This window comes from Shewanella abyssi, from assembly GCF_023284025.1.
Lineage (GTDB): Bacteria > Pseudomonadota > Gammaproteobacteria > Enterobacterales > Shewanellaceae > Shewanella > Shewanella abyssi.
The window spans coordinates 1-57,671 of the sequence record NZ_JAKIKR010000022.1 but is presented as its reverse complement, the minus strand read 5'-3'; the positions used below and the strand labels follow the sequence as shown (position 1 = coordinate 57,671).

The window sequence follows — 57,671 nt, the reverse complement described above, 5'->3', positions numbered from 1 at the left end:
TCACCGAGTTCTGTAGGCTCTAAAGAACGGCCAACGCGCTTAAATAAACTCCCTTTAAGGCTATTTTCTAACACGCGGATTTGGCCTGTTACTGTTTGCGGTGTTAAACATAATGCTTCTGCTGCTTTCGCCACCGAGCCTTTCTTTTGGATCATCCAGAAATAGTACAGATGGTTGTAGTTAAGGTTTGCCATATTAAATGCCATTGTTAATACAAAACAGGGTGACAAAAATGCCACCCTGTTTTGCTATTGAGCTACTTTAAACGTTGGCAGTCCATTAGACCAAACATTGCCGTTGATAGATCATCTGTAGTTTCAATTTTGCCGACGCTAAAGGCTTCAGCAAGTCCTGCGACTAGCACGTCTCTATCAGGAATTCGGCTCTGACAGAAGGTACGGTTCGCTTCTTGAAAACGTTTACCCCCTCGATATTTTAGCGCGCGAGACTGGTAACTATCTGACTCTAAACGTTCACCAACTGCAGCGCCTTTATACATAAGAGCGCCATCTACGACACCTTCTAAGTAGTTCAGGCAGTGGGCATCTTTTGTATCTTCATTACAGGCCTTAATCTGTGTCGCCGATACAGCAGTGCTAAAGCCTAGTGTTAATACCAGTGCTAATAGGGCTATTCTCATGCTTTGTCTCCTTTCTCTGGCAATACTTTAGATAACCAAAAGTAACCTATTGCGGCCGAAGCAAATGAACCTAATAGAATGCCCAGTCTGGCATAATCGCCATATACCTGCCCCTCACCAACAAAGGCAAGCGAAGAGATAAACATAGACATTGTAAAACCAATACCACACATCACTGCCACTGGCGTGATCTGATTCCAACCGACGCCATCAGGTAAAACAGCTAACTTTAGTTTTACCGCAAGATAACTAAATAGCATAATACCCAATGGCTTACCGACAAGTAGGCCCAATGCTATGCCTAATGGTACAGGCGATAACAATGAACTTAAGCTCATGCCACTTAAATCTACTCCAGCGTTAGCGAAAGCGAAGATAGGCAAGATGATGAACGTACTCCATGGGTGCAGGCTATGTTCTAAACTTTCCGATGGTGAAGAACCATCTTTAGCGCGCAGCGGAATACAGAAAGCGATAATAACGCCGGCTAACGTGGCATGAACACCTGACTTCAATACCGCTATCCACAAGATCATGCCTAATACACCGTAGGGGCCGAGCGCGGTAACACCTTTTCGGTTGAGTCCTACCAGACCAACAATCGCTGCAGCAGCCACCATTAAGCTTATCGTCGATAAATCTGTGCTATAGAACAAGGCGATGATAACAACCACACCTAGGTCATCGATAATGGCCAACGCTAGCAAGAACACTTTTAATGATACCGGAACTCGGCTTCCTAAAAGCGCCATGATCCCTAACGCAAAAGCGATATCGGTAGCAGCAGGAATAGCCCAGCCGACTTGTGTAATAGGGTCAGAGTAGTTAAAAATAAGATACACAGCAGCAGGGAAAACCATGCCCCCAATGGCAGCAAAGGTCGGTAATGACGCCTGCGCTCTACTCGATAATGCCCCTTCTAGCAGCTCTCTTTTCACTTCTAAACCAATAAGCATAAAGAAAAGTGCCATAAGGCCATCATTAATCCAGTGAATTAATGTTTTATCAATATCTAAACTGCCCACACGCACTTGCATCTCTGTATCAAGAAAACCTTGGTACATTCCCGCTAGTGGCGAGTTTGCTAAAATCATTGCTAGCACAACTGCGATCATCAAAAGAATGCCGCCAGCTGACTCTTGGCTTAAAAAGTTCCTAATAGCCCGTTCCATATTACGCTCCATAAAATCTCAATGTAACGAGTGTAGCCGATTACATACAAACTGAATAATCGTTTGCATCAGCCGTATACATCGGAATATCCGAGGTATCAAGTATGAGCCTGAGATGACTAAATATCAAACGGAAAAATAGATGATGAAATATGAGCAACTAATAAGGGATATTTGTTAGAAAAAAAGCTGTTTCGAGCGTTTAAATGGGTAAACTATCTATCAAGCATCGGTTTCCCTAGCAAAATGCTGACTAAACATTCAGTTCTACAAAATGACTCGCCTCGAAAATAACGATCAAAGCGAGTCAATTTAATTGCGATTACACCGAGAATGGGTATTTTATAGCGTCGTGATGCTCATAACCTGTCACTTCAAAATCAGCCATTGTTACCCATGTTTCCAAATCTTCTAATGATTTAATATCTGGATTTATGGATAACTTTGGTGATGCAAATGGACTGCGGATTAACTGTACATTTTGCATCAGCTGCAACTGATCTTCATAAATGTGGGCATTAACAATTTTGTGATAGGCGGTACCGGCTTTAAGGCCGGTAATCTGTGCTATTAACGCCAACAGCGTAAACACTTGTACCTGATTAAAGTTAAGCCCTAGTGGCACATCGCAAGAACGTTGAAAACTGGTCAGATGCAGTGTATCGCCAAGTAACGAGAAATTATGGGTGTGCATACAAGGCCTTAAACAGCCCATATGAAACTCACCTGGATTGTAAAAACTTAAAATCTCACCGCGGTCATCAATGCCTTTTGAAAGGTTATCAACAATTTTACGTAATTGGTCAATTGAGCCACCATCAGGTTTACTCCAACTGCGGCCTTGGACACCGTATACCCGTCCCATATCGTCAGTTCCTTTACGATAGGGGTTATCGAGCCAAGCCTGGTTATCGTTAGAATTTGCATCCCAGGTTTTGGCACCAATTTGACGAAAATCAGCTGCATTGTCGTAACCACGTATATAACCAAGCATCTCAGCAATCGCCGCTTTCCAAAAGCTCTTACGAGTGGTAATTAACGGGAATTCATTCTTATCAACATGGTAGATCAGGTCGGCATTAATCACTGTTAGGCAGCGTTTACCAGTGCGACTGTTTTCAACCCATGTACCTTCATCAAGGATCCTTTGACAAAGTGCTAAATACTGTTTCATGACAATTTACCTATAAAAACAAAATGACCGAATTAGCGCCGGTTCAATTTCAATGACAAGCTACTCTCTTACTGTAGTAGCATTATGTTAGTACCAGCTTCAGACCGACAATGGCCAAGAACAGGGCAAATATTTTTTTCAACTTAGCCGTTGGCCAATTGGTCGCAGCCTTGGCACCAAATGGTGCAACGAACATCGATGTGGCCACAATACCGAGTAATGCAGGTAGATAGATAAAGCCTAATGTCCCCTCCGGCAATGAAGCAACATTCCACCCTGCCAATGTATAACCAATACTACCAAAGAGCGCGATGAGTAAACCCGTTGCTGATGAAAAGCCTATTGCATAACGCATCTGTAATCCGCACCAAGTTAGGAACGGAATAATGAGTACACCACCGCCAATCCCCATCAACCCAGCGATTAGCGCAATTATTACCGCAGCTAAAAATAGCTTTATAGCGCTGGGCATTGCACGACTTGAGTTTGGCTTCATCGGGAAAGCCATTTGAATAGCCATCAGCATGACAAAAATAGCAAAGATCTGTTGTAACAAGCTCGCTGTTATTAGTTCTGAAATAAAACCGGAACAAATTGCGCCAAGGACAAAGCCTGGCAGCATGGAGCGAAAAAGCTCCCAAGGGATATTTTCGCGTTTGTGGTGGGCACGAGCAGAAGATAAGGAGGTAAGAATTATCGCCGCGAGTGACGTCGCAATGGCAACATGGGGCAAATGTTCAGCCGGAACGCCGACACTGGGTAATATATGCAATAGCGCTGGTACAGCAATTAGCCCGCCGCCAATACCCAATAACCCAGCCATGAAACCGATAACAGCACCAAGCGCCAGACATATGCTAAATACTACCAGCCAGTTTTCCACGCTAATACCCTTAAAATATTCGATTATGCTCCAAGCTTAAAGCAATCGGCTCAGTTAGTTAATAGCCAACCCTAGTTAAGCAGAGCCACGATGCCTTTTTTCTCGCAATAATCGCTGACAAGCGACTTTACCTCCTCTCCAGAGCCAAGCGCAAGCGCTTCATCTAACAGCGCACTGAGCTCCTTTTTAGAGACTCGACGCAATAGATAATTTATCCGAGATAAACTGGCTTGGTTCATACTGAGTTGATCGTATCCCATGGCGACTAACAAAATAGCACCCGTAGGTTCGCCAGCCAATTCACCGCACACACTAATAGGCAGTTGATTGGCTTTGCAGCGATCGACGGCAAATTTAAGTGCCCGAAGCACCCCAGGGTGGTAACTATCAAAAAGTGCATTTACACTTGGGTTATTACGATCTACAGCAAGCAGGTATTGGGTTAAATCGTTTGAACCAACAGAGACAAAGTCGACCCGCTGTGCCACTTCATCTAACTGATAGAGTAATACGGGGACTTCCAACATGATGCCGACCTTAGGCATAGATACGACTCTACCAAGCTCAGCCGTGAGCTCTTGATGCGCTTGTTCAAAGTAGACTAACGCAAGGTCAATCTCTTCCAAGTTACTCACCATCGGCAGCAAAACATGTAACTGGTCAGGAACACTTGCCGCTTGTAGCATTGCCCTTAACTGCACTAAAAACAATTCAGGGTGGTCTAAACTAAGCCTTATTCCTCGCCAACCGAGAAAAGGGTTATCTTCAACGATCGGGAAATAATCAAGCGGCTTATCACCACCAACATCCAATGTACGCATCACCACCGGCTTACCTTTGGCAGCTGTGAGTACTTTTCGATAGATCTCTAACTGCTCTTGCTCACCAGGAAAACACTGCTTCAACATAAACAATATTTCGGTGCGGTATAAACCGATCCCGTCAGAATCACAGCCCGTATCGGAGTCAATACTGCTAATCAAACCACTGTTGATATAAAGATAAACTCTTAAGCCATCAACCGTCACCGTCGGTAAAGGTAATTCTGCGGCATATCGACGTTGCAGCGCTTTCTCTGCCGCGATTAGACTTTTATATTCAGATAATATGGTTGCCGAAGGCTCAACCAGTAACAGGCCTCTATTGGCGTTGATAATCATTTGCCGTTTATCAAGGTCAGCATTCAAAATACCATTAACGCCGATGATGGCGGGCACGCCTAATGCTCGAGCTAATATCGCTGCATGGGAGTTAACCCCACCGAGTTCAGTCACGATACCTGCGAGTTTCTGTCTTGGGAATTCAGCCAGTAAGGTGGTACTCGCTTCTCGAACAATCAAAATAACCGGAGTTTCTGGCTCAAGAATGATCTTCTCTGGCTCAATCAATTGCCGTAGTACACGGCGGCCAATATCTTTGATGTCGCTGGCACGCTCTTTTAGATAGAGATCTTCCATGTTATTAAAATGAGCAATATAACGTTTAGACACACGGCATACTGCCGTTTCTGCGCTCCAGCCTAACCTAATCTCTTTTATGTACTCGCCGCCTAAGCTGGCTTTTTCAAGTAACAGCAATAATGCAGTAAAAATCGACGCTGCTTCTTGATCTTTTTCTCTATCAAAACGTTGAGATAAGCCACCAAGAATATCCTTACAGCGGTTCATCGCCAATTTAAGCCGCACCTCTTCCTGGCTAAACGCAGTAATCTTAATTTCTGTTAGATTAAACGATATCTGCCCACCGAGTAGTAGGGCTTTAGCAATCGCTATCCCTTTAGAGGCTGATTTACCCTCGTAATATAGCGGTTGCTGTGCAGTGTGGTTCACGACCGCTCTGCGCTTTAGCCCTTTAATCGCCATGGCGAGCTGCGCCGCAAGCGTCATTAAAAAAGCTTCTTCTCCCTCGCTAAATAGCCTTGCTTGGCTTTGTTGAACGACGATAACGCCTATTACAGACTTTTGATACACGATGGGAACAGCCAGAAATGCGCTATAGGCTTCTTCTGACACTTGTGGAAGTAACTTAAATCTAGGGTGAGCGGATGCATCTGCAAGGTTTACCGCTTCTTCACGCTGCGCTACCAAGCCGACCAACCCTTGAGTCAGTGGCATACTCACACGATTAACAGCATTGGGTTCTAGTCCGTCTGTTGCAGATAGGACAAGTTGTTGCTCTTCCAGTATATAGACAGAGCAACATTCTGTTGCCATGGCTAATTTGGTTTGCGTTACAAGCTGCTCTAACGCAAATTCAAGATCTCTGGCTGAAGCTACAACTTGTGTTATATCCCTAAGTGTTTTTAGCACTAACGCAAACCTCCCTTATTTAGCTTCTGCGCATACCTCTTCTTTTAGGTATCGACTCTTTAATCTGCAAAGGCAGTGTTGTCGGCGCAAACTCTTTCATCACTTTTCGATAAACATCGCGTTTAAATGACACCACTTGTCTAACGGGATACCAATAACTGACCCAGCGCCAATCATCGAACTCAGGGTGACCACTGGCATTTAAATTAATGGCACTTTCAGCGCTTTTTAACTGCAATAAAAACCATTTTTGTTTTTGCCCGATACAAACGGGTTTACTATCTTGTCTGATCAATCGCTTCGGTAGTCTATAGCGTAACCAAGATCGTGTAGATGTTAGAATTTGCACATGTTCTGGCTTTAATCCTACTTCTTCGTATAACTCACGATACATGGCTTCTTCTGCTGACTCACCTTCATCAACGCCACCTTGAGGAAATTGCCAGGAATGTTGGCCAAATCTTCTAGCCCACATAACCTGCCCAGAGCGATTACAGATAATGATGCCCACATTTGCGCGAAAGCCGTCACTATCAATCACATGGACTCCAATCTATTAACTATTAATGAATTGATTGTTTCACAAAGCTCGCGTTGCAGCAAATATCTGTTCCGCATATTCGTTGGATAAATCTAAGTAATCACCAACCTTATCAACAGGAGTCCTAGTTCAAAGCCAATGATATCCACAGAATCTGTGGATATCTCTGTTGGAAACTATCTAGAAGTCCAAATAACCTCACTACAACCATCAGTTACCAAAACAAAGCACTGATTCACGCCGCACTTTAAATCCATGCAAATCAATTATTTAGGTGCAACCGTAACGATTGATAACCTTAAGCAAACCTTAACTGTACGATATTTAACCAGTCAATTAAAAATCTAAAATCTGAAGGCTGCGATAATGATGTTATTCACAAATTCAAGTATACAGCGCCAGAAAAAAGCGCTTATTACCCTTAAAATGCCATTGACAGATCACATTCATTGCAGTAGAGCGGCTAAAAACTGAAGTTATCCAATAAAACTGTGGATAACTATGTTGGAAAAACAGGGAAAGCACAGGAGTAACCTGAACAAGTCACACTAGGACTATAATCAATAATGGCTTTAAATATTTATATTCAATAACTTACATTTATTTAACCCGCAGTATTTCTAGATACTGAAACTTTAGCCCATATTTTAACCACATTTGCTATATGGCAAAAATTTAGTAAAATATTTGCTATGAAAAAATCTACTCAACCACCCCGTACACTTGAAGAGCTTATGTCGCGCGCTGAAGCGATGGCAGGGATTACCCTTGGACAACTAGCAAACTACCATCAAGTTGAATCACCAAAAGATCTAAAGCGACACAAAGGTTGGGTCGGTCAGTTAATTGAATTGGAACTTGGCGCTCTTGCCGGCTCTAGACCTGAACCCGATTTTGTTCATTTAGGGGTAGAGTTGAAAACGATCCCTGTTAACCAAGTCGGCAAGGTACTCGAAACCACTTATGTTACCGTCGCGCCGCTGACAAATATTCAAGGGCTAACATGGGAGAACAGCGTCGTTTGCCATAAACTGCAAAGCGTACTTTGGATCCCTGTTCAAGGCGCCAGAGAGATCCCACTTTCAGATCGTCAAATAGGCTCGCCAATATTGTGGTGTCCATCCGCTGAAGAGACGGCATTATTAAAGCAAGATTGGGAAGAGATAATGGAGCTCATCGCCATGGGCAAAGTCGAAAGTATCACAGCACGCCAAGGCGAAGTACTGCAAATGCGTCCAAAAGCAGCCAACAGTCAGGTGCTCACCCAAAGTATTGACCATAATGGTGCATTGTCTAAAACCAACCCTCGTGGCTTTTATTTGAAGACACAATTCACTCAAAAAATCCTTTCTGGTCATATTTAAGTAAATTTGGCGCAAAAACTCACAACAATTTGACTTAGATCACAAATACTACTGGAAATAGTAGGGTGATGTTCTATAAACTAGCCCATCGTAAAAACAGCAGCTGTTGGATACCCCCTAAATCGTGAGAGCACGTAGACAAGCGAAAAAGTTAACCTTCGCTATTTTCGCTTGGACTGTAGCCATGGCGGCCTTCGTATTTTTTAGATACGCGCAAACGCCTGAACTTCCTCAGTGGGCCATTGGTTCCGCTGATTTAGCGACGCTTTCAATTTACATGGGAATTATTTTCGGCAGCCTGCACTGGATGTCAAACCTGATTGCTGACTTTAGCGCCATTAACCGCTTACCCTACGTGTTCTCTGTCATCTTTAAAGGCTTGTTTCTGTTATTAGGCGCGACCACGCTCGCCTACATTACCCAGTATCTCAACATGTGGGCAATCGAAAACCACATGACCACCTTACGACAGATGCTAACGGCACATGTTCTCTATAGCCCTGCTTTCCAAGCGCTTATCGTTTACTTAGTGGTGGTGCGAGTGGGGCTGGCGTTTATCGAACAAATGGCGCTACTCGTTGGCCCTAGAGTGCTATTTAATATTGGCCTAGGTAAATACCATAAGCCTCGATATGAACAACGATTATTCCTTTATCTGGATATGGTGGCTTCTACCACTCATGCTGAATCATTAGGTGATTACCGCTTTAGCCGCTTGATCCAAGATAGTTTTAGCTTATTAGCAGATACTGTCACCAATAATGAAGCCGAAATCTACCGTTATATGGGAGATGCTGTCCTCATACATTGGCCACTTAAAGATGGGGTAAAGCAAGACCGCTGCTTTAATATCTATCATGACTTTTCTCAGCAACTAAGCTGGCAGAGGCTTTATTTTGAAGAGCAATACGGTTTTGTGCCCAAGTTTAAATCTGCGGCTCATTGTGGCCAAGTTGTGGCTGCCGTTGTGGGTGTTCAAAAACAAGAGATTAGTTTCTTTAGTGATGTACTCAATACCTTGGCAAGACTACAAGATCAGTGTAATCCACTCGGTCAAAGAATGCTGATCTCAGGTTCTTTAAAGTCACGCCTCGACTTTGCTGATACCCGCTATAACCTCAATAGCCTTGGCCCGATTAAGCTAAAAGGTAAACAGCACTCTATCGATGTTTATGGTGTCACGCCCAAAAAACCCGTCTAGAAAGCAGTAATAAATAGCAATAAAAAAGCCGATAGTTATCTATCGGCTTTTTTAGTTTCAGGACTAAACACAGAGATAAATCGCTTTACCGAGCTTGTTCAAGTAGCTTCTGGATCTCTAACCCCAAGGTTCTAAATGTCAGGATGCGGCTAGATGTCTGACGCCAAACAAGACCAATATCCCGATAAGGTGTTTCGCCAGGCGGAGCCATGGTGACCAAATCAGTATTATTTAAAATCCCTGCATCTATCGCCATTTGCGGTAAGAATGTGGTGCCCAACTTACAATTCACCATCTGCACTAGCGTGTGCAAACTTGTCGCCGAAAATGGATTGATTTTAGTGCTCTCAGCTAACTGACATGCGCTAATGGCATGGCCGGTAATACAATGTTCAGCCTGCAATAAGAAAATGCTCTCATCTGGCAAATCTTGATAATCAATCGGCTCATGGATCTCGTCAGTTAGCTCTTGGTGCACTACCATTTTGAACGGGTCTATACCCACTTTCATACTATGGTAACCGCTGGTATCAACGGGTAATGCAAGTAACAAAAGATCTAGCTCACCTTTACCTAATGCATCGACCAGCCTATCAGTGGTGTCCTCTTTTAATAACAAGGTCAGATTAGGATAAACTTCATTACAGTGCTGAACCACTCGACTTAATAAAAACGGTGCAATAGTGGGGATGCAGCCCAAGCGGATTTCGCCAGTCATGGGTTCACCTTGATGCTTAACCAGTTCGACTAAATCATCAACATCCGTTAGCAATTTTCGTGAACGCAACACCACCTCTTCACCAATGGCGGTGAAGATAAATGATTTGTGATCACGCTCAATAAGTTGATGTCCTAATTGCTCTTCAAGGTTTTGAATCCCACTTGAGAGCGTAGACTGGCTAACATGGCAAATTTTAGCAGCGCGATTAAAATTTTGTTCTTGATGTAAATTAACCAAATAAAACAGATTTTTCAGACTAGGAAGATGTTTCATAAAGCAGATTACCAATGACGTTATTTATCGAAAGGTTCTATTTAACTCTATCACACTTTACCCTCCATTCACTTTAATAACGGCGGTAGAGTGTGAAGCAACGCAAACTGTTTTATCAACACAATCATGAGTAAAAAAAATGGCGCTGTTTAGTTACCTAAACAGCGCCATCTCAATATTTGCATCAGAGCCTATGCTTTTGACTCAAGATAACGCTTTAATTCTTGCAGATCGCTAGGACCATGGTTAACAATTTCGTTTAACCAAGCTGAATGATCATTGTCCCATGCAGCTTCTTCACCGTGCTGTAATAACTGCGCGAACTGTTGAATACGCTTTAAGCCTACAGAACCAGCAGCGCCCTTAAACTTATGAGCTTCACTGCACAGTGTATCTTTATCTTTCGCTTCATGAGCGTTAACTAGATTGCCGACATATTCTGGCATTAGTTGTTCAAACAATACGACACTTTTAAGTAGCGTACCTGCGCCAATTGCACTGCAGTACTGCTCCAGTGTATTAAGATCCAAAATTGATTCTAATTCAGCTGTTGCCATCTAGGCACCTCTCAAAATGTTTGCCGTGTATTTAAAAGACGATTTTACCACATAATACCCGCTAAAATGGTGGGCGCAACCACTAGTGACATATGTAGCTAAATTCATTGCCAATTTAACCTTTTATTAACCTAGATTTAATCAAAAGGTATCACTAATTGCTAAATCTAGCGATTTTTACCCCGCGAGATTTAACAGTACTACAAACCACTTAAGTCATCTTTGCTTGAGCTGTAGCCAAACTGCTGCCTTGCGCACCTTTGGCTTTTAAATCATCGACAATAGCCACTAAACCATCCCAACGAAAAGCACACCAATCTGGTGCTAATAGCATAGGTTTTTTAGCATAAGCTGTCACTCGATGGAAGATAATGTCTGTAGGAGTACGACGGATTAACTCTCCCACACTGTAGGCATAATCCTCTATGGCTAACAGATCCATTTTATCGTTGCGCCAGGCTTTAGCCATGGTACTACCCTCTACAATATGTAACGGGTGCAGCTTTAATCCATCAACACCCGCGTCCAACACTTTATCTAACGTATTGAGGTAATCAGCATGGCCTTCACCAGGCAAGCCCAAAATCAGATGAGTACAGACTTTAATGCCTTTTTCTCGGGCGCGTTTTACCGTATCTGCATAGGTTTCAAAATCATGGCCGCGATTGATCTTCTTTAAGGTGCGATTATTCGCCGTTTGCAGGCCCAGCTCTAACCACACATCTAGCCCTTGCTGTTGATAGTCAGCGAGTAAAGCAATCACTTCATCTGGCACACAATCAGGACGCGTACCGACACATAATCCGACAATGTCGCTGTCTTGTATCGCTTCATCGTATTTCTGCTTTAGTACTAAATACTCGTCATAAGTACTGGTGTACGCCTGAAAGTAAGCAATGTACTTAGAGGGTTTAGTTGATAGTCGCTCACGGCCTTGGCTTAACTGCGCAGGTATCGACAGTTCAGTTTTATGCTCATGGCTAAACGAGGCCACGTTACAATAAGTGCATCCACCTTTGCCAAGCGTGCCATCTCGGTTTGGACAGGTAAATTTGGCGTCAATGGTCAGCTTACGGATCCGCTCCCCATATCGCTGCTTACATACACTGCCAAACGTATTAACGTAACTATCCAAGCCCAAAGTAAACCACCTAACCTAAAAATTTGCGCCATTCTATTCATTTCTGCAAATCATTAATTAGCGCTAGCTCAAATAACCATAATTTCGTTGCAATCTTTATCCGCTACACATTAACCGAGTAATTATATTAGCTTATGCATAATTAGTCAGACCTTGAAGTGACTATCATTTCACTGTATTTGCAATAAAAATCACTTTCTGTAAATAGGCTGTAATCACAGCTATTGTTACAATCAGGTAAACAGAAGCAAACTCTAAATTTAAAATTCTTTTTATTCAGAAGGTTATAGGTGGCAATTCACAGTTTACGTAAAGGTAAACCTAGTCGACCAAGCGTATGAATTAGCTAGCTTAGTGTAAAAGTTATGCAATAAATTGGTTTGACCTTTAGTGCGCTTAGGGTTAATTTGGTTGATTCGGGTGCATATATATAGATATTTTGTGCTTTTTCTCCCGAGGTGTATCAGTTGAAGTTAGGGAGTGTACCAATGAGCTTATATCATCCAAGTTTTGAACGGGACAATTGTGGTTTTGGGCTTATCGCTCAAATGGACGGTGAAGCGAGTCACCGTATAGTACGTACCGCGATTCAGGGATTGGACCGCATGAAACACCGTGGTGGTATTGCCTCAGATGGACGTACCGGTGATGGTTGTGGATTATTGATGCAACTGCCTACGGAATTTTTTAAAGCAATTGCTGTAGAGAATGATTGGCATTTAAGCCGCCGTTTTGCTGTGGGTATGCTTTTTCTTAGCCAAGATAAAGAGTTGGCAACACAGACCAAGCACTTACTAGAGCAAGAGCTACAGAAAGAAACCTTGAGTGTGGCAGGTTGGCGAGATGTGCCCGTTAATCCTGACGTCTTAGGCCCTATCGGCAAAGCAAGTCAGCCGCAAATCGTTCAAGTACTGATTAACGCCCCCATTGGTTGGCGCGAAAAAGACTTAGAACGCCGCCTCTATATGGCAAGACGCCGCGTAGAGCAGCAACTGAGCCATGATAAAGATTTTTATATTGCCAGTTTATCCGGCCAGGTCATCGTCTATAAAGGCTTGATGATGCCAGCGGATCTGCCCTCATTTTATAGTGATTTGGCCGATATACGCCTGCAAAGCGCTATCTGTTTATTCCACCAGCGCTTCTCTACCAATACCTCACCAAAGTGGCCATTGGCACAGCCTTTTAGATATTTAGCCCACAATGGTGAGATCAATACCATTGCCGGTAACCGTCAATGGGCACGAGCCCGTGCCTACAAGTTTCATGCGCCGCTATTACCTGACTTGCAGCAAGCAGCGCCATTCGTCAATGAAACCGGTTCAGATTCATCAGCACTAGATAACATGCTAGAGATGCTGCTAGCCGGCGGTATGGACTTGTACCGAGCCATGCGCTTGCTTATTCCACCAGCGTGGCAGAGTAATCCAGAAATGGATGCCGAATTAAAAGCCTTCTATGACTTTAACTCTATGCACATGGAACCTTGGGATGGCCCTGCAGGCATTGTCATGACCAATGGCCGCCACGCTGCGTGCGCCGTCGATCGTAACGGTTTGCGCCCATCACGCTATGTCATCACTAAAGACCGTATTTTAACCTTGGCCTCAGAGGTTGGTATTTGGGACTACGCTCCAGATGAAGTGATTGAGAAAGGCCGCGTTGGCCCAGGTGAGCTACTGGTACTCGATACCTTAAATGGTCAGCTGTACTCTTCGTTTGAGATTGATAACGATCTTAAACGTCGCCACCCATACAAAGAGTGGATGTCGAAGAACAGTAAAGTACTCAAGCCCGCTGAAGATTTTGGTCCTAATGAGCAAGGTAAACGTGAATACAGTGACGAGCAACTGCTGCAATATCAAAAGCAGTTTGGTTATTCCCGCGAAGAGCTAGAACAAGTTATTTGGGTTCTGGCGCAACGAGGCGAAGAAGCGACAGGTTCAATGGGCGATGATACGCCAATGGCAGTATTGTCGAAAAAGTCGCGTACTATCTACGACTACTTCCGTCAAAAGTTTGCTCAAGTAACCAATCCACCCATAGATCCATTGCGTGAAAAACACGTGATGTCACTCACCACCTGCGCCGGTCGTGAGCAAAACTTATTTAATGAAACCACCGGACACGCTTATCGCGTGATGTTCAATTCACCGGTGCTGCTGTTTAGCGATTTTAATCAGCTGATGGCATTAGATAGCACCTACTATCGCGCTAACACTATCGATCTCAATTACGACTTAAGCGAAGGTCTTGAAGCCGCCGTTAAACGTATCTGTGATGAAGCCGAGCGACTCGCAAGAACGGGATCCACACTGCTGGTGTTATCAGACCGCGCCACCGCTAAGTCTAAACAGGTTATTCCGGCGGCCATGGCTGTCGGCGCCGTGCAGCAAATATTAGTCAACAAGAGCCTACGCTGCGACACCAACATTATTGTTGAAACCGCATCTGCGCGTGACCCACATCATTTCGCGGTACTGCTTGGCTTTGGTGCCACCGCCATTTACCCCTACTTGGTGTATGAGTGCATCTCAGATCTCGCTAAACGTAATGGCGTTGAAAACACCCGTGACTTAATGCTCAACTTCCGTCAGGGCATCGACAAAGGTCTGCGTAAGATCATGTCGAAGATGGGCATTAGTACAGTCGCCTCTTACCGTTGTAGTCAACAGTTCGAAGCTGTTGGTCTCGCTGATGAAGTGGTTGAGTTGTGCTTTAACGGCGTCATTAGCCGTATTCAAGGCGCGAGTTTTGCGTTGATTGAACAAGATCAACAACTGCTGCATAAGGCTGCCTTTAGAGCACATCAGCAACTGCCCCAAGGCGGATTACTAAAATACGTTGCAGGCGGTGAATACCATTGTTTTAACCCAGATGTGGTTAATACCTTGCAAGCGAGCCTTCGCGACCAAGATTACGTTAACTACAAACGCTTTACTGAATTAGTCGATAACCGCCCTATTGCCACCTTAAGAGACTTGATTGAAGTTAAAGGCGAGCTGCCAGCCGTTGATGTTGCCAACGTCGAAGCCGCTAAAACACTGTTCAGCCGTTTTGACAGCGCAGCCATGAGTATCGGTGCCCTTAGCCCTGAAGCTCACGAAGCACTAGCGGTGGCAATGAACCGCCTTGGCGGTCGCTCAAACTCAGGTGAAGGCGGAGAAGACCCACGCCGCTTTAACACTGAAGGTAACTCAGCCATCAAGCAGGTTGCCTCAGGCCGTTTCGGTGTGACGGCACATTACTTAGTCAACGCCGAAGTATTACAGATTAAAATCGCCCAAGGCGCTAAGCCGGGTGAAGGGGGACAACTGCCTGGTGATAAGGTCAGTGTTGAAATTGCCGCGCTGCGTAATGCGCGCCCCGGCGTCACCCTTATTTCACCGCCACCACATCATGACATCTACTCGATTGAAGATTTAGCCCAGCTGATCTTTGATTTGAAACAGATAAACCCTAAGGCCTTAGTCTCGGTGAAACTGGTATCAGAGCCAGGCGTCGGCACTATCGCTACCGGTGTCGCTAAAGCCTACGCCGATATGATCACCATTTCAGGTTATGACGGCGGTACAGGCGCTAGCCCCATTACCTCGGTAAAGTATGCCGGCAGTCCATGGGAACTAGGGCTTGCAGAAGTGCATCAGTCGCTAGTGACCAACGGCCTACGTCATAAAATTCGCTTGCAGGTGGATGGCGGTTTAAAAACCGGTAAAGACGTCATTAAAGCCGCGCTGCTTGGCGCCGAAAGCTTTGGTTTTGGTACCGTGCCTATGATTGCACTGGGGTGTAAATACCTGCGTATTTGTCATCTCAACAACTGTGCAACGGGCGTCGCCACCCAAAACAAGCAACTGCGTAACGAGCATTACCACGGCTTGCCTGAGCGAGTGATGACTTACTTTGAGTTTGTCGCGCAAGAGATCCGCGAGTACATGGCGGACTTAGGTGTCACTGAATTTGAACAGCTTGTTGGCCGTAGTGATTGGTTAACGGCATTAGAGGGCGAAACCGCTAAGCAGCAAGGTTTAGATCTAACGCCCATTCTATATCGTCCTCAAGTGCCAGCAACCTCGGCCGTGACATGGCAAGAGACTAATCCACCATTAGATCCAGGCAGCTTAAATCAACGTCTGGTTGAGGATTGCAAAGAGGCGGTATTAGCTGGCCAGTCAATTTGTGAGATGTTCAACATCAACAATACTGACCGCTCAGTGGGAGCCAGCCTTTCGGGTTACATTGCTACCCATGCCGGTCGTGATGGTGCCAAATCGCCTATCACGCTTAAATTTAATGGCAGTGCAGGCCAAAGCTTTGGCGTGTGGAACGCTCCAGGCCTTGAGCTATTGCTGTGCGGCGACGCTAACGATTACGTTGGTAAAGGCATGTCAGGCGGTAAGATTTGCGTCTATCCGCCATTAGGCAGTCCCTTCAAGTCAGAGCGTTCAACCATTTTAGGTAACACCTGTTTGTACGGTGCATCAGGCGGTAAATTGTTTGCATCGGGTCAAGCTGGCGAGCGTTTCGCTGTGCGTAACTCAGGCGCGATTGCCGTGGTTGAAGGTTTAGGTGATAACGGTTGTGAATACATGACTGGCGGCATCGTTGTTGTACTAGGCTGCACAGGCGTTAACTTCGGCGCTGGTATGACAGGTGGTTTTGCTTATGTGTTTGACCAATTCGGCCGTTTCAATCGCCGCGTCAATACTGAGATGGTCGACACCCATAAAGTGCAGTCAGCGATTCAACAGCAACATCTACGCGAGTTGATTGAGCAGCATGTTAAAGAGACCAACAGTGAACACGCCAAGATGATCTTAAATGATTTCGAGAACTGGATAGATTGCTTCATTTTAGTCAAACCTAAAAATGTTGAGCTGAGCGATCTTTTAAAGTTAACGCCATCAGAACCTGCACTAGCAGTCAGAGCGGGGTAAGTAAAAATGAGCAATGATTTTCAGTTTATTGAAGTTGGTCGCAAAGACCCCACTAAACACGCTGCCAAGCAACGTGCGACGCAGTTTATAGAGATATACCAGCCTTTTGCTCAGCAACAGGTAGCAGAGCAATCTGACCGCTGTCTTGACTGCGGAAACCCCTATTGTGAATGGAAATGCCCACTGCATAACTACATTCCCAACTGGCTGGAGTTAGCGAAACAGGGCCGTATTATGGAAGCGGCAGACTTGGTACACGAGACCAATACCCTGCCCGAGATCTGTGGCCGTGTTTGCCCACAAGACAGACTGTGTGAAGGGGCTTGTACCCTTAACGAAGAGTTCGGCGCCGTGACAATCGGTAATGTGGAGAAGTACATTAGCGATACCGCCATATCCCAAGGCTGGCGCCCGGATTTGACCAAGGTGACCCCGCGTAAAGAGCGCGTTGCCATTATTGGTGCCGGCCCAGCAGGCCTAGGTTGCGCCGACATACTCGCCCGCAATGGTGTTCAGGCTGTGGTTTATGACAAAAATGTGCAAATTGGCGGTCTACTCACCTATGGCATCCCCTCGTTCAAGCTCGACAAAGAGGTGATGCAGGTGCGCCGCAACGTGCTTGAGGGCATGGGTATCGAGTTTAAGCTCGGCGTTACCGTCGGCAAAGATATCGACTTTAAAGAGTTGCTTGAAAACTACGATGCGGTTTTCCTCGGTATGGGTACCTATACCGCGATGAAAGCTAACCTTGTTGGCGAAGATGCTCAAGGCGTACATCAAGCACTGCCCTACCTTATCGGTAACACCCATAATGTGATGGGCACAGAGTGTGTTGATAACCCTTACCTGAGTCTTGCCGGTAAGCGAGTCGTGGTGTTAGGTGGTGGTGATACCGCCATGGATTGTGTCCGCACTGCAGTGCGCCAAGGAGCAACCAAAGTAACTTGTGTCTACCGCCGTGACGAAGCCAATATGCCAGGTTCACGCCGCGAAGTGCAAAATGCTCGCGAGGAGGGGGTTGAATTCCTCTTTAACCGCCAGCCAAGTGAGATTAAAACCGTCGATGGCAAAGTGGTGGGTATTGAGTGTACTGAAACTCAGCTCGGTGAAGCCGATGCCAGTGGCCGCCGCCGACCAGTGCCGATGGAGGGCAGCGAACAGGTTCTCGAAGCTGACGCCATCATTATCGCCTTTGGTTTCCAGCCAAGCCCTGCCAAGTGGTTTGCGGACTTTGATATCGAACTCAACGACTGGGGTTTAGTGAAAGCACCCAAAGTGGCCGACAACCCATTCCAAACCAGCAACCCAAAAGTGTTTGCTGGGGGCGATATGGTCCGCGGTTCTGATTTAGTGGTCACCGCGATTGCCGAAGGTCGCGATGCCGCACTCGGTATTCTCAACACCTTCGAGGATTAAGTTTAGTGCTAGCTTAAGGCCAACAGTTTGTGATTGGCGCTCCGAATGGAGCGCTTTTTTTTTGCTTGTGCGCTGTAACTCGTCGTTGGATAAAAGTAGGTTACCTTCAGGCAGAAGTGGTTCCAATGACCTGCGGTCAGCATATGTGCAGACGCTACTGATGCACGCTTTGCGCCATCTGACCTCCAAGGACGGAGGGAATGCCAAATTCTGTATGGAACAGAATTGGCCATGGCCGCTCTACGGTTTCATCCCTGAAACCGAAGGCCTCAGCCGTATCTACACTGGGTTTGAAAAGCACAACAGTCCACCAATTGAGTTTTCAATTTAAAGACACAAGCCTGCGATTAAACTAAATGACCAAACTGAATAACCTTTACTCTCAGAAACCAATCTCCCCCGTTGGAAATTTCGCTGTTTGAAATTTCGCTGTTTGAAATTTCGCCGGGGCGCTGAGGGATTATCAAGGGGTACAAGCGCTTTACCCCTTGATTCGGGTGTGGGCGAAGCGCCACGACTTTGATTTGGATTTTGATTTGAAAAAAGCAATAGCTGATAGAGCAGCCAAATCGATTTGTGGCAAAGGTGAGTTAGCTTCAACCCGAAGTGGTTCCAATTGCCTGCGGCAGGCATCTACACGGGGTTTCTAAAAGCGCAAACTCTCGGCATCTGCGTTTTAAATTTAAAACCACAAAAATCACTAACCTGCATAGCCAGCAGAACACCCAACTATCTAAAACTTTACCAATAACGGTCAACGAATGGGCAGACTAACCAAAGGGGTTTTAAGGCCCTCCTTAAAAAACAAACCAACTGGTGCGTTTCCCATGCTAAGCTTTTAGCTAAATCACAGCCGCTGCAATGCTCTACGCGTATATTCGACCCTATGAACAAACTAAGCCGAAATGAAAGACTGACTGTTATCTTAAAACTGCTCAGCGAACATAAAACCTTATCAAATGCACAACTTGCCAAGTTACTGCAGGTAACGCCAAAGACCATTCGTTGTGATCTGGTGTACCTAGAAAGCGAGCAACAGGTGATAAGGACACATGGTGGTGTTCAAATCTCTGCACAATTTGATGCCGATAAATATTGCTTGGATAGTTTGCTGTCTCAACTAACCTCCAGCAAAACCTTATCGGGTCTTATATCCCAGACTCCCATTAACAATAGGGTTAACAATAGGGTCAACAAAATGAATAATAAGGTTTTTATACTCGGTTCTTTTAACGTCGATATCGTCTCTACATTGGAACGATTCCCACAACCGGGTGAAACACTGCATTCACTGAGTAACAATATCGGCGCTGGCGGCAAGGGAGCAAACCAAGCCTACGCTGCGGCAAAAGCGGGCGCGAGCGTTACCTTTATGACCAAGATAGGCAAAGACCAGTTCAGCCACTTTGCCAAAGAGCATCTCGCGGGCACTGGCATAGAAAAAACCATTATCGTCGAATCTGATGTCAGCCCCACTGGCAACGCGCTTATTTATGTTTGTGAAGCCACTGGCGAAAATATGATTGCGGTGCATTCTGGTGCTAATACCGAAGTCACCCAAGATGAGGTTTTGCAGGCCGAGCAACACATTATCGGTGCCAACCTCTTGCTGACACAACTGGAGAACAATATCGATGCCATTAAGCAGTCGATGCAGATAGCCCATAGTCACGGGGTTAAAGTGGTACTGAATCCCGCGCCTTATCATGACGACACCCCATCATTATTAAAGTACGTCGACGTGATCACCCCAAATGAGACCGAAGCCTCTTTAATGACGGGCATCGAAGTGAGCAGCCTTAACAGCGCCAAACTGGCGGCAAAGAAGATCAATCAGATGGGGGTTAATACCGTGGTGATCACCCGTGGCGCGCAAGGCGTGTTGGTGTATGAAAATGAGCGCTTCAGCGAAGTTGCCGCGATAAAATGCGTAGTAACAGATACTACCGGTGCAGGCGATGCCTTTAACGGCGCATTGGTGGCGCAGATGGTAACCGGAGCCAACCTATTCGAAGCGGCGAAATACGCTAATGCATACGCATCTTTGGCGGTTGAACGTGAAGGTGCGGCGAATATGCCAGATGCCAGCTTAGTGGCAGCGCGGCTATAGCCTTCAAGAGGAAACTGTAATACCCGCTCAATAAAAAAGCCTAGTGTTTAGCACTAGGCTTTTTTGGTTCTTTTGCTTTATGAGAGGCTTTTAAAGCTCATTTAGATACAGGCTGCTTAGATTGAGCCTCCTTAAATTCAGGTAGTTAGGCCTTTTTATGGCTGTAATCAATAATGCTCTGGCGGTAAATTTCTAGCAGTTCTGCATCTTTCACTGCAACTCCCACTCGCTGAGGTGGTTGGGTTTCCCATTCGTCATGCATGTAGATACGACCATCAAACTTCTGCACCGTCATGCCTTCAGCGGGTCCATCGGTGATCACGCGAACCGGTCCTTCTCTTAGGGTAAACAGCTCTGGCTTTATCACATAGGCAATCGCTGACGGGTCATGCACATGGCAAGCATCTAAACCGACTTTCTCTTTATAGAACTTGAGGTAGAAACGGCTAACATCCCAGATGAATTGCCCGACTTCACCGGCATCATCACGCAGCTTATCTAAGTACTCAGCGGTGAAGAAGCTTTGCTCAGTCACATCCAGTCCAATAATCACCACTGGCCATGAGGCACCAAAGACGATGTCGGCCCCATGGGGATCGTCATGAATATTGGCTTCTGCATAAGGGGTCACATTACCACGATGGTCGTTAACGCCAAATGCGCCACCCATGATGACCACTTCTTTAACTAAATTGACTATATTGGGTTCGGCTTGTAGCGCTAAGGCCAGATTAGTTAACGGGCCGATAGCCACAATAGTGATCTCATTAGGCTCTGCTGTTACCGCATCGATAATGTATTGATATGCCGGGCGCGAGTCCGCCTTGCCTTCAACCTCGGCTGGCACTTGAACATCGCCGAAACCGCTCTCGCCATGCACCGCGACTGTCGGTCCGACCGGAGGTCTAACCAAAGGCTTGCTGGCACCTTCGGCCACATCGGCTGCAAAGCCATATTTCTGCTTCAGATAAAGTGCATTATGGGTCGCGCCTTTGATTGTCACATTGCCGTATATGGTGGTGATTGCTGTTAGCTCAATCTCAGGATGCGCCTCAGCGAACAGGATAGCCATAACATCATCAATACCCGGATCTGTGTCTAGAATTATTTTTTTTACCATTGAATCTATCATCCTGTTAATTGGTATATCAATTGATACATGTTTCATTCTTTAGATCCCTGTTTAGGGTTAAAAGAAGATAAAGAATACATTAATAAAAAGTCTAGCAGCTTAAGCGTGCTAAATAAGTACCTACTTAACCACTATCGGTAAGTTACCGTCTAATGCTGCTGCAAATAAGCAGAGGCTATAACCAACTCAAGATAACTAATATGCGAATAGAACCAAAAAATTATACGAGTAGAACCAAACAATGAGTGTGATAGAGGCGCTAACTTCCACAAAAAAGAGAACAACTAAGTTCGTTTAATCCAAGGTATCGCCTGCTAAGTCTCAATCTCGGCCAGGGTAAACGTGAACTTCGTCGCGTAACTAGCGCTAAATATGCCACTACAGGTGTTCTAAATAGCAATAGAATCTCGCGCGCTAAAAACTGCAACCAAGTGGCTAGTTTACGCGAGTTCATGACTGGTTTGCTTCAACATCGTCGCAGCGGATGAACTTGAAAAAGCAGAGAGGTAAGGAGTACAAACATTTTAAGAGGTTGAATTTGCGACTTTATTCATGAAAGTGGTCTTGAGGTAGCAACTTGGTGTCTGGCCTACTTGCATATACAGACAACTATTTGAAAAATGCTGTCCCCCCTATAGCTCAACAACCTAACTATCTGACCATGTTTTACTTTGCTATATGCAGCGGTTTTATCTCACCATTTAAAGCTTATTATAAAATGGGTGAGGTAAAAAACCTCACCCATTCTGATTAGAACTCGTTACTTTATGGTTAATCGTCGACGTAACATTATCAAAGACAAACCAATTAAGCTTAACAATCCAGTAGTACCGCCTGAATCATTATCACTCTTTGTAGGTTCTGCTATCGGTGTAGGTGTAGGTGCTGTTATTACTGCAATACTGTGAATGACACCTGTTGTGCCATCGTTGTCAGTAATAGTAAGCGACACCATGTAACCACCTGCTGCAGAATAAGCATGACTAGGGTTAGCTTCGTCACTGCTTGTTCCATCACCAAAATTCCACAAGTAGGCAACTATTTCGCCGTCACTGTCGGTAGATTCATCACTATTAAAGCTAATAGTCTCTGCCGGAGCTGCCGCATAAGGGCCATCTATTTGGGCAACAGGTTTCACATTCGCTTCAGTGATTGTAACCTCTGTATTCGCAACCCCTTGATTACCTTTTTTATCGGTAACCTTTAAATTCACCTCATACTCTCCCGCAACGGCAAAGTAATGAATAGGGTTTGGCTCATCTGAGCTCGAACCGTCAGCAAATTCCCACAGATAAGACACTATCTCAGCATCTCCCGCTTGAGTGCTCTCACTTGAAAATGCAACCGCCTCACCAGTTGCAGCATTGGCAGCAACGTCGATATGAGCCGTTGCAGGTTTTGAAGCCGCTACTGTTACTTGCGCGGTAGAGACGCGAGTAGCACCTAAGTTATTGGTTACCGATAACATAGCGGTATATACCCCTGCATATCGGTAACTGTGCAGTGGATTACTTTCTTCGCTAGCCTCGCTACCGTCTCCAAAATCCCACAAATAGCTTTCAATGGTACCAGCGGCATAACTTGAACCCGCGCTACTAAAGCTTATATCGTCTTTATCTTCGCCAGCGTCAAGGCCAATGTACGGACCATTGGCATTGGCAATCGGCATTTCAGACCAAGGTAGGTCGTATGTGACAAGAAGTTTAGCACCACTGTAATCTAAAAATGGATCAATCATGACACTGTATAGACCGCCAACTTCAGCCGCTGGCACGACAAGCTCACCGCCGGAATCGAGTGCGAGTTCATTAAAATCACAGTCTTCCAGAATGCCTGGAGCAGACCAAGGCATGCAATCGTTACCATCTTCTTCCATGGTCACGCCCGCGCCCATTTTAACGGCCATATCTGGATCGCCATCGTAGCCGTTAGGAATTTGAAAGTTAACGCGAATCGCAGCTTCTGGTATGGTGAATTCGTAGAGTTTCGGATCATCGCCATTGTTGGCTTGAATGTCTTCAGTTAGCAGTTTTACTCGAGTACAACCTTCACAGAGGGTCGGGTCCTCCAAAGCAACAATACGTATTCGAGCGTTTGAGTACTCACTAAAAGCATGCACGGTCGCATAATACGTGCCTGGATTAGGCGCAAAAACTTTAACAAATTCTGGGCTGCCAACAGCGGAAAAAGAGGTAAAGTCAGTGGTCCAATTATCATCGTCACCTAAAACTGCTTCAGTACCAAAACGAACGTACATGTCAGGGTCTTGTGTATAGTTGTCTAAGAAGACAGCTAGCAATTCAACACTCTCATCAACGACAATTGGGTAATGTGTGATGCTGCCTTTATCAGCAGCGAGTTCCGTTGCCTCAAACAACAGTGTTCCCTCAGGCAGTTCATCCAAACCACTGCCGTCCCATTCATGTTCACCGATAGCGGCAAACTCACCTAGACCAGTGGCGATTAAGTTATCGTCACTCCACAATGTGCGCCGTGCAGGGTGATGCAGCGCCGCCGTAGTACGCTTATTCTGATCTAGGGTGAACATGGCGTAGTTGTCGGAGTAATGCATAAAGTTTTCGGTATTGGTTTTTTCACCAAGACAATTTGGATAATTGTCTTGTGTATCACTCGATTCCAATTGTGGGGTATCGCAAATATTATCGCCAGATAAGCCACAAAAAAGCGCATCTTCAGGAGAACAACTACCACCCCAAAAGATGTGCTTTAGATTTAACCAATGGCCAAATTCGTGAGTCAGTACTGAGCGAAAGTTTTCACCATGGGCCAGGTAACGCTCACCGCCTATTACTTCGGCATTTGTGCCGAGATAGGCACCATTGTAAACCACGCGAGCAAGATTTTTGTCTGACATGTCTACCGATGGATAAAAAGCTAGACCGGAATTGGTTTTGTCGCCATCATTATACAAGTCATGCTGGATATACACGTTCATGTACTTGTAATTGTCCCAAGCATCTGCAGCAATCGCCGCATTAACGTCCGCTATATCTTCATCACCATAACCTGAGATCAAGCCGTCGTTATGACGGATTATGCCGTTGGTGGGATTGCCATCTGGGTCAAGCTTTGCCAGCACAAATTCTACGTTGAGATTGCTTCGAATATCCTGAAACTGTTCAAGTATCGGCCCATCAAGAGTGTTAAGACCCTGTATGTCCCCGTTGGTTTTATTAAGTGCATCAATAAGGGTTTCGTCAGTGACGCAAGTGTAAGTATCGTCACCTTCGCTACAGTTATGTATGTCTTGACCATATACATGCACAACAACCGGAATGTAGTAGCGATTTTCAGCTGCCATCGGGTCGACAGCATTCAACTGTGCCACAGAGCTTTTAGCTATATCAAGCCCAGCTTTTTTTGCATCCAACCTTTGAAGTTGTTGGGGAGTGAAGTTGCTAGATTGCCAAAGCTGGCCATTGTCATCAGTACCACAGCTAATCGCTGTTGAACTGGATGGCTTTGCTCCATTTAAGTCTGCTTGAAAGGTATCTCCAGCATACGATAGCAATGGCAGGGTTGCGGCCATTAATCCAATAAAACGGATGTTCATTGAGTCTTCCTTAACGTGTAATTTGTTTACAAGGTCTATTGATTATTCAGACTTATAATTAGTATTTTGATGATTGAGATGTTTTCTCACTTACGGAAGTGATCAACTTCCAACGTCGAGGATACTGTATACTTTATTCAAACCAATTGTAAGTGAAATGTTACATTTGTTAATTAACTGCACGACAGCAACCCGCTTTGAACTCAATAGCTGCCATCGTTAATAACACCTCCCACATCCAACCAAACTAGCAAGACGAGTTGATGTCGACTCGCTATAGCGCCCCAGAAAATACTCACTAGCATTGATATCGCTTCCAAGCGGCCAATTCGCAATTTAGTCCAAACCTAAAAATCAGCGAAAGATTACGGCTGAAACTAATTTTTGCTCTAACTTTATTTATCGCTAATTTATCTGTTTTGGACAATTATCAGATGCTTATTTTGTTTGTTATTAAACAACCACTTGCGGATAGACCGCCCCAAGCATAAGTCGACGAATTAAATCTGTGACACAAGTCGCAAACTTTAATAAAGGTTGATAGTTACAGCTCTAACCATTAGAGTTGTTATTAATTGAACGTTCAATTAACAATTAAACGTACAAAGTCGCTAACAATATAACTAATAAGAATCGTACTCAGGATCCCCTCTTTTATGCCGCGCCCATCAATGAAAACAGTCCGACAGCAGCAGCTCATAGACGCTACATTAGTCTCTGTTGAGCGTCATGGTTTGCACAACACCACCATCAATACCATTAGTGGCTTGGCAGGATTATCATCGGGACTGATTAGTCATTACTTTGGCGGCAAACAGGGGTTAATCGAGGCGACGCAAAAATATCTACTCGATCAGCTTAAACAAGCCTTATTGAGTCGCACAGCAGATAAGGAACTGCTGCCACTGGCCAGATTGCACGCGATTGTTGAAGCCAACTTTACCGAGCTACAACGCTCTCGACCGGCTACAAAAACCTGGTTAAGCTTTTGGTCGCAAGCGATGCACCAGCCAGGACTGGCTAGATTGCAACATATCAACAGTCAACGTTTATACAGCAACCTTTTGTTCTCTTTTAAAAAACTACTTCCCCAGGATGATGCCACCGCGGCTGCGAAACAGACCGCTGCGATGATCGATGGCTTTTGGTTACGCAGTGCATTAAGTCATTCACCAGCGAAAGAGTTCGAACAGGCCCAAATATTATGTAAAGCCTTTATCGAGGCCGTTATCATGCAGTACGGAGCAAATCGATGTCATTAGTTGTTTACCCCAATTACGTCCACGGGCAAGCGCTCTCCAATGAAACAGGCGAAACCTTTGAAGTCATCAATCCAGCCAATGGAGAAGTGAGCTATTTAGTCGAAGTCGCCGATGAGAAGATCCAACAAGCCGCCATTAAAAGTGCCAAATTAGGTTTTGAAACTTGGTCAAAAATGACCGCTATAGAACGTAGCCGCATCTTGCTTAGAGCCGTTGCCCTACTTCGAGAACGCAATGATGAGCTTGCCGCCATTGAAGTACAAGATACGGGTAAGCCATGGCAAGAAGCCTCTGTGGTTGATGTTGTTACCGGTGCTGACTCTATTGAATTCTTTGCCGGACTCGCCCCAAGTATCGAAGGCAATCAACAAAGCGTTGGCGATGATTTTTATTACACTCGCCGCGAGCCTCTGGGCATTTGCGCCGGTATTGGCGCCTGGAACTACCCGTTACAGATAGCATGCTGGAAGTCAGCGCCTGCGCTTGCTTGCGGTAATGTGATGATCTTTAAGCCATCGGAAGAAACCCCACTCGGCGCATTAAAGCTGGCTGAAATTTTTAGCGCCGCTGGCGTACCCGATGGTGTATTTAACGTGGTACAAGGTGACGGCCGCGTCGGCGCCTGGCTTACTCACCATGAAGACATTGCCAAAGTGTCTTTCACTGGTGAAGTCGGCACCGGTAAAAAAGTGATGGCCGCAGCGGCAAGTTCACTTAAAGATGTCACCATGGAACTTGGCGGAAAATCACCGCTCATTATCTTTAATGACGCCGATATCGACAACGCTGTTTCAGCCGCCATGCTGGGGAACTTCTATACCCAAGGCGAGATCTGTACTAACGGCACCCGAGTGTTTGTGCAGCAAGATATCTACCCTCGCTTTATAGAGAAGCTACTGCAACGCACCAGGGACAACATTGTTTGTGGCGATCCTATGGATCCACAGACTAACTTTGGCGCACTAATTTCAAAAGCACATCAGCAAAGAGTGCTTAGCCTTATTGAAATTGGCAAGAGTGAAGGCGCCGAGCTACTCAGCGGGGGTCACGCACTCACCCCTGACAACAGCCCTAACGGTTACTTTGTTGCACCGACTATTTTTGGTCAATGCACCGATGAAATGACCCTGAGCAAAGAAGAGATCTTTGGCCCAGTAATGTCAGTACTGCCTTTTAGCGATGAAGATGAAGTTATTCGCCGCGCCAATGACACCCGCTTAGGCTTAGCCGCGGGGGTATTTACCCAAGACATTACTCGCGCCCATCGCGTTATTCATCAGATGCAGGCGGGTATTTGCTGGATTAATGCCTATGGCGCTTCACCGGCTGAAATGCCAGTAGGCGGATACAAGATGTCTGGTATTGGCCGTGAAAATGGCAGCGAAACACTCAAAGCTTACACCCAAATCAAAGCCGTATATGTTGGTATGCAGCCTCTTGAAAGTCCATTTTAAGGAGCTAACATGACCCAATCTAATAACTCAGAATACGATTACATTATTGTCGGTGCAGGCAGCGCTGGTTGTGTGCTGGCTAACCGTTTATCGGCAGATCCCAGTAACAAGGTATTGTTACTGGAAACCGGTGGTAGCGATAAGAGCATCTTTATTCAGATGCCGACGGCCCTTTCTATTCCAATGAATACGGCTAAGTATGCTTGGCAGTTTGAAACTGAAGCAGAGCCACATCTTGATAATCGCCGTATGCATTGCCCACGGGGTAAAGTATTGGGCGGCTCGTCATCGATTAACGGCATGGTCTATGTACGTGGCCATGCGCGTGATTTTGATGAATGGCAGCAGACTGGTGCCAAGGATTGGGATTATGCCCATTGCCTGCCCTATTTCAAAAAAGCTGAAAACTGGTCTTTTGGGACAGATGACTATCGTGGTGTTGACGGACCTTTAGCGGTCAATAACGGCAACAACATGAAAAACCCACTATACCAAGCCTTTGTCGATGCGGGTGTTGATGCGGGTTATCTGGCAACGGCAGACTATAACGGTGCCCAGCAAGAAGGCTTTGGCCCAATGCACATGACCATTAAAAATGGGGTGCGCTGGTCTACATCTAACGCCTACTTAAGGCCGGCAATGAAGCGTGAAAACCTCACCGTTATCACCCATGCTTTAGTGCACAAGGTGCTGTTTTCAACCAAAGCTGGTGAGAGCAAAAAAGCGGTTGGTGTTCACTTTGAGCGCAAAGGTAAGCATGTGGAAGTTAATGCCAATAAAGAAGTGGTGTTATCTGCAGGCTCTATCGGTTCACCGCATATACTGCAACTCTCTGGTGTTGGCGCGGCAAAAACACTGGCAAGTGCAGGCATTGAACAGGTTCACGAACTCCCTGGTGTTGGCGAGAACCTGCAAGATCACCTTGAGTTTTACTTCCAGTTTAAATGCCTAAAGCCAATATCACTTAACGGCAAAATAGACCCTCTCAGCAAGTTGTTTATTGGTACTCGCTGGATATTGAATAAGTCAGGACTTGGCGCGACCAATCACTTTGAGTCTTGCGGCTTTATTCGCTCGAAAGCGGGGCTTGAGTGGCCGGATCTTCAATACCACTTTTTACCCGCAGCGATGCGTTATGACGGCAAAGAAGCCTTTGCAGGTCACGGCTTCCAAGTGCATATTGGCCATAACAAGCCTAAGAGCCGGGGGAGCGTTAAAGTGGTTTCCAAGGATGCTCATGTTGCACCGAGTATTCAGTTTAACTATCTATCCCATCAAGATGATATCGAAGGGTTCCGCGCTTGTGTGCGCCTGACTCGCGAGATCATCAATCAGCCTGCGCTGGATGAATACCGCGGCGAAGAGATCCAACCGGGTACCGCGGTCGAAACCGATGAACAGATCGATAGCTTTGTTAGAAGCTCAGTTGAAAGCGCCTATCATCCATCATGCTCATGCAAGATGGGCGAAGATCCGCTGGCAGTCGTCGACTCGCAAACGCGAGTACACGGATTACAAAACCTAAGAGTGGTTGATTCTTCAATATTTCCTACCATTCCCAATGGCAACTTAAACTCACCTACCATCATGTTAGCGGAACGCGCAGCTGACTTGATTTTGAGTAACGCACCACTTGCACCAAGTCGTGCTGCCGTTATTACCGCTAATGACTGGCAACAGCAGCAGCGGAATAAGGCACCAACAAGATAGCGCGTTTAATTTGCCAACGGGTCCATTGGCAAATTAATACGATGTCCCCAACGACCTGAAGATGCTCGGCAATCAATATGCTGCGTCTTCAAACCGTTGGGTAAATACCCATCTTACCTGAAGAAGCAGGGTTCAGTGGGAGTTTAATAGGCTTTAATCAAGGCAGTGATTGCTGCGAATGGTCATTCCCTTGGTTAAATCAGTAACACTGAGTAAAGCCTATTAAAACCCATCGAAGAAGGCGTTGTGCAAGCTCACTTCGTTGTTGCAATAACTAAAAAGGGAATAACCCTGACTACGTTAATGCGCCTAGAGTTGAACTGGCACAACGCCTCTGAAACGAGCATTTTCAAGTAGGATGGGTATGGGCAACTGACCAGCCTAAGCCAAGTAGGGCTAAATGGTCTTAATCGCCACGTTTAATTTATCAAACCTTAACTTTCGTTAAAACGATAGTTAAGGCTTGAGGGATTTTTGCAGCCAAAAATCGGCTGCAAGTTGGTAACTACAAAACAAGAAAAGGATTTAAACCTATGTTTTACCTTAAGAATAAGTTAGGAACTCAATAATGACTACTTGGCTTACTATCGGGATATTATTTACTTTTGCCGCCATCGCCTTTGTCATTTATCGCTGGGGTAATGTGAAATGTGTTGGTGTTACACCAGTGCGTACCTTTACCTTTATCGCTATCTTATTTACCTCAGGCTTAGATGTGGGGCTGATCATGTTCCCATTGACAGAGTTTGCTGGTTACGCCGATTTAGGTGCCAGTCCGGAATATGGTTTTACCAATCCATTAGCGATTGAGTTTGGCTTCTGGGCATTTCTAATCTGGGCATTTTACTTTTTAACCTGTTTCTATTTTTGCGTCATAGAACCAAGAGTGAAGTTCTTCGAAATTCCGCTGATCAAGTTTATTAACAACGTAGTGATTATTGGAACCTGTGCCTTTACCGCATACCTGTTGTTAACCAACTTACCCTGGTACCTCCCCGAAATGGGCGACGGCGAAACCATTGTCAGCAGCTTCTATCTCATCGTATTTGTGATTATTGCAGTAGCGGTTTACTCAAGCACCAGCATTCGTTATGTACGCATTCTTAGCTTAGCCAGTACTTGGTTATTTATCGGCTTGATCGGACTTATGTGGGCCGGCGCTTTCCTATCTGACGGCAGCGGCATCGGTGAATTTGTCTCAACCTTCGCATTGATTGGCGACTACTTTGGCAATATTCACAACTTTGTATTACCGATTAATGATTACCACGAATTCTATCTATTCTGGTGGTTTGCTTGGAGCATCATGATTGGTCAGTTTACCTCACGCTTTGTTGGCGGTATGCGAACTTACCAGGTGCTGATAGCGATGATGGTATTCCCGTCACTGCCAATCGCAGTGTGGTTTACCGTGTTGTATTACTACAGCGCCAATGAGATAGCCACCACAGGTTTCTATAACCTCGCCATGGTCATGGTGGGCATCACTTTTGTGGTCAACTCACTCGACTCCTTGATCCGCCTTTATACCGACAACCTTAACCTAACAGTTGAGCGTTTTGGCAAGACCAAATACATCGTCGGCAATATCCTATTGATGAGTGGCCTGACTTTATTGTTCCAACTAAATTTCCTAGAAATTCAGTGGGTAGGTGCGCTAGCGATTGGTCTGATATTGGCTTGCTTCGGTTATATCTTAGCCACTAAGTATAAGAAAGTGGCCGCTATTGAGCATTCACCAAAAGAAAACAAAATTGACTTTAGCAAAATTGAATTAGCTAACTAATAAGAAACAAAGGAAAATGATGAAAACTACAATTAAAAATCTTGCACTAGTAGGGCTTATTGCCTTGCCAACAACTGCATTTGCAGGCGTTAGTTCAACAATCAACGCGACATCTGATTACACCTTTAACGGTGTAAGCCAAACAGATAACGGCCCCGCTTTACAGGCAAGCCTTGATTACGCAGCAGACGCAGGTTGGTATGTAGGAACTTGGGCATCAAACGTTGATTACGGCTCAGGTGATGATACTTGGTTAGAGCTAGATTTTTACGGCGGCATGTTCTACCAGCTAAGTGACAGTGTGTCTCTTGATGCAGGTATTGCTTACTATACTTACCATGGCGATGATATGTCTGATGAGTACCAGTATCCTGAGGTTTATACTAAGTTTGGTTATGGTTCATCATTAGGTCAGTCAGAATTAAATTTTTGGTACACATGGGATTACTTTGGTGTTGATGCCGGTCACTACATCATGATGGCTGCACACACATTTACTGTTGCTGAAGGCCATGATATTCGTATCAGCTTTGACCGTTCAACATCGACTGATGAGAACAAGTGGGCATGGGATGGTGAAAAAGCCTATAACCACTACCGCGCTGAGTACATGACCAGCTGGAAAGGTTTTGACTTTAACCTCGCCGTTGAAGACACCAGCATGGATATCGACACCGCCGATACCCGGGCAGTATTGTCGGTTGCAAGAAGCTTTAATTTTTAACTAGCCCTGTATTCGATATACTCTTGTACCTGAAGTCAAAAATGCGGTATAACGCTCTGTCGTTATGCCGTATTTTTTATAACTTTAGCTAAAATGGCTATGCAGTTTGATATCAATAGGAAAAAATTATGGAAAAATATGAACAGTTATTGATCTCACTGCGTCGAGTGATCCGAGCCATTGATATACATTCACGCCAATTAAATAAGCAGTCAGGCCTAACGGGTCCGCAGCTGATGGTGATGCAAAATATTGAGCAGCTTGATGCGCCATTGGCAAAGGAGATAGCCAAAGAGGTGTCTCTAAGCCCCGCAACTGTCACCACGATAGTCGATAAACTGGAAAGCCGTCAGTTAGTGATAAGAACCCGCAGCGAAACCGATAAGCGTAAAGTTCACCTATCATTAAGTGAATCAGGTAAAACCTTATTAAGTCGCTCGCCAAAACCGCTGCAAGAGCATTTTATTACCCGCTATCAAAATCTTGAACAGTGGGAACAAAGCCAGCTGTTATCGTCAGTTGAGCGTATCGCCTCGATGATGGATGCCAATGAGCTAGATGCAGCCCCCGTGTTATTGGTTGGGCAAATTCAAGCGGATGACGCTGCTAAGAGTTAACGTTAGCTTACACGTTTCCTATACCGATATTATTGGCCAACATATACGCATAGAGTTGCTGCGCATCAAGATCACTCGTTTGGCTTAATGCTTTAGCCACACTAGTTTGATCTGCTTGATTTCGATGTTGGCCCAATTTTTCCTTCCCTTGTAAGTCAGTAATCGTCCTTTTGAATAAAACGCTATAGTATTTTTGACATAAACAGACTATAAGGGTCCTCTTTATAGTCAGCAAATGGCAGACACAGTCTAAAACCAAACTGCTGATATAACTTTTGCGCAGGCTTAAAGGCGGCCATAGAGCCAGTTTCAAGACTTAATCGTTGATAACCGCGTTGCGTAGCCTCGGTAATGATATGCGCTAAAATTTTATGCGCCACGCCTTGCCTTATGAAATCCGCAGAGGTGCGCATCGACTTTATCTCGCCATGCCGTTTATCAAGTTGTTTAAGCGCCCCAATTCCGGCAAGTTTACCGCCACTCCATAGGCTCCAAACGGTAACACCTTCAGCTTTAAGCCCACTAATATCCAGCGCATGTACACTCTCGGCAGGCGAGTGCGACAACATATCTTGATGATGTTCCTGTAAAAGAGCCAATACTTGCTCACTATCTAACTGGCCTACTCGGATCTGCATATTAGCCTTAGGGTTTAGTTTTAGTTTTAGTAGGTCACATCAGGTTTGTTATTCATCAAACTTGAGTGTCACTCTATGGCTTTAATATCCTACTATAGACATACCATGTGTGACTCACTTTTGTCGGATAGGCGGCACTTGTCACCAAGTGCCGCCCTCCTAAGAACCCAGCGTGCAACTTTCACTGCACTGGGCTCAAGCCTCCACTAAGGCGTGTTACGTTACCCAGCTACCTACATTACATTGCAGCCAGAGCAGGTTCGAACCAAGAATTGCGACTTTGCTTTTTCGGTTTCCTCTTAACCAAATAGGCTAGATATTGAGGATCGAATGGCGTGGCAGCACTCCTGATTTTCACATGTCTCTTTATCGGCGTTTGAGCTATCTGAACCAGATTAAAATGGCAGTCCATGTTGGCGATTTTCTGCCAGCCGTGGAATTGCCACCCACCTATGCGATTCATGTAGTATTTTCGACGTACCCAGTCTTTGCTTTTCGTTAGGTGACGCCTTACCGCCCATCGCCATAACAACCAGAAAAGTTGATGGCCTACATAATCGAAAGTTCGCTTTGCCACACAATGACGATAATAATTCGCCCATCCTCTCAGCTTCGGATTCAAAATCTTAATGAGATCGTTTACTGGAATAGTTGCGTGCTTTTTTGCAAACTTAGCCAGCCATTAATAATCAATAACATAACTAGCTTTCAAACAGATATCAATACTCAGCATCTTTCAAATCATCAGATGAAATGTTTTCAATATGGCGACTGTAAAATACTTTGAAAAAGGAGCAAATTACGCGGGTTTAGTGAGTTTTAAGGCGTTGAATATTAACTCTGCGAAATAGCAAAGCTAAGTGGTCTTGAGGTGAGCTGTTGGAGTCTAGTCTACTTGCATATACTGACAACTATTTGAAAAGTGCCGTCGGCGCTTACCTAGGTGTTCACAGTAGCTATCTAGCTCCTGCAACGTACCCACTGGGCCGTGAAACAGTTGCCCAAACTCAGTGATGATTTTTACCCAGTTTTTAGTTGGAATGTTTAATCTGCTAAGGATTTTCTCTGCATTAGCTGATATTGCTCCTCGTTTATCATCGCGGATAACTCTGCCTGTATCATCAACTAATTCAAGGTAGTCTTTCAGCGAGAAAGCAATGCCTTTTGGTTGGTGCTCTCGCTCGTTGCCGATGAAGGGCAAGAGCTTGCTGGGTTGCTTTCCTTTTAGCGCGGCGGTGACTCTTAATTTTAAACTGGTGAAATCGGATTGCTCTGGTGTTGAAGCCATCTTAGCGCGAATTGGGTTTAGTTCGACATAAGCCATACAAGCTAGTACCGCAGCTTCATCTAACAAAGCTTGGGACTTAAAGCGCCCTTCCCAAAAATGGCCAGTGCAGTTATCTTCAAGGTTGGCCTGTCTGGCAATCGGTTCATTGAGACATCTCATGAACCATGAGATATCACTGAGACGTGAGCGGTAAATCGCTATTTGATGTTTCAACTGGGCAACGAGGTGTTCATCAATCACTTCACCTTTAGCAAACTTTTGAGTAAGCGCTGTACCGTTAAAGCATTTGTGCCATTGCTCAACAACATCCCTATCTGACCATTGATTCACCTTGTCTACATCGATATGCAGCACAATATGTAGATGATTACTCATCACAGCGTAAGCCGCGACATCAATCGCAAACACCTCGGTAAGCTTCAATATTTGCGTTTCAACCCAGCCTCTGCGGTGGTCATAATTTTTACCCGTGTACTTATCATCACCGCACAAAAACGCACGCCGAACCACGCGGCTACAACAATGGTAAAAAGGCGTGTCTTCGATGCTAATTAGTGTTCTTCTTGGGCGGGGCATAGTGACCTCCTACTGATACTCATCAATCAAGCTTAGTCGGAGGTCTTAACACGCGCCATTAATTATGGGTGTCTAAGGACTTTTTTTGCCGGGTGTCTAAGGACTTTTGCCGACTCTGATGAAATCAAGAGCGGGTACAAGCGCTTTACTCCTTGGCTCGACTCTTGATTACAAGAATGGGCGAAGCGCCACGACTTTGATTTAGGTTTTGGTTTAGATTTTAAAAAAGCAATAGCTGATAGAGCAGCCAAATCCTTTTGGGGCACAAACCTGTTAGCTTCAGCCAAACGTGGTTCCAATGACCGCTGGCCGGCGCATGTGCAAAGCGATACTTTGCACCACCTCCCACCTTACCCATAAGGCTTTTTCACTAAAGCCGATCACCGTGGTATATTGGCGCCCATATTCATTCAGGCAGTTAAAAGGTTATTTCATGAAAATCGGTATTATTGGCGCTATGGAGCCAGAAGTTGCGCATTTAGTTGAGTCGATGGAAAACTCGACCTCTACCACTATTGCGGGTATCGAGTTTGTCACAGGTCAATTAGCTGGCAAAGAGGTTATTGTTACTCGCTCTGGTATTGGTAAAGTGACCGCTAGTATTGCCACTACACTGCTTATCGAAAAGTATGCACCTGACGCGATAATTAACACAGGTTCAGCCGGTGGTTTTGCCGATGACTTAGCCATTGGCGATATCGTTATTTCGTCTGAAGTACGTCATCACGATGTTGACGTGACTGCTTTTGGTTATGAAATTGGCCAAATGGCCCAGCAACCAGCCGCGTTCATTCCTGATGCAACACTTGTTGCGGCAGCCAAAAAGGCGGTTGCTAGCCTTGGCGAAGTTAAAACCATTGAGGGCTTAATCTGTACCGGTGATAGCTTTATTTGCGACCCTATCCGCACTAAGACTATGTTGGAAAACTTCCCAACTATGGCGGCATGTGAAATGGAAGGTGCTGCAATTGCCCAAGTTTGTCATCAGTTTGCTGTGCCATTTGTGGTTATCCGTTCGCTTTCAGATAACGCTAATAATGATTCACCGGTTGATTTTGACGAGTACATTGTTAAAGCGGGCCACCATTCGGCATTAATGGTTATCGCGCTCATTGAGCAGTTAGCTAGCTAACACGCTACCGCAGAAATTTAAGGATATAACAGACACTATGGCTGTGGAGTTTACGAAAATCTTCTCGCAAGATAGTCAACTTTATATCGGGGCTATAGTGCTGTTAATGTCGATTCTTATCGCCAGAATGGCACCGTTGCCACGGCCGTTACAGCCGCTAGAGTGGTTGACGGATCTGGCCAAGAGTTTAAGTCTCAAAGTAAACCATACTCATCGAGCATCATCGCAGCAATTCATTGCCGGCATGCTGTCGACAATACTGTTAGTCCTGCCTTTTTGGTTAATCATTAGTTTCTTTATTGAACTCGCCGAATTCCCATGGTTTTTCGAAGCCTTGATTATCTATGTTTGCTTACAAGACGATCACTTTAGATACATTGCCAATGAGGTAGCGATTTCAATCCGCCGTGACAATAAAGCACGCGCCCGCGCATTACTATTGCCTTGGCTCAATCGCAGCACCCAATCTCTATCGAGCGTTGGGCTGAGTAAAGTCACCATAGAGCGTGTTGCCAACACCCCGACTTATGGCCTTGCGTCCACGGTACTGTTTTACTGTATCGGCGGTGTGCCGCTGCTGCTGATGGCGAGAATGATAAAACAGCTGGACAGTACTTGGCCTGTTAATAATCCTCAATATCGCTACTTTGGCATGCCTGTGTACGCGCTCAGTGCCGTGCTTCACTTTATCCCTGCCAAGCTATGGAGCTTTACCCTTGCCATTCAAGGTGGACCCAAAAGCTTGGCCACCCTGTGTAACCCAGATATTAATGCCACACCCATTATTGAGTACCAAACCAATGCCGTTATCGCCAGTGCATTAAATATCGAGCTCGCAGGCCCAGCTAAATTCTCGACCGGTAAAAGTACAGAACAGAAGGTCAGCATGCCAAAGTTAAAATATGGACCACTGCCATTAGATGGTGATATTCAGCGCGCCCTAAAACTCAATTCGATAGCATTTAGTTTGTGGACTGTGTCGATAGTTCTGTTACCTGTTATCTGGGGAACACTGCGAATATTGAACGGTTAACCACTCAAGTGAGGTTATAATTAGCCAAATAGACACTTATTCATCAAGAACAAGATCATCATCTTGTATAAATTGTTGGCGTTGGTATTATTCTTGTTCTGGTCAATATCTCATTAAAGGCTTATCCGTTTGTTAGATAACATTCATGTGTCACTCACAACACCTGCATTGCTATTTCCTGCAATTTCTTTACTATTACTGGCCTATACCAACCGTTTCTTTGCGCTAGCAGCGCTTATTCGTAGCTTAAGCTCCGCTGGCCAACCCATTCACGATAGCCAACTGAAGAATTTACGTCAGCGAATTAGCATTATCAAACGCATGCAGGAGTCAGGTGTACTGAGTTTTGCACTGTGTGTGTTGTGCATGATCTTTATCTATATTGGCTTTAACAAAATCGGCTCGGTCATTTTTGGCTGTAGCTTGTTATTACTGCTTTACTCTCTGTTGTTATCGGTTATCGAAATTCGCATCTCTGTTGATGCATTAAACATCCATCTAAAAGAGCTGGACAGATGATCGATTGGATCTATTTCTTTGATTTATGTGGTACCTCCGTTTTTGCCCTGTCAGGGGCATTAGCCGCTGGTCGGCACAAAATGGACCCCTTTGGCGTGATTGTATTAGCGTCGGTAACGGCTATCGGTGGCGGCAGTATTCGCGATGCAATATTGGGCGCGACGCCGGTTTTTTGGATCCAAGATCCCAACTATATCATTGTCATTTTAACCACTGTGCTACTCACTTTTATTTTTGTCCGCAAGCCTAAACGAGTACCTAAGTATATCTTCCCTGTCGCTGATGCACTTGGGCTGGCACTGTTTACCATTATTGGTGCAGAGAAAGCCTTAAGCCTAGAGCTGGGCGGAATGATAGCCGTGGTAATGGGGTTAATCACGGGGGTAGGCGGCGGCATTATTCGCGACTTACTTTGCCAACAAGTGCCGATGGTACTGCGCACAGAGATCTATGCGACGGCATCAATAATCGGTGGGATCTGTTACAGCGTTAGCTTATATTGGGGAGTGCCCGATATGTTTGCGCTGCTGTTTGCAATGGCAACCGCCTTAATCATTAGATTAGCCGCAATACGCTGGCATCTGTCCTTACCCGCTTTTGACTTAAAGACGCAACAATAATGAAATTACGATTTTTCAGTTTGATCTTAGTTTTTTTCAGCCTTCCTTCCTTTGCTAACAGCGGCGATATGCCCAAAGAGCAACAGTTAGCAGTCAAGTATATTGAGGCTTTTACCAGCCAAGATTACGCAAAATTAACCTCATTTTATAATCGTGATAGTGTATTTAATGACAGAACCGCCAGCCGAAAATATACCGGTAAGCGCCATATATTAAGCTTCTTGAAGCGCGCCCATCAAGGCGTACTTGAATACACTTTTAGTATTGAACATATGTTTAACTCAGGCTCTCTAGTCGTGCTAATAGGAAACTATCGTTACAAGGGCCCAGGGGAACAGTTCGGCAAGCCTGGGCGTATTATTGATATCGCCATTCCCGGCGTGACCACCTTGAGTCTCGACATGACCAACAACCGCATCAAAGAGCACCAAGATCTAATGGACTACCAAACCATGTCCGATCAATTATCAACTCAGTAAATATTCATTAACGAGGACGAGCTTCAGCGACAAATCACCATAGCAAGCTCAATACCGCACCGCGACAAAGGCATATCAACTCGAGCTTAATGGGCGCTAGATCGCATTTAGGTGCTTTTTTAGGAAACTTTTTCAATTAAGCCTGTCAAAACAGTAGAGACTTTTTTTGCTGTAGGTCGTTATGAATATTCGTCGTACCCTTTTTGCTGTATCAGTACTCTTTTGTAGTTCCGCTGCGGCCTACGAACAACCGATTGTTGTATCTTATGCTGTGCAGCCGATTAACCACTTTAATCAACAACTCAGTCAGGCCCAAGTAGAGTCACTAAAATGGACTCAAGCGCCAGAGTCGATTTCAGCGCAATACTCAGGAGACAAGTTTGCCTTAGCCAGAGTTAACAACTTTCAGGGAAAGGTGATCACCTATAGCGTCAGCCAGCAAAGTGATAAACATCCAAAAATGCTGTTAATTTTGTCTATGGAGAAACAGAAAGGCTTGTGGACATTAGATGACGCCAAATTAACTTGGCAATGTAAAAACGGCCTGCATTTTGGTACAGACCGTTGTTAAAATACTAAACAGCTAGTTTAGTATCGGTATAGCAACAGGTATAACGCGCTCAGCAAATGAATTCGCCAAGCACAATAAAGCCCGCTTTTTAAAACAAAGTGCTTTATACCAAGGTGATCTTGGCGAACTTACGCTTACCCACTTGGAATACACCAGTCGTACCCGCAGTTAACTGCATACGGGTATCTTCAATCTTATCCCCGTCTATCTTGGCAGCACCTTGCTTGATCATGCGCATCGCATCAGATGTAGATTTAACCAAACCCGCTTCTTTGAGTAAGTTAGCAATCGCTATCCCCTCACCAGCAGCAATCTCGAGCTCTTCGATATCTTCAGGAATTGCGCCTTTTTGGAAGCGGTTGATAAACTCTTGATGGGCAGCATCTGCTGAGGCTTCATCATGGAAGCGAGTAATAATCTCTTTTGCCAACGCTATTTTAATATCACGCGGGTTAGCGCCAGCTGCAACGTCAGCTTTAAACTGTTCAAGCTCAGTTAACGGACGGAACGACAAAAGTTCAAAGTAACGCCACATCAACTCATCGGAGATAGACATGATTTTACCGAACATTTCACCGGCTGGCTCACTGACACCAATGTAGTTATGCGCCGACTTAGACATCTTCTTAACGCCGTCTAAACCTTCAAGCAGAGGCATCATAATCACAGTTTGCGGTTTTTGACCGGCAGACTTTTGTAGCTCTCGGCCCATCAACAAGTTGAACTTCTGATCCGTACCACCGAGCTCAACATCAGCCTCAAGTGCAACTGAATCATAACCTTGTAGTAGTGGATACATAAACTCATGAATGGCAATCGACTGACCAGAAGCATAACGCTTTTTAAAATCGTCACGTTCCATCATGCGCGCAACCGTTTGTTGCGACGCTAAACGGATCATACCAGCGGCACCGAGTGGCTCTAACCAGGTAGAGTTAAATTCGATACGTGTTTTTGCTGGGTCCAAAATTTTATAAACCTGTTGCTTATAAGTTTCGGCATTAGCGAGTACTTGCTCACGCGTTAACGGAGGACGCGTACTGTTCTTGCCACTTGGATCGCCAACCATACCAGTGAAGTCGCCAATCAAGAAAATCACTTCATGACCGAGCTCTTGGAAGGTACGCATTTTATTCAAAATGACGGTATGCCCTAGATGAATATCGGGTGCGGTTGGATCGGCGCCCAATTTGATCTTCAGTGGACGACCCTCTTTTAACTTCTCCAGTAGATCCGCTTCAAGTAAAATTTCGTCGGTGCCACGTTTAATTTCTGCTAATGCTTGCTCTAAATCAGCCATGTCGGCGGTTACTCCTGGGAGCCTAATCATAAAATCTGGAGACCAATGTTACTTGTTAGCCAGCACAAATGAAAGTGTGTACACTAAGGGGATCACTAAGAAAGCGCGAATTTGGTACCAAGATCCATGGGAAAGGTTATAACTTTATTTAAATTACTGCCAAAATTACATCAAATACTCTTATGTATCTTAGTTTTTGTCACGCTAATTATTATCTTAATGCCCTCTGATGATGTCCAAGCATCTAAGCAGACGGTCTCATCAAACGGCGAATACGGCTTAAATACTCGTTATGAAGTGCCGCTAGCTTTTCGTACTCCCACGCCACCTTCTGGCTCTGAAGCCATTAGCATTGAAAATGCCGAGTCGCGAAAGCAACCATTAGTGCAGCCTTCAACACATCGCAAGGCTCACACTGCAACGACTAACCCGGTTGTTGAACAAGCCAACATTGCACCAGTATTAAACGAGAAACACTTTCAAGTTAAGAGTGGTGACACATTAGCCGCGTTATTTAGCCGCGCGGGTCTAACGGCAAAAGATGTTTATGATGTGACTCAACTGCCAAAAGCCAAAAAGAACCTGCTAAAAATCATGCCTGGTGATGCCTTAGTCATTGCTAAAAATGATGGTGGTCAATTGGTACAACTTCGCTACCATATTGACAAGATATCAACCTTAGTCGTTAATCGTGTCGATAACGGCTATAAAGAAAGTATCACCACCAAAACGGTTGAAACCCGCAATAAATTTGCCAACGCCACCATCAAGAGTAATTTTTGGAATGCGGGCGTTGTTGCTGGCTTAACCCCTAACCAAATAATGCAGCTGGCGACCATCTTCGGTTGGGATATTGATTTTGCGTTAGATCTCAGAAAAGACGATCACTTCGCGATACTTTTTGAAGAGGAATACGCTGATGGTGAGTTCCTGCGCAACGGCAATATTCTCGCCGCAGAGTTTACTAACCAAGGTGACAGTTATACCGCGGTTAGGTATAAAGATGGCAGCTACTATTCAGCCGAAGGCCGCAGTATGCGCAAAGCGTTCTTACGCTCACCGGTTGACTTTAAATATGTCAGTTCTAGCTTTAATCCGCGCCGTTTGCACCCAGTAACAGGCCAAGTAAAAGCGCACCGCGGTGTCGATTATGTGGCTAAAGTAGGTACCCCAATTAAGGCTGCAGGTAAGGGCCGGGTGATAAAATCAAGCTATAATCAATATAATGGTAATTACGTTTTTATTAGGCACAACGATACGTACACCACTAAGTACTTGCATCTTAAGAAGCGTAAAGTAAAAAAGGGTGCTTCGGTTAAGCAGGGGCAGATCATCGGTACACTTGGCTCAACAGGCCGTGTCACTGGCGCTCACTTACATTACGAGTTTATTGTTAATGGCGTGCACCGTAACCCACGCACAGTAAAACTCCCTAAGTCTGAAGCTATCGCCAGCAAAGAGAAAGCGCCATTTGCCATCGTCAGCAAAAAGCTGATGACAGAGCTTGAGCATAATAAGCTGGTACAGATAGCATCGCATTAGCGTGTTTTTATATTTAATCAATGCCAACATAAGAGTTCGATACCATGAACAAAAGCTATTACATTGGCCTAATGTCAGGCACCAGTATGGACGGTGTCGATGCCGTGCTGGTTAAGTTTACCGCTGACACGCCGACTTTGGTTGAGCATCATTCTGAGGCTATCCCTGCGCCGCTGTTAAAGAATCTACAAAAATTGTGCTTACCTGGAAATGATGAGATCAACCGCTTGGGTTACTTAGATCGCGCTGTAGGTAAGCTGTTTGCTAAAGCCGTCAATGCTCTACTTGAAAAAGCTAGTATTGATAAGCTCGCGGTTATTGCCGTCGGTAGCCATGGCCAAACCGTCCGCCATATGCCGAATTTAGACATGGGTTTCACCCTACAAATTGGCGATCCAAACACCATCGCAGCCGAAACGGGTATTGATGTTATCGCTGACTTTAGGCGTAAAGATATTGCACTCGGTGGCCAAGGTGCGCCCCTAGTGCCCGCCTTTCATCAACACGTATTTGCAACGCCAAACCATAAACGCATTATTCTCAATATTGGCGGCATCGCCAACATCACATACCTGCCCGGTAACACCGACGCTGTAACGGGTTTTGATACCGGTCCCGGTAATACCTTAATGGACGCCTGGATCCAGCATCAGCAAGATCTTCCCTATGATAATGAGGGCGCTTTGGCTAAATCCGGCACCAGCGATGAAAAAATGCTACAGCATCTGCTATCGCACCCCTATTTTTCGTTACTAGCCCCTAAAAGCACCGGCCGTGAACTGTTTAATCAGGCCTGGTTAGAGCAGCAACTTGCCGAATTTAGTTATTTGACTGAAGCCGATATTCAGTCAACCTTACTGGATTTAACTTGTTACAGCATTGCCAATGACGCATTAGCACTAACAACAGAGGCTGAGATGTACGTATGCGGCGGCGGCGCGTACAACACCGAGCTCATGTACCGTCTGCAAAAATTGTTACCGAACTATAAGCTAGTGACCACAGCAGAGCTGGGCATTAACCCACAGTGGGTTGAAGGCATTGCTTTTGCGTGGCTCGCTATGCGTCATCACCATGGTTTATCTGGCAATCTGCCTGCTGTAACAGGTGCAAGCAGAGAGGCAATACTCGGTGCACGGTTTCCCGCAGATTAACATCAGATAACTTTAATTAAGGCATTAAAGTTAACTCTAGCGTTAAGGTTAATGCAGCAATTTATGATTGAGCAATATCACATCTCGTTTTGAGTATTCTGACAATGTCATCAAAAGCCGCCTTTTATCGGCAATGAAGCTCATCGCACCGTATGAGGTTAAGCTACTGGAAGGCAGTTTTAATATTGGGGTGATTAACTGGGTGTTGAAGCTCCAAAAGTTGATTAACTGATAACTGGAGTGTTTCTCTCTAAAATACACCCCTTTATCGGTAACCACCCAATTATAATCCTCGTCAAACACCTCTGAGGAGATCAATACCCTCATGTTGTCCACTTGGTTAAGATCTAAAATCCATAGGCCTGGCTTACTGACTCTTGTAAACACTATTTGTGAGCCATTAATCATCTTAGCAAGCCTCACTTCGGTGAAAGTGATAGGCTGAGGACGGCTGTTGGTTAATGAAAAGGCCAATAATCCATCATAGGTTGATGAAAGCACTCGTTTATCATCCTGACTCCAACTTGGCCTTCTGTGATCGAGATACTTGGAAGCGAGTATGCTTACCCCTCCAGTTGCAAGATCTAAAATATGGATTTTATTACCCTCATTTTTATCATCAGGAGCAAGAAAGGCTAACTTAGTACCATCATGCGACCAGCTTGGATAGGCAACACGTCTCTTCAAATCTGTATGTTGCTTTCTATTTCTTCCATTAACATCCGAACTCCAGATTTCATTGTTGCCGGTCTCATTTGAGACATAGACAATACGCTTAGTGACTGAAGAGTAATCAGGGTTCCTATGGCTAAATTCAGAGTTAGATAGGGGGAATATCGTTGTGGGTATTGCCTGATCAAGCTCTAAATAGGCAACTTTAAAGTCTTTGATGTATTTAGAAAATACCAGCTCTGTAGAGTTAGGTACAAATTTCGGATAGCTAAAGCCAACTAGAGATAAATTTGATATTTTCTTACTATTAATATCCACTAGATATCCACCTCTCACACCAGAGTTTTCGGTGCTGAACACTAATTTATCACTATCTGGGTGCCAGCTTAGTCCTCTAATATCCTCTAAACCTTGAGTAATTCTAATCTCATCACCCGAGCCTCTGTTTCGGATAAAGATATCTTCAGATATATTGCCAAACCGCCTCGAAATAGCGATCCAGCGACCATCTGGACTATAGGCGACATCACGATCACGGTAGTCACAGCCTTTTTTACATGAGATCCTAACAGGGTCTGTATCACCGGATAACGCCAACTCATACAAACCACTATATTCATCTTGCTCATCATGCCAGATGTAAATAATAGCCTTACCATCAGGTGATATATCTAATGCCGAACTATAGGAATAGCATGGTGCAAGATGAACAACTTCATGGCTAGCAAGAATAAATTGCGACAGATGGCATTCACCATTTTGACGAGTTTCACTGGGATAAAGTAACGACTTGCCATCAAGGGTCCAAATAGCTCTTAGCTCTTTGGTCTGATTAGAGGTTAAACGCTTTGGTGTACCGGTCGATGAATGCAGATCTTTCAAATAAAGGTCTGAGCCTTTACCATAGACTAGCCAACGTCCATCGGGAGAGACAGCTGGGTATAACTCAGCACCTGATGCTCTTGTTAACCTGTTTTGTTCAGTTTGCATTAATTGCTTACCATCTTGGTACAGGTGAAAGAATGCCCCCGCCGCAACAAAGATAAACATTATAACAATGGCAATCCCCACTCTATGGAGTTTCTCTTTTAACGCCTTTACCTTTGCTTGCTCGACCTCTAAGACTTCAGGCTTAGAAACAAGATCATCAGGCTTAAACTCAGGCTCTATCAATAAGCGATAACCTGTCTTTCTCACCGTCTCTATCGCTTCAGTACCACTTTCCTCAACTAAGGGAGTTAGGTGTTTTCTCAGGTTCCATATCGCATTCGTCAGCGCCTTAGTACCCACATAGCTATTGCCCTCCCAGATACTCTCGATCAATTCCTCGCGGGTAACAACATTAGGATACTGCCGAGCAAGGTAACTTAATAACTCAATGAATTTAGGTTGCACAGAGATCTTGTTTGTCGAGACACGGTCCTCTATATCAGTCCCTAACTGAGCACCGTTTTTAAAGTTCAGGCTGTTATCGCTAGGGGTCACTTCACACCCGGCTAAAGTAAAAACCGCCTCTTTTCTAATCTCTATCATCTTTTCTCCGCAGATAGCACCAAGCTCATTTTTTTAATTTTAACGCAGCCACTTTTGATAAAACCTCAACTCAGCAATAAACAGTTTACAGTCTGTCAACACGAAAATGCAAGTACTTGCGACACCAGCAAACCGCGCATAACACTTTAATAATAAAAACAATAGATATTAAATAGACATATAAACAGCATATAAACGACACGCAGACCATTGCTTGAGATCAACAATTTCTTTACAACTGAATACAGCTGACAGAATGAGGTTGTATTTTGCAGATCGACAGCGATAACAAGTTAGGGGACATCAGTAAAACTCCTAGAAAATTATAAAAACAAGGACTGAAATAAGATGAAAAATCAGATGAAATTATCAGCTTTGACATTGGCCATGACTATGGCTGCGCTAACAACGTCATCGCTACAAGCTGCAGAACAAACTGCAGGTAAAGACGCTAATAATGAAGAGATTGAAAAAATTGCAGTGACTGGCTCACGTATTAAGCGCGCCGACTTTGAAGGTGTCGCACCAGTTACGGTGATCACCGCAGAAGATATCGCTAATAGCGGTCTATCATCTATCGCTGAGGTTCTTCAAGCGTCAGTGGCAAATACTGGTGGTTCTCTTAACGGTGACAGTGATGGTTTCACCGATAGCGCCAGCTCGGTCAACCTTCGCGGTATGGGTGCCAACAGAACGCTAGTATTGATTAATGGTCGTCGCCAAGCCTCATTCCCATCAGCGGCAGGTGGTACCTCAAACTTTGTTGATGTTTCCGATATTCCAACTGCTGCCGTAGACCGTGTTGAGATCCTTACTGGCGGTGCATCTGCTATTTATGGTTCAGATGCAGTTGGTGGTGTAGTCAACATCATCCTTAAGAAGCAATATGATGGTGCCAAAGTAGAAGCTAAATACTCAGATACAACCCAAGGTGGTGGTGCGCAGTCAGACCTATCGTACCTGCAGGGGATCAACACAGAAAACAGCCAAACCCTGATCATGCTCGAATACCGTAAGGTTGAAGCGATTCAAACGTACCAGCGTGATGGCCTATACAGCCCAGCCTATTATGAAGATGAAGATGGCGATACACGCTGGGGAGCAGGTCCATATGGTGACTCTGGAGCATCAAGCTGGGCATCCTGGATTCGTGATTACGATGAAGTCTATCACTCTGAAGAAAAACAACCACTTGATGAAGCTCAGTGTACTAACCTATTCGGTGATAAAGGCATTTATGTAGAAGCTGGCTCTTATGATTGTTACTACGATAAGTATGCCGAACGTGGCCTACAGTCTGAATATGACAGAATTAACCTAGTGGTTAATAGCACTTACGATCTTAACGATGATTGGCAGTTGTACGGGATGCTAAATGCATCGTACAAAGAATCAACAAAATACAAAGATGAGAAAGGTTTTGGGGATTACTTCTACCAAGATGAAGTCACAGGTGCATACAGCTACGATAAGTATGAATTTGAAGATGATAACAAATTCCAGATGCGCCGCCGTATGGAGGAGTATCCTGGACCACGTACTTATGATACTCAAAATACCAAGGCATCGCTGGCTTTTGGTGCTAACGGCACCATTGGTGATTATGAGTTAGATATCTCTTGGTCTAGCGGTTATGCACTGTATGAAAAGCAAAACCACCATATGGTCAGTGCAGATGCGCTACTTGGCATGATAACTTTCGACCCGAACCATACTGATGCTTCAAAGTGGTACCCAAACAACAAATTAACCACAGAGCAAGCCGAAGCACTTATTGGTGACTCAACCAAAAAATCAGATTCTAGCATGCACCAGCTGCAAGCTGTATTTACTGGCGACCTAATGGAGCTAGATGCGGGTACTGTCGGTTTCGCAACCACTGCCGAATGGGCACGTGAAAGCTATGAAGATACCCTCGATGAAACCACCATGAGTGGTGGCTTTATCGGTATGGGTGGTACCGGCGGTAAGGGTGACCGTGACCGCGTCGCTGTTGCTGGTGAACTGCAGATCCCACTACTTGCTGACATCACTGGCGTTAAGTCATTAGATCTTTCTGCTGCACTTCGTTATGACCAATATCTCGATGATTCAGATGTTGGTGGAGCAACTACGCCTCAAGTTGGCCTAAGTTACCGCCCAATCGATGAGGTAATGGTACGTGCGAACTGGGGTAAGAGTTTTAGAGCGCCCGATATGCATCGCCTCTATTCTGGATTAACAAGAAGCTTTGGTGGTACATCATTTGACCACCCAACAATTCCAAATGAGATTTATGAAGATAGCTATGACGGCTTTAACTCAGGAAATCTTAACCTTACTGAAGAGGAGGGCGAATTCTGGAACTTCGGTCTAGTCGCAAATATCACAGATAATGCCGATCTGACTATTGATTGGTGGAATATCGAACTTGAAGGTGCGGTTAAGACTATCTCAACTAACGAGATGCTAGAAGACTCAAGCTATAACAAGGATGGTCAATATACCGATTGCTCGACAATGCCAGAAGTGGGTTACCTGACAGAGTTTGATGATGACGGTATTCAAAACATCGCCTGTATGCGCAAAGGTCCTATCAACAGCGCCTATGAAGCATCGGAAGGTATCGATGCTAGTTTCAACTACGTATTCCCTGAAACCGCTGCTGGTGAGTTTAAGTTCAAGCTTGCAGCCTCTTACCTACTCAAGAAAGAGTATCAAGAGAGAGAGGGTGATGAGATTGAGGAGCAGACCGAGACAGATTACTTCCCTAAGTGGAAAGGTAATGCCAGCCTAAGCTGGAGCTATGAAGATTTCAGAGCAACAGTTGCTTACTACTACACTGGTGAAGCTGTTGGTACCGATCTGTTCGAATATGTAGATGCTGATGGAGAAGATGTCGAGTCGATTGAGACTGATACTTTAGATCCATACCAGACTATCAACATCACACTGTCTTACTATGCACCTTGGAAAGGTAAATTCACCGCAGGTGTTAAAAACCTAACTGATGAGATGCCGCCACTTTACGATATTCGTAACGACGAGCACAACGACTGGCCATACTATGAGGACGATAACAGCAGCTACTCTGCAAAGGGTCGTAGCCTGTTCTTAGGTTACTCCCAGAAGTTCTAATTAAAGTGCGATTGACACAAAGCACGAATTAAACAAAGAAGTAGCAAAACTGTAGCGCCCTGCAAAGGGCGCTTATTCTCCCTTTTCACAGTTAAATCCGCCCTTTTATCAGGAGATAAAAATGTCTCGAATATCCATCTTTATGTATTCCCTGATAGCTTTATTAAGCACATCTAGCATAGCAGCAGAATATCAAGTTCCCTCTCAAGCACTTAAACAAGTGGTAGAGCAGAAAAAAAAGGTCAGTACTCGCCTATCGAATAATAAACAGTGGTTGGCACTGCTAACCCCAAAGACACACAAAGATATTGAGTCATTGGCCAAACCTGAGCTTAAACTTGCCGGGCTTAGATTATCTCCAACCCAGCTAGTCCCAAGCCGCCTTAAAACCCAGTATCTAAAACTAGAGCTTATCGAGCTATCGACTATTGAGCTTGCTGCGAGCGCGCAAAATAGTGAGCCCGTGAAACGAACCATTAAGCTACCGACCACATCGATTGCCAAGGTAGAGTTCTCACCTGACAGTCAATATATTAGCTTTATTGCCCTTACAGAACATGGCGCTGATATCTATCTCTATAACATCAAAAAGAACCAAACCAAAAAGCTCAACCCGAGTCGACTAAATGCCACCCTTGGCCTGAATTACAAGTGGCTATATAACAGTCAAGGTCTACTCACCAACATTGCACTTAACACTGTACCTATGCCTGAAACTAGCAGTGACGTTGGGCCAAATATCAGTGTCACCAACGCCCAAAAAGCCCCTAGACGAACCTATCAAGATCTATTGAAAAATGCACAAGATGATGAACTCTTTAATAGCTTAACGCGCAGTCAACTCACCTTGATCTCTCTAGAGGGGAAAACCACCGCAATAGGCAAGCCAGATATCAATATCAGTTACAGAGTATCACCCAATAATGAGTATATTCTGGTTAAACAGATCGCTCCCCCCTTCTCCCATGTGGTTAAGTACAGGGATTTTGCACAAGATGTACAGCTCTATAGCCTTAGTGGGGTTCACCTTAAGACCCTCGCTAAACTTGAAAGCAGTGCATTTAGACCCTCAGGTAGTGATTCAGTCAGAAAGGGACCGAGATTAATTCATTGGCGCGCAGATAAGGCCGCTACACTGGCTTATGTCATGGCCTTAGATAAAGGTGATAGCAGCATAAAAAGTCCATTTCGCGATCAATTGATTGAGCTATCGGCACCATTTAGCCATAAAGGCGTCGAGCGAGTAAAAACCCCCTGGAGAATCGCCAATATTCAATGGGGCGAAGACGAACTAGGTTTAATCACTGAGAAAAACTCCGCCAAGAAACAGATGCGAGTTAGTTTTTTTAATACTCAGCAACATGCACCACTAAAGCTTTGGTATCAAAAAGCAGTAAGAGATAGCTACAAAGACCCTGGCAAGCTTGTCTCCCATAAAGCGATGATTGATGGACAGCAGGCTGGTCGGCTATTTACGGTAGAAAACAGTCAGCTACTGCATTATGGTCTCGGTGCCTCACAAAAAGGCTATCAGCCCTTCCTCAAGACATTAGCAGTAGATCTGCAGTCTACAAAGGCTCAACCACTCATTGAAACTTCAAAGACACTGTGGCGATCATCCGCTGATAAGCTTGAAACCATCCGCTATGTCATTAGCACAGAGCCACTGAAACTGATCATCAATAGACAGACAAAAGACACCCCATCACACCTTGTTTTCATTAATGAACAATCTAAAAGTGAAACCGTAATTGAGCCAGCTAAAACTGGACTAAGTACATTTAAGGGGATGACTCGTAAGCTAATCACCTACAAGCGCGCAGATGGCCTGCCTCTATCGGGTAACCTTTATCTCCCTCAAGGTTACCAGCCAAGTGATGGTCCCCTACCCGTACTAATGTGGGCCTACCCTAGAGAGTATAAAAATGCTGAAGTTGCTAGCCAAGTAAACTACTCACCTAATCAATACAGTTACATCAGCCCTAAGGGACCCGTCCCTTTTGTCGCTAATGGTTTTGCTGTATTTGACCGAGTGGCTATGCCCATAATTGGTGTAGGCAAGGAGAAACCTAACGATAATTTTCGTACTCAACTCATTGATAATGCGAAAGCTGCTATCGATACCTTAGTTGAGATGGGGGTGGCTGATAGAGAAAGAATAGCCATTGGCGGTCACTCCTACGGAGCCTTTATGGTGGCAAATTTATTGGCACACTCAGACCTTTTCGCCGCAGGAATCGCACGAAGTGGCGCCTATAACCGCACCCTCACACCTTTTGGCTTCCAACATGAGAAGCGAAATTTCTGGGAGGCTCCAAGCCTCTATCAGCAGATATCGCCATTTACCCATGCCGATAAAATTGATGAACCCCTTCTCATCATGCATGGCGAGATGGATTCAAACTCCGGCACCTACCCGATGCAATCAGCAAGGTTATTTAAAGCGATTAGAGGACTAGGTGGCCAGGCAAGGCTAGTGACATTCCCCTATGAGAGTCACAGCTACAAAGCTAAACAGTCGATACTGCATATGTTGTGGGAGCAGGAGGAGTGGCTAGATAAGCATGTCGGTCATAAACCTAGCGCGCCTGAAACTAAGGTCAGTTTTCATTAGCTTGCTCGAACTCATTATACAAACAACGATTAGACAACAGCAGCACACAGCGTGAGACTGAAACGCTGTGTGCCACAAATTAATACTCAACGCTCAATTTCTGGAGCCACATTATGAACGCCGTTAAGTTCAGTTCCTTACTATCCAGCCTGTCGGCTATCAGCACATTAGCGCTATTTATTGGCACCGTCAGTGCCATCCTTAGCTTTACGTTATCTGCCGATGATAAAGCCCCAATACCGGATGAAGATATTCCTAAAAATATCATCTATCTCATCGGCGATGGCATGGGGCCCGCCTATACCAGTGCCTATCGATATTTTTCCGATAGACCCGATACCAAAGCCGTTGAAAAGACTATTTTCGACCAACTTCTTGTGGGCATGTCCAGCACCTACCCCGATGATGATACTTATGTCACCGACTCAGCAGCGGCGGCAACGGCTTTGGCCACCAGCATAAAAACCTATAATGGCGCGATATCGGTCGATCGCCAGCACGACTCTCTCCCGACTATGATGGAGATGGCAAAAGAGATGGGGAAAACAACCGCTATCGTTGTAACCTCGCAGATAAACCATGCTACGCCAGCCAGTTTTTTAGCCCACAATGAAAGTCGAAGAAACTATGATGAAATTGCCGATAGCTATTTAACTAACCTTATCAATGGCCAGCCTGTCGCTGATTTGATGTTAGGTGGTGGCACTAAATACTTTATCCGCGAAGATAAAGATCTCACTCAAAGCTTTATCGAACGTGGTTATCACTACATCGACAACATGGACAACCTCAGCCAAATTACCCAGCTTCCTGCGTTAGGTCTATTGGCTAAAAAAGGCTTAGAGCCGGCATTAGGTAGCAAATACCCTGCGCGTTTAATGCAGATGACCCAAAAAGCATTGCAGCTTGTTAGCGCAAGTAAAAAGCCCTTTGTGATGATGGTAGAAGCCAGTCAAATAGATTGGTGTGGCCACAGTAATGACATTAGTTGTGCCATGGCAGAAATGGATGATTTGGCAAAAACGGTTAGCGTAATCAAAAGCTATATTGATACCCATCCAGATACCTTGCTGGTGATGACCGCAGATCATTCAACGGGGGGATTAAGCTTGGGCAGAGAAGGTACTTATCAATGGAAGGGGCAGTTATTAAAAAATGTCACCATGATGCCCAGTGCTATTGCAGCAAGCCTGCTTAAATCTGATCAACCACTTACACTCTGGCAGCAAGCGACTCAATTACCGCTGACTAAAGAGCAGCAAGCACAGTTAACAGCCAATATCGCAACCGCTAAATCGGCAACAGAACCGACAAGAAAACTAACTTCCTCAATCAAAAAACTCATCGATGAAGTCACCTTTACTGGCTGGACTACCAGTGGTCACGACGCTGTCGATGTGCCTGTTTTTGCATATGGTATGGGTTCACATGCCTTTATCGGTCATCAAGATAATACCGATATCGCCACAACCTTGATGCAGATGATAGCCCGCTAACCTCCCTCGTTTCGTCACGCTTATATTTGCACTCAAATAGGCGTGGCGAATGTCATCAAATTAACATTTCTTTGAATTATGCTTTATATTCAATAGCGAGTGCGCAAATTTCATACATGAACCACATAGTGAATCGTTAATGCAGTCTGTTCATTGAGGTATGTAGGTCAAATCAAAAGGATTAAGATTTATGAACATATCTCAAAAAATGGCAGCCGAGTTTATCGGCACCTTGTGGTTAGTATTAGGCGGTTGTGGTAGCGCAGTATTAGCAGCCGCGTTTCCTGATGTAGGTATTGGCTTACTCGGTGTCTCATTTGCCTTTGGTCTTACCGTACTCACCATGGCATTCGCCATCGGTCATATATCAGGATGTCATCTAAACCCTGCAGTCTCATTTGGACTCTGGGCGGGTGGACGTTTTCCGGCATCCGATCTAGCACCTTACATTATTGCTCAAGTGGCTGGCGGTATTGCAGGCGCCGGTATTTTGTACCTCATAGCATCGGGCCAAGATGGTTTTAGCTTAGCGGGAGGCTTTGCTTCGAATGGCTATGGCGAGCATTCTCCAGGCGGTTACAGCTTAACCGCTGCGCTTATTTGCGAAATTGTGATGACGCTTTTCTTTCTGATTATTATTCTTGGTGCAACTGATGAGCGCGCGCCAAAAGGCTTTGCCCCTATTGCCATAGGCCTAGGCCTAACCCTCATTCACCTCATCAGTATTCCGGTAACAAACACCTCGGTAAACCCTGCACGTAGCACTGGGCCAGCGCTGTTTGTCGGTGATTGGGCATTGTCTCAGCTGTGGTTATTTTGGGTCGCACCGATAATCGGCGCAATATTAGCGGGTGTAATCTATAAATTCTTTAACGCCAAAGCGTAGAGATAACAAAAAGCAGAGCCTATTCGGCTCTGTTTTCTTTTTCATTCCCCGGCTAAATGTTACTATCCGTTCCAATTCGGCGCATTGAGTGCATAGCTTACGCCCGCCCCATTTAAAATGAAGAGATGTAGACCATGAGCAACAAAAGCAAAAGCATGAAGCAGATTACTGAAATGACGCCAGAATCTCGTTACGACTACCTAGTAGAGCAAGTAACAGAGCACAAAACATTGTGGTCTTTACAAGATGCAGATGGTTGCGTAATGCTAACCACCGATGATGAAGACTGCATCCCTATGTGGCCAACAGAAGAAGCTGCAGCGCTTTGGGCTGTTGATGACTGGCAAGATTGCCAAACACTCGCCATTCCACTTGATGAGTGGTTAGAGCGCTGGGTTCCTGGTATGCAAGACGACGACCTTTTCGTTGCCGTATTCCCAGTACAAGAAGACTTAGGTGTAGTTATTCAGCCGTTTGAGTTAGAAGAACGCCTTGCCCCTAAAAAGAGCCACTAAATATATACCCAAGCCAGCTTGGGTATAGTGTAGCTTCACGGCTAGCAACCTATTGCTAGCCGTAGTCATTCCCGCCTAATAGAGAATACAAAGTGGATACTAATAACACTGCAGCTGCTCCCAATACGCTTAAGCAAGTTAGCATGCCGAAACGCCTTATTGCCCTACTCGTTTTTCTGCTACTGATCTCCGTCAGTGGCCTGATTGCTCAGCAAGGGGTATTGTTTTGTATTCTCACCTTGTTCATGGTGCTCGCCATCATCGGCAAGCAAAAAGCTGGCTTAATCATGCTGCGCGTATACACCTCTTTGCTGCTGGCTGTTGTGAGCATGCTCCCTTTAGTGCTTTACGATGCTGAAGCATCCGCAGGCTCTGGCCCCGCTAATTTTGCCATCGGCAGCTTTGAGGCTCCTGTGCCTGACTGGATAATATTTAGCATCTTGATTTTGCTAGCCATCATACAAGTGTGGATAGCCTTCACTCGTAAAGTCGGCAAGTACTTTAATCGAGAAGTGAATCTCAACATCATGCGCTGAGCTATTATTAGTAGAGCAGACACAAAAAAGCCGTCAATTGACGGCTTTTTATTGAATGACACTTTAATGCCGAACGCTATAATCAGTTTACACTGAGAAGCTGGCACCACAACCGCAGGTTGTGGTCGCATTCGGATTTTTCACAAAAAAGCGTGAACCCTCAAGGCCGGTAGTGTAATCCACTTCACCGCCAACAAGGTATTGTAGGCTCATAGGGTCAACAACTAACTGAACACCCTGCTTCTCTACCGTAAAGTCACCCTCGTTTACTTTTTCATCAAAAGTAAAGCCATATTGGAAACCTGAGCAACCGCCACCCGTTACGTATACACGTAGCTTAAGTGCATCATTTTCTTCTTCATCAAGCAAGGTTTTTACTTTTGATGCTGCCGCATCAGTAAAGCGGATTGGCAGGGCATCTTCAGCTTGTTCAGTCATTATTACCTCTTACATCTAATTGCTGTGCAGAATTATCTAATACCTGACCATTTTGTTCAAGTATTATGACCTGCTCTTTTTCATTCACGAGTAATTCTTGTGAACTAAATTCTTGTTCGGTTTGTGAACCCTTGGTCCAGCGACTCGCTGGCACGACGACCTTGGCCTTCACTCTAGCTAAGATAAAGCCCTCAGGCAAAGTGAATTCGGTCTCTAACACCTGAAAATATCTAAACCTAAATTTAAACGAGGCGTCGCTTAATTCAGATAATTTAATCGACTTGGGCTTGCCATCTTCAAGTCCAATCAATGTCACTTCACTGCGACCAGACACCGAACGCTTGCGTTTTTCGAGTTGGGTAAGCACTAACTTGAGTCGATATTGGCGCGGCATCAACGCTGGTGTTAGCTCTAAGCCGTTAATGGCAATCCCATCGGCGCTGTTTTCCGGCGCCATCACACTGCGATAAAAGGCCAGCTCTCGCGCTAACGCTTTCTGTTTGCCCTCTTGCTCAACAAACATCGCCTGCATATTAACATTAGCCTCTCGCGCTAATGCTAATTCAATATTGCGAGCAGCCAACGTATTGGCTTGCGCTTGTAGCTGCGCCGAAAACTCTACTGTTCGATCGACTTGCTGCGCTACTTTCGGTGTAAAATAGGGCGAGCCAACGTCAAAGCACAGTGCCCCTAATACGAAAACAACGACTATCAACAAAGATAAATATGCGCTTGAGGTACGAAATTGTCGTTCAATCACTTGCAAGCGATCGATCCAACGATGATAATTTGCCATTAAGTAACAGCCCCTTAATAAAAGTCTCACATTTAGATGTAAATGTGACAATCAAAAATTTTGGAAATGTCTGTGTATCAAACCATCGTCAAAATGCAGCAACAAACTAAAAAGTATCTCAACACCAACCTCAAAGATACGCTGTCTCAAGCGAAGGTCAGTGTTCAGCTGTGTTTACTCGCATTGCTTTTTGCGTTGTTTGCGTCAGGTGTCATCCTGCTTTTTAGATTGCTCTTAGTGTGGTTTGACACCTATACCCAGACTCAAGCCCTGAATTTTACGGATATCATCGATGACTGGCGAGTGTTATTGCCGCTTTTTGGATCTTTTTTAATCTGGGGAGTGGCAAAAATGGGATCCAAGCGTTATAAACGCATGGGAATTGCCTATGTCATCCACCGCGTTAAGCTGCATTACGGCAAAATTCCACTGCAATCAGCCCCTGGGCAATTCTTCCAAGCCTTGTTTGCCCTTGCCACGAACTTCTCAGTCGGCCGAGAAGGTCCCGCAATTCATCTTGGCGCTGTTAGCGCCAGTGTTCTTGCCGAAAAATTCAAACTGCCCGATAACAGTGTTCGCATTATGTGTGCCAGTGGTATTGCAGCAGGTATCGCCGCTATCTTTAATGCCCCGCTCGCCGCGGTGATCTTCGTATTTGAAGTGGTTTTACGTGAGTACAAAATTCACTACTTCTTCCCGGTGATGTTATCTGCTATTTGCGGTGCGCTCAGTAGCCAAGTTGTCTTTGGCAACGTTCATGAATTTGAACAGATTGGCGCTGCTGTCATTCCTCTTAGCCAGTATCCCTTGCTCGCACTGTTTGGCATTGTCTTAGGTTGCGTTGCCGCCTTTTTCAATCGCACCCTGCTGAGCGTGACAGCCGTCGGACAAAAATGGCCACTACTGCAACGATTATTACTGGCAGGCGCTATCACCACCCTGGTTGGCCTAATCTTGCCTGAAGCGATTGGTAGTGGCGAGCTGGCCATTGCCGAAACCATTAGTGAACACCCCAGCATTCTGTTTCTAAGCGCGATATTAATTGGCAAAATGGTGGCAACTATTGCGGCTATTGGACTGGGGATCCCAGGCGGTTTGATTGGTCCACTTTATGGTATCGGCGCACTGCTCGGCACTATTTTGGCGCTCGTTTGCGCCATGTGGTTCCCATCCATTGCGCCCTATATTGGCCTATACACCATCATTGGTATGACGGGCATGATGGGCGTGTGTTTAAGTGCTCCACTTGCCGCATTAGTCGCACTCATAGAGCTGACGGATAATGCCTCTATTATTTTACCGTCAATGTTTGTGGTTATCCCTGCATTTTTGATTTCACACCAAGGCTTTAAGACCAAGTCTATCTTCTTTAAACAACTTGAGATTATGGGTCTTGGCTATAAAGTGGCTCCGGTTAACTTAGGGCTACAAAAAGTCGGCGTTCGCCACCTTATGGATAAACGCTTTATTATTGTCGGTGATAACGATGAGCTACTGCTGGAAGTGCTGAAACGGGCC

At 45.1% G+C, this 57,671-nt stretch carries 46 protein-coding genes (1 of these 46 running past the window's edge); 26 read left to right on the top strand and 20 right to left on the bottom strand.

What is annotated here, in order from left to right:
- From nhaR to rppH, 7 genes are all read right to left on the bottom strand, one after another.
- Positions 1-194 carry the 5' portion of a transcriptional activator NhaR gene (gene nhaR, locus L2755_RS11375; RefSeq protein WP_248980814.1) on the bottom strand. 715 nt of this gene lie to the left of the window's left edge, so only the first 194 of its 909 coding nucleotides appear in the window; it begins with the start codon at positions 192-194; its stop codon lies beyond the left edge, outside the window.
- Positions 195-256: 62 nt separating this feature from the next.
- A complete protein-coding gene (locus L2755_RS11370) occupies positions 257-640 on the bottom strand; it encodes a hypothetical protein (RefSeq protein ID WP_248980813.1) in 384 nt (127 codons plus the stop codon).
- Positions 637-1,812, bottom strand: coding sequence for a Na+/H+ antiporter NhaA (gene nhaA / locus L2755_RS11365; RefSeq protein WP_248980812.1), 1,176 nt, complete (start codon positions 1,810-1,812; stop codon positions 637-639). Before nhaA ends, L2755_RS11370 begins: the two co-directional genes overlap by 4 nt.
- A gap of 322 nt (positions 1,813-2,134) precedes the next feature.
- Positions 2,135-2,986 carry a thymidylate synthase gene (locus L2755_RS11360; RefSeq protein WP_248980811.1) on the bottom strand — a complete coding sequence of 284 codons (852 nt, stop codon included), beginning with the start codon at positions 2,984-2,986 and terminating at the stop codon, positions 2,135-2,137.
- Between the two features lie 82 nt (positions 2,987-3,068).
- Positions 3,069-3,869 (bottom strand): sulfite exporter TauE/SafE family protein, encoded by an 801-nt coding sequence (locus L2755_RS11355; RefSeq protein WP_248980810.1) that lies wholly within the window; start codon positions 3,867-3,869, stop codon positions 3,069-3,071.
- A 71-nt stretch (positions 3,870-3,940) separates the two neighbouring features.
- Positions 3,941-6,178 carry a phosphoenolpyruvate--protein phosphotransferase gene (gene ptsP, locus L2755_RS11350; RefSeq protein WP_248980809.1) on the bottom strand — a complete coding sequence of 746 codons (2,238 nt, stop codon included), beginning with the start codon at positions 6,176-6,178 and terminating at the stop codon, positions 3,941-3,943.
- Between the two features lie 19 nt (positions 6,179-6,197).
- The gene (gene rppH / locus L2755_RS11345; RefSeq protein ID WP_248980808.1) at positions 6,198-6,719 is read right to left on the bottom strand and encodes an RNA pyrophosphohydrolase; all 522 of its coding nucleotides are present in this window, start codon (positions 6,717-6,719) and stop codon (positions 6,198-6,200) included.
- A gap of 692 nt (positions 6,720-7,411) precedes the next feature.
- Here rppH and mutH point away from each other — a divergent pair.
- Positions 7,412-8,083 carry a DNA mismatch repair endonuclease MutH gene (gene mutH, locus L2755_RS11340; RefSeq protein WP_248980807.1) on the top strand — a complete coding sequence of 224 codons (672 nt, stop codon included), beginning with the start codon at positions 7,412-7,414 and terminating at the stop codon, positions 8,081-8,083.
- A gap of 124 nt (positions 8,084-8,207) precedes the next feature.
- Complete coding sequence (locus tag L2755_RS11335; protein WP_248980806.1) at positions 8,208-9,284, top strand: adenylate/guanylate cyclase domain-containing protein; 1,077 nt, start codon at positions 8,208-8,210, stop codon at positions 9,282-9,284.
- Between the two features lie 85 nt (positions 9,285-9,369).
- Here the strand turns inward: L2755_RS11335 and oxyR are convergent, their stop codons facing one another.
- From oxyR to mnmL, 3 genes are all read right to left on the bottom strand, one after another.
- Positions 9,370-10,278 carry a hydrogen peroxide-inducible genes transcriptional activator OxyR gene (gene oxyR, locus L2755_RS11330; RefSeq protein ID WP_248980805.1) on the bottom strand — a complete coding sequence of 303 codons (909 nt, stop codon included), beginning with the start codon at positions 10,276-10,278 and terminating at the stop codon, positions 9,370-9,372.
- A 191-nt stretch (positions 10,279-10,469) separates the two neighbouring features.
- Positions 10,470-10,835, bottom strand: coding sequence for an Hpt domain-containing protein (locus tag L2755_RS11325; protein ID WP_248980804.1), 366 nt, complete (start codon positions 10,833-10,835; stop codon positions 10,470-10,472).
- A 211-nt stretch (positions 10,836-11,046) separates the two neighbouring features.
- Positions 11,047-11,976: a tRNA modification radical SAM protein MnmL/YtqA gene (mnmL, locus tag L2755_RS11320; RefSeq protein ID WP_248980803.1), complete on the bottom strand. Its 930-nt coding sequence runs from the start codon at positions 11,974-11,976 to the stop codon at positions 11,047-11,049.
- 488 nt (positions 11,977-12,464) lie between these two features.
- Between mnmL and gltB the strand changes: the two genes are divergently transcribed.
- The 3 genes from gltB (at position 12,465) to L2755_RS11305 (ending at position 20,439) form a co-directional block, all read left to right on the top strand.
- Positions 12,465-16,913: a glutamate synthase large subunit gene (gene gltB / locus L2755_RS11315; RefSeq protein ID WP_248980802.1), complete on the top strand. Its 4,449-nt coding sequence runs from the start codon at positions 12,465-12,467 to the stop codon at positions 16,911-16,913.
- Between the two features lie 6 nt (positions 16,914-16,919).
- Entirely contained in the window at positions 16,920-18,329 is a 1,410-nt protein-coding gene (locus tag L2755_RS11310; RefSeq protein WP_248980801.1) for an FAD-dependent oxidoreductase, read from the top strand.
- Between the two features lie 886 nt (positions 18,330-19,215).
- The gene (locus tag L2755_RS11305) at positions 19,216-20,439 is read left to right on the top strand and encodes a PfkB family carbohydrate kinase (RefSeq protein WP_248980800.1); all 1,224 of its coding nucleotides are present in this window, start codon (positions 19,216-19,218) and stop codon (positions 20,437-20,439) included.
- Positions 20,440-20,584: 145 nt separating this feature from the next.
- On the opposite strand, the gene L2755_RS11300 is transcribed toward L2755_RS11305, so the two are convergent.
- Together L2755_RS11300 and L2755_RS11295 are read right to left on the bottom strand one after the other, a co-directional pair.
- On the bottom strand, positions 20,585-21,559 hold the full coding sequence (locus L2755_RS11300; RefSeq protein WP_248980799.1) for a nucleoside hydrolase: 975 nt from the start codon (positions 21,557-21,559) through the stop codon (positions 20,585-20,587).
- Between the two features lie 772 nt (positions 21,560-22,331).
- A complete protein-coding gene (locus L2755_RS11295; protein ID WP_248980798.1) occupies positions 22,332-25,145 on the bottom strand; it encodes a PKD domain-containing protein in 2,814 nt (937 codons plus the stop codon).
- A 656-nt stretch (positions 25,146-25,801) separates the two neighbouring features.
- Between L2755_RS11295 and betI the strand changes: the two genes are divergently transcribed.
- The 6 genes from betI to L2755_RS11265 all read left to right on the top strand — a co-directional run bounded on the left by betI (position 25,802) and on the right by L2755_RS11265 (position 32,698).
- Entirely contained in the window at positions 25,802-26,407 is a 606-nt protein-coding gene (gene betI, locus L2755_RS11290; RefSeq protein ID WP_248980797.1) for a transcriptional regulator BetI, read from the top strand.
- Positions 26,398-27,861 carry a betaine-aldehyde dehydrogenase gene (gene betB, locus L2755_RS11285; protein WP_248980796.1) on the top strand — a complete coding sequence of 488 codons (1,464 nt, stop codon included), beginning with the start codon at positions 26,398-26,400 and terminating at the stop codon, positions 27,859-27,861. Before betI ends, betB begins: the two co-directional genes overlap by 10 nt.
- Before the next feature lie 9 nt (positions 27,862-27,870).
- Positions 27,871-29,571 (top strand): choline dehydrogenase, encoded by a 1,701-nt coding sequence (betA, locus tag L2755_RS11280; protein ID WP_248980795.1) that lies wholly within the window; start codon positions 27,871-27,873, stop codon positions 29,569-29,571.
- 568 nt (positions 29,572-30,139) lie between these two features.
- Positions 30,140-31,357 (top strand): BCCT family transporter, encoded by a 1,218-nt coding sequence (locus L2755_RS11275; RefSeq protein WP_248980794.1) that lies wholly within the window; start codon positions 30,140-30,142, stop codon positions 31,355-31,357.
- A gap of 19 nt (positions 31,358-31,376) precedes the next feature.
- Positions 31,377-32,081, top strand: coding sequence for a TorF family putative porin (locus L2755_RS11270; RefSeq protein ID WP_248980793.1), 705 nt, complete (start codon positions 31,377-31,379; stop codon positions 32,079-32,081).
- Between the two features lie 128 nt (positions 32,082-32,209).
- Positions 32,210-32,698 (top strand): MarR family winged helix-turn-helix transcriptional regulator, encoded by a 489-nt coding sequence (locus tag L2755_RS11265; RefSeq protein ID WP_248980792.1) that lies wholly within the window; start codon positions 32,210-32,212, stop codon positions 32,696-32,698.
- 7 nt (positions 32,699-32,705) lie between these two features.
- On the opposite strand, the gene L2755_RS22205 is transcribed toward L2755_RS11265, so the two are convergent.
- From L2755_RS22205 to L2755_RS11250, 4 genes are all read right to left on the bottom strand, one after another.
- Entirely contained in the window at positions 32,706-32,834 is a 129-nt protein-coding gene (locus tag L2755_RS22205) for a hypothetical protein (RefSeq protein WP_283102809.1), read from the bottom strand.
- 46 nt (positions 32,835-32,880) lie between these two features.
- Positions 32,881-33,336 carry a GNAT family N-acetyltransferase gene (locus L2755_RS11260; protein ID WP_248980791.1) on the bottom strand — a complete coding sequence of 152 codons (456 nt, stop codon included), beginning with the start codon at positions 33,334-33,336 and terminating at the stop codon, positions 32,881-32,883.
- 238 nt (positions 33,337-33,574) lie between these two features.
- Complete coding sequence (locus tag L2755_RS11255; protein WP_283102811.1) at positions 33,575-34,015, bottom strand: group II intron maturase-specific domain-containing protein; 441 nt, start codon at positions 34,013-34,015, stop codon at positions 33,575-33,577.
- A 207-nt stretch (positions 34,016-34,222) separates the two neighbouring features.
- A complete protein-coding gene (locus tag L2755_RS11250; RefSeq protein WP_248980789.1) occupies positions 34,223-35,200 on the bottom strand; it encodes a transposase in 978 nt (325 codons plus the stop codon).
- A 433-nt stretch (positions 35,201-35,633) separates the two neighbouring features.
- Here L2755_RS11250 and mtnN point away from each other — a divergent pair, with 433 nt between their 5' ends.
- The 6 genes from mtnN (at position 35,634) to L2755_RS11220 (ending at position 39,554) form a co-directional block, all read left to right on the top strand.
- Positions 35,634-36,332 (top strand): 5'-methylthioadenosine/S-adenosylhomocysteine nucleosidase, encoded by a 699-nt coding sequence (gene mtnN / locus L2755_RS11245; RefSeq protein ID WP_248980788.1) that lies wholly within the window; start codon positions 35,634-35,636, stop codon positions 36,330-36,332.
- A gap of 37 nt (positions 36,333-36,369) precedes the next feature.
- Positions 36,370-37,365: a cobalamin biosynthesis protein CobD/CbiB gene (locus L2755_RS11240; RefSeq protein WP_248980787.1), complete on the top strand. Its 996-nt coding sequence runs from the start codon at positions 36,370-36,372 to the stop codon at positions 37,363-37,365.
- Between the two features lie 141 nt (positions 37,366-37,506).
- Complete coding sequence (locus tag L2755_RS11235; RefSeq protein WP_248980829.1) at positions 37,507-37,884, top strand: DUF2721 domain-containing protein; 378 nt, start codon at positions 37,507-37,509, stop codon at positions 37,882-37,884.
- On the top strand, positions 37,881-38,504 hold the full coding sequence (locus tag L2755_RS11230) for a trimeric intracellular cation channel family protein (protein ID WP_248980786.1): 624 nt from the start codon (positions 37,881-37,883) through the stop codon (positions 38,502-38,504). The genes L2755_RS11235 and L2755_RS11230 overlap by 4 nt, the downstream gene beginning before the upstream one ends.
- Positions 38,504-38,983, top strand: coding sequence for a nuclear transport factor 2 family protein (locus L2755_RS11225; RefSeq protein ID WP_248980785.1), 480 nt, complete (start codon positions 38,504-38,506; stop codon positions 38,981-38,983). Before L2755_RS11230 ends, L2755_RS11225 begins: the two co-directional genes overlap by 1 nt.
- A 181-nt stretch (positions 38,984-39,164) precedes the next feature.
- The gene (locus tag L2755_RS11220) at positions 39,165-39,554 is read left to right on the top strand and encodes a hypothetical protein (RefSeq protein ID WP_248980784.1); all 390 of its coding nucleotides are present in this window, start codon (positions 39,165-39,167) and stop codon (positions 39,552-39,554) included.
- Between the two features lie 103 nt (positions 39,555-39,657).
- Here the strand turns inward: L2755_RS11220 and tyrS are convergent, their stop codons facing one another.
- Positions 39,658-40,854 carry a tyrosine--tRNA ligase gene (tyrS, locus tag L2755_RS11215; protein ID WP_248980783.1) on the bottom strand — a complete coding sequence of 399 codons (1,197 nt, stop codon included), beginning with the start codon at positions 40,852-40,854 and terminating at the stop codon, positions 39,658-39,660.
- Positions 40,855-40,980: 126 nt separating this feature from the next.
- Here tyrS and L2755_RS11210 point away from each other — a divergent pair, with 126 nt between their 5' ends.
- Positions 40,981-42,396 (top strand): peptidoglycan DD-metalloendopeptidase family protein, encoded by a 1,416-nt coding sequence (locus L2755_RS11210; protein WP_248980782.1) that lies wholly within the window; start codon positions 40,981-40,983, stop codon positions 42,394-42,396.
- A gap of 44 nt (positions 42,397-42,440) precedes the next feature.
- Positions 42,441-43,550: an anhydro-N-acetylmuramic acid kinase gene (locus tag L2755_RS11205; protein ID WP_248980781.1), complete on the top strand. Its 1,110-nt coding sequence runs from the start codon at positions 42,441-42,443 to the stop codon at positions 43,548-43,550.
- 48 nt (positions 43,551-43,598) lie between these two features.
- Here L2755_RS11205 and L2755_RS11200 read toward each other — a convergent pair whose 3' ends face one another.
- A complete protein-coding gene (locus tag L2755_RS11200; protein WP_248980780.1) occupies positions 43,599-45,755 on the bottom strand; it encodes a winged helix-turn-helix domain-containing protein in 2,157 nt (718 codons plus the stop codon).
- Positions 45,756-46,103: 348 nt separating this feature from the next.
- Here L2755_RS11200 and L2755_RS11195 point away from each other — a divergent pair, with 348 nt between their 5' ends.
- The 6 genes from L2755_RS11195 to L2755_RS11170 all read left to right on the top strand — a co-directional run bounded on the left by L2755_RS11195 (position 46,104) and on the right by L2755_RS11170 (position 54,919).
- Complete coding sequence (locus tag L2755_RS11195; RefSeq protein WP_248980779.1) at positions 46,104-48,872, top strand: TonB-dependent receptor plug domain-containing protein; 2,769 nt, start codon at positions 46,104-46,106, stop codon at positions 48,870-48,872.
- Positions 48,873-48,993: 121 nt separating this feature from the next.
- Positions 48,994-51,486: an alpha/beta hydrolase family protein gene (locus L2755_RS11190; protein WP_248980778.1), complete on the top strand. Its 2,493-nt coding sequence runs from the start codon at positions 48,994-48,996 to the stop codon at positions 51,484-51,486.
- 113 nt (positions 51,487-51,599) lie between these two features.
- Positions 51,600-52,982, top strand: a complete 1,383-nt coding sequence (locus L2755_RS11185; RefSeq protein WP_248980777.1) for an alkaline phosphatase — start codon at positions 51,600-51,602, stop codon at positions 52,980-52,982.
- Between the two features lie 190 nt (positions 52,983-53,172).
- Positions 53,173-53,868 (top strand): aquaporin Z, encoded by a 696-nt coding sequence (gene aqpZ, locus L2755_RS11180; RefSeq protein ID WP_248980776.1) that lies wholly within the window; start codon positions 53,173-53,175, stop codon positions 53,866-53,868.
- Positions 53,869-54,002: 134 nt separating this feature from the next.
- Positions 54,003-54,383, top strand: coding sequence for a DUF2750 domain-containing protein (locus tag L2755_RS11175; RefSeq protein ID WP_101090528.1), 381 nt, complete (start codon positions 54,003-54,005; stop codon positions 54,381-54,383).
- Positions 54,384-54,475: 92 nt separating this feature from the next.
- On the top strand, positions 54,476-54,919 hold the full coding sequence (locus L2755_RS11170) for a hypothetical protein (RefSeq protein ID WP_248980775.1): 444 nt from the start codon (positions 54,476-54,478) through the stop codon (positions 54,917-54,919).
- A gap of 87 nt (positions 54,920-55,006) precedes the next feature.
- On the opposite strand, the gene erpA is transcribed toward L2755_RS11170, so the two are convergent.
- Together erpA and L2755_RS11160 are read right to left on the bottom strand one after the other, a co-directional pair.
- On the bottom strand, positions 55,007-55,357 hold the full coding sequence (erpA, locus tag L2755_RS11165) for an iron-sulfur cluster insertion protein ErpA (protein WP_101090530.1): 351 nt from the start codon (positions 55,355-55,357) through the stop codon (positions 55,007-55,009).
- Positions 55,350-56,153, bottom strand: coding sequence for a DUF6776 family protein (locus tag L2755_RS11160; protein ID WP_248980774.1), 804 nt, complete (start codon positions 56,151-56,153; stop codon positions 55,350-55,352). The genes erpA and L2755_RS11160 overlap by 8 nt, the downstream gene beginning before the upstream one ends.
- 66 nt (positions 56,154-56,219) lie before the next feature.
- On the opposite strand from L2755_RS11160, the gene L2755_RS11155 reads away from it, so the two are divergent.
- Positions 56,220-57,671, top strand: a 1,452-nt coding sequence (locus L2755_RS11155) for a chloride channel protein (RefSeq protein ID WP_248980773.1), incomplete at its 3' end; no start/stop codon positions are given.

Coding starts and splice junctions, on each gene's coding strand:
- L2755_RS11370 (WP_248980813.1), bottom strand. CDS start 640: ATGAGAATAGCCCTATTAGCACTGGTATTAACACTAGGCTTTAGCACT.
- nhaA (WP_248980812.1), bottom strand. CDS start 1,812: ATGGAACGGGCTATTAGGAACTTTTTAAGCCAAGAGTCAGCTGGCGGC.
- L2755_RS11360 (WP_248980811.1), bottom strand. CDS start 2,986: ATGAAACAGTATTTAGCACTTTGTCAAAGGATCCTTGATGAAGGTACA.
- mutH (WP_248980807.1), top strand. CDS start 7,412: ATGAAAAAATCTACTCAACCACCCCGTACACTTGAAGAGCTTATGTCG.
- oxyR (WP_248980805.1), bottom strand. CDS start 10,278: ATGAAACATCTTCCTAGTCTGAAAAATCTGTTTTATTTGGTTAATTTA.
- L2755_RS11325 (WP_248980804.1), bottom strand. CDS start 10,835: ATGGCAACAGCTGAATTAGAATCAATTTTGGATCTTAATACACTGGAG.
- gltB (WP_248980802.1), top strand. CDS start 12,465: ATGAGCTTATATCATCCAAGTTTTGAACGGGACAATTGTGGTTTTGGG.
- L2755_RS11310 (WP_248980801.1), top strand. CDS start 16,920: ATGAGCAATGATTTTCAGTTTATTGAAGTTGGTCGCAAAGACCCCACT.
- L2755_RS11305 (WP_248980800.1), top strand. CDS start 19,216: ATGAACAAACTAAGCCGAAATGAAAGACTGACTGTTATCTTAAAACTG.
- L2755_RS11300 (WP_248980799.1), bottom strand. CDS start 21,559: ATGGTAAAAAAAATAATTCTAGACACAGATCCGGGTATTGATGATGTT.
- L2755_RS11295 (WP_248980798.1), bottom strand. CDS start 25,145: ATGAACATCCGTTTTATTGGATTAATGGCCGCAACCCTGCCATTGCTA.
- betI (WP_248980797.1), top strand. CDS start 25,802: ATGCCGCGCCCATCAATGAAAACAGTCCGACAGCAGCAGCTCATAGAC.
- betB (WP_248980796.1), top strand. CDS start 26,398: ATGTCATTAGTTGTTTACCCCAATTACGTCCACGGGCAAGCGCTCTCC.
- betA (WP_248980795.1), top strand. CDS start 27,871: ATGACCCAATCTAATAACTCAGAATACGATTACATTATTGTCGGTGCA.
- L2755_RS11275 (WP_248980794.1), top strand. CDS start 30,140: ATGACTACTTGGCTTACTATCGGGATATTATTTACTTTTGCCGCCATC.
- L2755_RS11270 (WP_248980793.1), top strand. CDS start 31,377: ATGAAAACTACAATTAAAAATCTTGCACTAGTAGGGCTTATTGCCTTG.
- L2755_RS11265 (WP_248980792.1), top strand. CDS start 32,210: ATGGAAAAATATGAACAGTTATTGATCTCACTGCGTCGAGTGATCCGA.
- L2755_RS11260 (WP_248980791.1), bottom strand. CDS start 33,336: ATGCAGATCCGAGTAGGCCAGTTAGATAGTGAGCAAGTATTGGCTCTT.
- L2755_RS11250 (WP_248980789.1), bottom strand. CDS start 35,200: ATGCCCCGCCCAAGAAGAACACTAATTAGCATCGAAGACACGCCTTTT.
- mtnN (WP_248980788.1), top strand. CDS start 35,634: ATGAAAATCGGTATTATTGGCGCTATGGAGCCAGAAGTTGCGCATTTA.
- L2755_RS11240 (WP_248980787.1), top strand. CDS start 36,370: ATGGCTGTGGAGTTTACGAAAATCTTCTCGCAAGATAGTCAACTTTAT.
- L2755_RS11230 (WP_248980786.1), top strand. CDS start 37,881: ATGATCGATTGGATCTATTTCTTTGATTTATGTGGTACCTCCGTTTTT.
- L2755_RS11225 (WP_248980785.1), top strand. CDS start 38,504: ATGAAATTACGATTTTTCAGTTTGATCTTAGTTTTTTTCAGCCTTCCT.
- L2755_RS11220 (WP_248980784.1), top strand. CDS start 39,165: ATGAATATTCGTCGTACCCTTTTTGCTGTATCAGTACTCTTTTGTAGT.
- tyrS (WP_248980783.1), bottom strand. CDS start 40,854: ATGGCTGATTTAGAGCAAGCATTAGCAGAAATTAAACGTGGCACCGAC.
- L2755_RS11210 (WP_248980782.1), top strand. CDS start 40,981: ATGGGAAAGGTTATAACTTTATTTAAATTACTGCCAAAATTACATCAA.
- L2755_RS11205 (WP_248980781.1), top strand. CDS start 42,441: ATGAACAAAAGCTATTACATTGGCCTAATGTCAGGCACCAGTATGGAC.
- L2755_RS11200 (WP_248980780.1), bottom strand. CDS start 45,755: ATGATAGAGATTAGAAAAGAGGCGGTTTTTACTTTAGCCGGGTGTGAA.
- L2755_RS11195 (WP_248980779.1), top strand. CDS start 46,104: ATGAAAAATCAGATGAAATTATCAGCTTTGACATTGGCCATGACTATG.
- L2755_RS11190 (WP_248980778.1), top strand. CDS start 48,994: ATGTCTCGAATATCCATCTTTATGTATTCCCTGATAGCTTTATTAAGC.
- L2755_RS11185 (WP_248980777.1), top strand. CDS start 51,600: ATGAACGCCGTTAAGTTCAGTTCCTTACTATCCAGCCTGTCGGCTATC.
- aqpZ (WP_248980776.1), top strand. CDS start 53,173: ATGAACATATCTCAAAAAATGGCAGCCGAGTTTATCGGCACCTTGTGG.
- L2755_RS11175 (WP_101090528.1), top strand. CDS start 54,003: ATGAGCAACAAAAGCAAAAGCATGAAGCAGATTACTGAAATGACGCCA.
- erpA (WP_101090530.1), bottom strand. CDS start 55,357: ATGACTGAACAAGCTGAAGATGCCCTGCCAATCCGCTTTACTGATGCG.
- L2755_RS11160 (WP_248980774.1), bottom strand. CDS start 56,153: ATGGCAAATTATCATCGTTGGATCGATCGCTTGCAAGTGATTGAACGA.